This is a genomic window from Marinovum sp. 2_MG-2023 (assembly GCF_030548265.1).
GTDB lineage: Bacteria > Pseudomonadota > Alphaproteobacteria > Rhodobacterales > Rhodobacteraceae > Marinovum.
This window is the reverse complement of the sequence record NZ_JAUOSD010000018.1, coordinates 1-57318: the sequence shown is the minus strand read 5'-3', so window position 1 is coordinate 57318 and position 57318 is coordinate 1. Positions and strand designations below refer to the sequence as shown.

The 57318-nt window shown below is 60.0% G+C and carries 51 protein-coding genes and 3 tRNA genes (1 of these 54 only partly in view); 29 read left to right on the top strand and 25 right to left on the bottom strand.

The window, feature by feature from the left end:
• Positions 1-940, bottom strand: partial view of a pentapeptide repeat-containing protein gene (locus Q4577_RS17995; protein ID WP_303471343.1) — the 5' portion only. 842 nt of this gene lie to the left of the window's left edge; 940 of the gene's 1782 nt are visible here — the first part of the coding sequence; the start codon lies at positions 938-940; its stop codon lies beyond the left edge, outside the window.
• 198 nt (positions 941-1138) lie between these two features.
• Between Q4577_RS17995 and yajC the strand changes: the two genes are divergently transcribed.
• The 4 genes from yajC to Q4577_RS17975 all read left to right on the top strand — a co-directional run bounded on the left by yajC (position 1139) and on the right by Q4577_RS17975 (position 4882).
• Positions 1139-1426 (top strand): preprotein translocase subunit YajC, encoded by a 288-nt coding sequence (gene yajC, locus Q4577_RS17990; RefSeq protein WP_244691274.1) that lies wholly within the window; start codon positions 1139-1141, stop codon positions 1424-1426.
• Positions 1427-1496: 70 nt separating this feature from the next.
• On the top strand, positions 1497-3158 hold the full coding sequence (gene secD, locus Q4577_RS17985) for a protein translocase subunit SecD (protein WP_303471341.1): 1662 nt from the start codon (positions 1497-1499) through the stop codon (positions 3156-3158).
• 4 nt (positions 3159-3162) lie between these two features.
• A complete protein-coding gene (secF, locus tag Q4577_RS17980; protein ID WP_303471339.1) occupies positions 3163-4134 on the top strand; it encodes a protein translocase subunit SecF in 972 nt (323 codons plus the stop codon).
• Complete coding sequence (locus Q4577_RS17975; RefSeq protein ID WP_303471337.1) at positions 4127-4882, top strand: sulfite exporter TauE/SafE family protein; 756 nt, start codon at positions 4127-4129, stop codon at positions 4880-4882. The genes secF and Q4577_RS17975 overlap by 8 nt, the downstream gene beginning before the upstream one ends.
• Here Q4577_RS17975 and Q4577_RS17970 read toward each other — a convergent pair.
• Complete coding sequence (locus Q4577_RS17970) at positions 4879-7362, bottom strand: penicillin acylase family protein (protein ID WP_303471335.1); 2484 nt, start codon at positions 7360-7362, stop codon at positions 4879-4881. The two genes, Q4577_RS17975 and Q4577_RS17970, sit on opposite strands and share 4 nt — an antisense overlap.
• 105 nt (positions 7363-7467) lie before the next feature.
• On the opposite strand from Q4577_RS17970, the gene Q4577_RS17965 reads away from it, so the two are divergent.
• The 4 genes from Q4577_RS17965 to Q4577_RS17950 all read left to right on the top strand — a co-directional run bounded on the left by Q4577_RS17965 (position 7468) and on the right by Q4577_RS17950 (position 14957).
• Positions 7468-8340 (top strand): NAD(P)-dependent oxidoreductase, encoded by an 873-nt coding sequence (locus Q4577_RS17965; protein ID WP_303471333.1) that lies wholly within the window; start codon positions 7468-7470, stop codon positions 8338-8340.
• 182 nt (positions 8341-8522) lie between these two features.
• Positions 8523-10400, top strand: a complete 1878-nt coding sequence (locus Q4577_RS17960; RefSeq protein ID WP_303471331.1) for a DarT ssDNA thymidine ADP-ribosyltransferase family protein — start codon at positions 8523-8525, stop codon at positions 10398-10400.
• Positions 10401-11102: a hypothetical protein gene (locus Q4577_RS17955; protein ID WP_303471327.1), complete on the top strand. Its 702-nt coding sequence runs from the start codon at positions 10401-10403 to the stop codon at positions 11100-11102. It begins immediately after the preceding gene.
• Between the two features lie 540 nt (positions 11103-11642).
• On the top strand, positions 11643-14957 hold the full coding sequence (locus tag Q4577_RS17950; RefSeq protein WP_303471324.1) for an Rne/Rng family ribonuclease: 3315 nt from the start codon (positions 11643-11645) through the stop codon (positions 14955-14957).
• Positions 14958-15105: 148 nt separating this feature from the next.
• On the opposite strand, the gene Q4577_RS17945 is transcribed toward Q4577_RS17950, so the two are convergent.
• Positions 15106-15327 carry a sulfurtransferase TusA family protein gene (locus Q4577_RS17945; RefSeq protein WP_244691995.1) on the bottom strand — a complete coding sequence of 74 codons (222 nt, stop codon included), beginning with the start codon at positions 15325-15327 and terminating at the stop codon, positions 15106-15108.
• Between the two features lie 107 nt (positions 15328-15434).
• Between Q4577_RS17945 and Q4577_RS17940 the strand changes: the two genes are divergently transcribed.
• On the top strand, positions 15435-16724 hold the full coding sequence (locus tag Q4577_RS17940) for a hypothetical protein (protein ID WP_303471320.1): 1290 nt from the start codon (positions 15435-15437) through the stop codon (positions 16722-16724).
• Entirely contained in the window at positions 16721-18121 is a 1401-nt protein-coding gene (locus tag Q4577_RS17935) for a cytochrome P450 (RefSeq protein ID WP_303471317.1), read from the top strand. The genes Q4577_RS17940 and Q4577_RS17935 overlap by 4 nt, the downstream gene beginning before the upstream one ends.
• 21 nt (positions 18122-18142) lie before the next feature.
• Here Q4577_RS17935 and Q4577_RS17930 read toward each other — a convergent pair whose 3' ends face one another.
• Both Q4577_RS17930 and Q4577_RS17925 read right to left on the bottom strand, forming a co-directional pair.
• Positions 18143-18376: a hypothetical protein gene (locus Q4577_RS17930; protein ID WP_244691988.1), complete on the bottom strand. Its 234-nt coding sequence runs from the start codon at positions 18374-18376 to the stop codon at positions 18143-18145.
• Positions 18377-18385: 9 nt separating this feature from the next.
• Positions 18386-19039 carry an alpha/beta hydrolase gene (locus Q4577_RS17925; RefSeq protein WP_244691986.1) on the bottom strand — a complete coding sequence of 218 codons (654 nt, stop codon included), beginning with the start codon at positions 19037-19039 and terminating at the stop codon, positions 18386-18388.
• Positions 19040-19213: 174 nt separating this feature from the next.
• Between Q4577_RS17925 and Q4577_RS17920 the strand changes: the two genes are divergently transcribed.
• From Q4577_RS17920 to Q4577_RS17875, 10 genes are all read left to right on the top strand, one after another.
• Positions 19214-19675: an Rrf2 family transcriptional regulator gene (locus Q4577_RS17920; RefSeq protein WP_303471312.1), complete on the top strand. Its 462-nt coding sequence runs from the start codon at positions 19214-19216 to the stop codon at positions 19673-19675.
• A gap of 71 nt (positions 19676-19746) precedes the next feature.
• A complete protein-coding gene (locus tag Q4577_RS17915; protein WP_303471310.1) occupies positions 19747-20790 on the top strand; it encodes a cysteine desulfurase family protein in 1044 nt (347 codons plus the stop codon).
• 16 nt (positions 20791-20806) lie between these two features.
• Positions 20807-22327 carry a Fe-S cluster assembly protein SufB gene (gene sufB / locus Q4577_RS17910; protein WP_303471308.1) on the top strand — a complete coding sequence of 507 codons (1521 nt, stop codon included), beginning with the start codon at positions 20807-20809 and terminating at the stop codon, positions 22325-22327.
• 36 nt (positions 22328-22363) lie between these two features.
• Positions 22364-22540, top strand: coding sequence for a hypothetical protein (locus Q4577_RS17905; protein ID WP_303471307.1), 177 nt, complete (start codon positions 22364-22366; stop codon positions 22538-22540).
• Between the two features lie 221 nt (positions 22541-22761).
• The gene (gene sufC / locus Q4577_RS17900) at positions 22762-23517 is read left to right on the top strand and encodes a Fe-S cluster assembly ATPase SufC (protein WP_303471305.1); all 756 of its coding nucleotides are present in this window, start codon (positions 22762-22764) and stop codon (positions 23515-23517) included.
• The gene (gene sufD / locus Q4577_RS17895; RefSeq protein WP_303471303.1) at positions 23517-24797 is read left to right on the top strand and encodes a Fe-S cluster assembly protein SufD; all 1281 of its coding nucleotides are present in this window, start codon (positions 23517-23519) and stop codon (positions 24795-24797) included. Before sufC ends, sufD begins: the two co-directional genes overlap by 1 nt.
• 78 nt (positions 24798-24875) lie before the next feature.
• The gene (locus tag Q4577_RS17890) at positions 24876-25361 is read left to right on the top strand and encodes a YIP1 family protein (RefSeq protein WP_303471302.1); all 486 of its coding nucleotides are present in this window, start codon (positions 24876-24878) and stop codon (positions 25359-25361) included.
• Entirely contained in the window at positions 25358-25948 is a 591-nt protein-coding gene (locus Q4577_RS17885; RefSeq protein WP_244691972.1) for a YIP1 family protein, read from the top strand. The genes Q4577_RS17890 and Q4577_RS17885 overlap by 4 nt, the downstream gene beginning before the upstream one ends.
• Positions 25941-27161, top strand: a complete 1221-nt coding sequence (locus Q4577_RS17880) for a cysteine desulfurase (RefSeq protein WP_303471301.1) — start codon at positions 25941-25943, stop codon at positions 27159-27161. The genes Q4577_RS17885 and Q4577_RS17880 overlap by 8 nt, the downstream gene beginning before the upstream one ends.
• A 65-nt stretch (positions 27162-27226) precedes the next feature.
• Positions 27227-27303 (top strand) — tRNA-Arg (locus Q4577_RS17875).
• A gap of 285 nt (positions 27304-27588) precedes the next feature.
• Here Q4577_RS17875 and Q4577_RS17870 read toward each other — a convergent pair.
• From Q4577_RS17870 to Q4577_RS17850, 5 genes are all read right to left on the bottom strand, one after another.
• Complete coding sequence (locus Q4577_RS17870; RefSeq protein WP_303471300.1) at positions 27589-28128, bottom strand: ricin-type beta-trefoil lectin domain protein; 540 nt, start codon at positions 28126-28128, stop codon at positions 27589-27591.
• Positions 28129-28149: 21 nt separating this feature from the next.
• Complete coding sequence (locus Q4577_RS17865; protein WP_303471297.1) at positions 28150-28875, bottom strand: DUF1499 domain-containing protein; 726 nt, start codon at positions 28873-28875, stop codon at positions 28150-28152.
• A 76-nt stretch (positions 28876-28951) separates the two neighbouring features.
• Positions 28952-30310: an efflux transporter outer membrane subunit gene (locus Q4577_RS17860; protein WP_303471296.1), complete on the bottom strand. Its 1359-nt coding sequence runs from the start codon at positions 30308-30310 to the stop codon at positions 28952-28954.
• A complete protein-coding gene (locus tag Q4577_RS17855) occupies positions 30307-33420 on the bottom strand; it encodes an efflux RND transporter permease subunit (RefSeq protein ID WP_303471295.1) in 3114 nt (1037 codons plus the stop codon). The genes Q4577_RS17860 and Q4577_RS17855 overlap by 4 nt, the downstream gene beginning before the upstream one ends.
• A 3-nt stretch (positions 33421-33423) precedes the next feature.
• Positions 33424-34602 (bottom strand): efflux RND transporter periplasmic adaptor subunit, encoded by a 1179-nt coding sequence (locus tag Q4577_RS17850; RefSeq protein WP_303471294.1) that lies wholly within the window; start codon positions 34600-34602, stop codon positions 33424-33426.
• Positions 34603-34680: 78 nt separating this feature from the next.
• On the opposite strand from Q4577_RS17850, the gene Q4577_RS17845 reads away from it, so the two are divergent.
• Positions 34681-35268, top strand: coding sequence for a TetR/AcrR family transcriptional regulator (locus tag Q4577_RS17845; RefSeq protein WP_303471293.1), 588 nt, complete (start codon positions 34681-34683; stop codon positions 35266-35268).
• A 164-nt stretch (positions 35269-35432) separates the two neighbouring features.
• On the opposite strand, the gene Q4577_RS17840 is transcribed toward Q4577_RS17845, so the two are convergent.
• Both Q4577_RS17840 and Q4577_RS17835 read right to left on the bottom strand, forming a co-directional pair.
• Positions 35433-36641, bottom strand: a complete 1209-nt coding sequence (locus Q4577_RS17840) for a lytic murein transglycosylase (RefSeq protein WP_303471392.1) — start codon at positions 36639-36641, stop codon at positions 35433-35435.
• Between the two features lie 234 nt (positions 36642-36875).
• A complete protein-coding gene (locus Q4577_RS17835; protein WP_303471292.1) occupies positions 36876-37445 on the bottom strand; it encodes a DUF882 domain-containing protein in 570 nt (189 codons plus the stop codon).
• Between the two features lie 343 nt (positions 37446-37788).
• On the opposite strand from Q4577_RS17835, the gene Q4577_RS17830 reads away from it, so the two are divergent.
• The 4 genes from Q4577_RS17830 to Q4577_RS17815 are packed head-to-tail and all read left to right on the top strand — an operon-like array spanning position 37789 to position 42082.
• A complete protein-coding gene (locus tag Q4577_RS17830; RefSeq protein WP_303471291.1) occupies positions 37789-39417 on the top strand; it encodes a murein L,D-transpeptidase in 1629 nt (542 codons plus the stop codon).
• 31 nt (positions 39418-39448) lie between these two features.
• Positions 39449-40540 carry a UDP-3-O-(3-hydroxymyristoyl)glucosamine N-acyltransferase gene (lpxD, locus tag Q4577_RS17825; RefSeq protein ID WP_244690400.1) on the top strand — a complete coding sequence of 364 codons (1092 nt, stop codon included), beginning with the start codon at positions 39449-39451 and terminating at the stop codon, positions 40538-40540.
• A 31-nt stretch (positions 40541-40571) separates the two neighbouring features.
• Positions 40572-40832, top strand: coding sequence for an acyl carrier protein (locus Q4577_RS17820; RefSeq protein ID WP_244690398.1), 261 nt, complete (start codon positions 40572-40574; stop codon positions 40830-40832).
• A gap of 41 nt (positions 40833-40873) precedes the next feature.
• Positions 40874-42082, top strand: coding sequence for a beta-ketoacyl synthase (locus tag Q4577_RS17815; protein ID WP_244690396.1), 1209 nt, complete (start codon positions 40874-40876; stop codon positions 42080-42082).
• Between the two features lie 70 nt (positions 42083-42152).
• On the opposite strand, the gene Q4577_RS17810 is transcribed toward Q4577_RS17815, so the two are convergent.
• From Q4577_RS17810 to Q4577_RS17795, 4 genes are all read right to left on the bottom strand, one after another.
• Positions 42153-42956: a lytic transglycosylase domain-containing protein gene (locus tag Q4577_RS17810; RefSeq protein ID WP_244690394.1), complete on the bottom strand. Its 804-nt coding sequence runs from the start codon at positions 42954-42956 to the stop codon at positions 42153-42155.
• 78 nt (positions 42957-43034) lie between these two features.
• Entirely contained in the window at positions 43035-43361 is a 327-nt protein-coding gene (locus tag Q4577_RS17805) for a hypothetical protein (protein ID WP_303471290.1), read from the bottom strand.
• Positions 43362-43564: 203 nt separating this feature from the next.
• Positions 43565-44971 carry a type I glutamate--ammonia ligase gene (gene glnA, locus Q4577_RS17800; RefSeq protein ID WP_303471289.1) on the bottom strand — a complete coding sequence of 469 codons (1407 nt, stop codon included), beginning with the start codon at positions 44969-44971 and terminating at the stop codon, positions 43565-43567.
• 117 nt (positions 44972-45088) lie between these two features.
• Positions 45089-45427 (bottom strand): P-II family nitrogen regulator, encoded by a 339-nt coding sequence (locus Q4577_RS17795; protein WP_244690354.1) that lies wholly within the window; start codon positions 45425-45427, stop codon positions 45089-45091.
• Between the two features lie 170 nt (positions 45428-45597).
• Here Q4577_RS17795 and Q4577_RS17790 point away from each other — a divergent pair, with 170 nt between their 5' ends.
• Positions 45598-47193, top strand: coding sequence for an NAD(P)H-hydrate dehydratase (locus Q4577_RS17790; protein ID WP_303471288.1), 1596 nt, complete (start codon positions 45598-45600; stop codon positions 47191-47193).
• A gap of 155 nt (positions 47194-47348) precedes the next feature.
• On the opposite strand, the gene Q4577_RS17785 is transcribed toward Q4577_RS17790, so the two are convergent.
• Positions 47349-47876: a Hint domain-containing protein gene (locus Q4577_RS17785; protein WP_303471287.1), complete on the bottom strand. Its 528-nt coding sequence runs from the start codon at positions 47874-47876 to the stop codon at positions 47349-47351.
• A gap of 157 nt (positions 47877-48033) precedes the next feature.
• On the opposite strand from Q4577_RS17785, the gene Q4577_RS17780 reads away from it, so the two are divergent.
• Positions 48034-48117, top strand: a tRNA-Leu gene (locus Q4577_RS17780).
• Positions 48118-48172: 55 nt separating this feature from the next.
• Positions 48173-48994: a Rossmann-like and DUF2520 domain-containing protein gene (locus Q4577_RS17775; protein ID WP_303471286.1), complete on the top strand. Its 822-nt coding sequence runs from the start codon at positions 48173-48175 to the stop codon at positions 48992-48994.
• Between the two features lie 72 nt (positions 48995-49066).
• Here the strand turns inward: Q4577_RS17775 and Q4577_RS17770 are convergent, their stop codons facing one another.
• The 7 genes from Q4577_RS17770 to Q4577_RS17740 form a co-directional block, all read right to left on the bottom strand.
• On the bottom strand, positions 49067-49996 hold the full coding sequence (locus tag Q4577_RS17770; protein WP_244690346.1) for an AEC family transporter: 930 nt from the start codon (positions 49994-49996) through the stop codon (positions 49067-49069).
• Positions 49997-50075: 79 nt separating this feature from the next.
• The gene (locus tag Q4577_RS17765; protein ID WP_303471285.1) at positions 50076-50876 is read right to left on the bottom strand and encodes an MBL fold metallo-hydrolase; all 801 of its coding nucleotides are present in this window, start codon (positions 50874-50876) and stop codon (positions 50076-50078) included.
• Positions 50873-51673, bottom strand: a complete 801-nt coding sequence (locus tag Q4577_RS17760) for a TatD family hydrolase (RefSeq protein ID WP_303471284.1) — start codon at positions 51671-51673, stop codon at positions 50873-50875. Before Q4577_RS17760 ends, Q4577_RS17765 begins: the two co-directional genes overlap by 4 nt.
• A gap of 8 nt (positions 51674-51681) precedes the next feature.
• Positions 51682-52815, bottom strand: a complete 1134-nt coding sequence (locus Q4577_RS17755; protein WP_303471282.1) for a DNA polymerase III subunit delta' — start codon at positions 52813-52815, stop codon at positions 51682-51684.
• On the bottom strand, positions 52812-53420 hold the full coding sequence (gene tmk, locus Q4577_RS17750) for a dTMP kinase (protein ID WP_303471281.1): 609 nt from the start codon (positions 53418-53420) through the stop codon (positions 52812-52814). The genes Q4577_RS17755 and tmk overlap by 4 nt, the downstream gene beginning before the upstream one ends.
• A 15-nt stretch (positions 53421-53435) precedes the next feature.
• Complete coding sequence (locus Q4577_RS17745) at positions 53436-54623, bottom strand: D-alanyl-D-alanine carboxypeptidase family protein (RefSeq protein WP_244690337.1); 1188 nt, start codon at positions 54621-54623, stop codon at positions 53436-53438.
• Positions 54624-54667: 44 nt separating this feature from the next.
• Positions 54668-55510, bottom strand: a complete 843-nt coding sequence (locus Q4577_RS17740) for an SPOR domain-containing protein (RefSeq protein WP_303471277.1) — start codon at positions 55508-55510, stop codon at positions 54668-54670.
• A gap of 253 nt (positions 55511-55763) precedes the next feature.
• Between Q4577_RS17740 and Q4577_RS17735 the strand changes: the two genes are divergently transcribed.
• Positions 55764-55853 (top strand) — tRNA-Ser (locus Q4577_RS17735).
• 292 nt (positions 55854-56145) lie between these two features.
• Here Q4577_RS17735 and Q4577_RS17730 read toward each other — a convergent pair.
• Positions 56146-57318 (bottom strand): SIR2 family protein (locus Q4577_RS17730; protein WP_303471275.1); only part of this gene is annotated, 1173 nt, incomplete at its 5' end.

Here is a 57318-nt window from a genome sequence, read left to right as displayed (position 1 = left end):
CCTCCAATAGGCCGTCAATTTCGCCTTCCTTCATCTTCAGTTCCGGCCATGGCTTGGCCTCTGACGCTGGGGCGTTCTGACGGATATAGGCGCAGAGGATTTCCATGATCTGAACATGGTCGCTGCCGCTGTCCTTGGCGATGCGTTCCAACGCATAGATCGCGCCAATGCGGACTTCGAGGTTGGGCAGGGTTTCGGTAAAGACCTGCCATTTTCCTTCTTCCCCGATGGCCTCCCCCTCCGCAATCGTGAGAGCGTGGCCTTGCCATTCGATTTCGGTGCGCGCCTCTGACCATGTCGAGACCGGGACATGGCGTTCTCTCGATGTTTCGGCGGTATGTTCATTCCACCATTCGTCCCAGTATTCTTTTCCAACCAAGCTGAACTCGGGGACTTCAATATCGGCCCGTTTCTTGCCGATGACGGTCACACCACTTTTCTCGCCGGTATAGATCGTTACCGGCCGTCCAATTCGATTCGAACCCTTCTCTGATCCCAAGCCTTCGACCGCTTTGTTGATGCGGTCGGTAATCAGCCCCTCTTCGCTGGTCTTGGTCTGGCGTTCGGTGGTGAACACCCGGATCAGCGCCAAAGGCGCGCCGATAATGCCGCCGAATGCGGTGATCAGGCCGACCATGGCGAGAACATGCCAGCGCAATTCGGTGTCCTTGGAGGCTTCGAAGGCGGGCAGTGTGAGCACAATGCCGAGAAGTGACCAGAGCACGGCAAGCAACAGCAACACCCAAACCGGCGACAGAACCAGCGCAAAGAGCGCCAAAGCGCGCAGGGCGGGGTTCTTGATGGTGTCCAGGTAGGGGCGTTTTTTCCTGTCCTCGTCGGGTTGGCGCGCGACGAGAGATTGAATGAGGTAAAAGACCAGTGTCAGGCCCAGAAAACCCCACAAAAGCGGGTGGGTCACGAAGAACAAATAGCTTTCCAAAATAACGCCTCTTTCAAAATACTGACGCTCTGCCGCATCACCCTAGGCAAGCCCGCCCCACTTTCCCATAGGGAATATATCCGGTGCCGCGTGGAATAGCCCCCGGCGCGCCTTGCAAACCGGCGGTGCCGCGCATAGGTTCCGGCAAAATTCGGCGGGGGGTTCCCTTCGCAAAGCAACCTTGAAAGGAAGCCTTCAATGGATGGCAGTGCAATCGCGCAATTCGTACCCCTGATCCTGATCTTCGCGATCATGTATTTCCTGCTGATCCGTCCGCAGCAAAAGAAGATGAAAGCGCATACCAATATGGTCAAGGCGCTGCGTCGTGGCGACCAGGTTGTGACTCAGGGCGGATTGATCGGCAAGGTCGTGAAAGTCAAGGAAGACAACGAGATCGAAGTCGAGCTGTCCGAAGGCGTCAAGGTGCGTGTGGTGCAATCCACCATCGCGCAGGTTCTGAACAAGACCGAGCCGGCAAATTCCTGATCAAGGGGATTGAGGGCCACGGCCCCGCTTCTGTTGAGTTCCTGTCAAGTCCCAGTCCGAGGAGCGGCGCATGCTGCAGATTGATCTCTGGAAACGGGTGTTCATCTGGACACTCTGTGCGGTGGGGCTGTTGCTGGCCATGCCGAACGGGTTTTATTCCCGCGTAGAAACCGCCAATGACGCCGTCGCCGCGATCGAGGTTCAGGGGGAAACCCCGGAACTGGCCGATGCGGCGGCGGGGTGGCCCTCGTTCCTGCCATCGGCCTTGGTCAATCTGGGGCTTGATTTGCGGGGCGGGGCGCATCTGCTGGCCGAGGTTCGGGTCGCCGATGTCTATGAAAGCCGGATTACGTCGCTCTGGCCCGAGGTGCGCGATACCCTGCGCCCCTTGCGCGATGAGATCGGCACAATCCGCCGCCAGCCCTCGGTTGGTGATGAATTGCATGTCAAGATTTCCAATCCCGATGGCATGGCCGCGGCGTTGACCGCCGTGCGTGCGCTGGCCCAGCCGGTGGTGTCGATCACCGCCGCGGGCGAGATGGATCTGGTGGCACGTGGCGAAGGCGATGTGCTGATCATGACCCTGTCGGATGCCGAACGTCTTGCCACCGACGAACGGACCGTGCAGCAGAGTTTGGAAATCATCCGTCGCCGGATTGACGAGGTCGGCACACGTGAGCCGACAATCCAGCGTCAGGGCAGTGACCGTATCCTGATTCAGGTGCCGGGCCTCGGCTCTGCCCAGGAATTGAAAGACATCATTGGCACCACCGCCCAGCTGACGTTTCAGCCGGTGGTCAGCCGCACCAGCGATGCCACCGCAGAGCCGGGGATCGGCAACGAGATCCTGCCATCGCTCGATGAAAGCGGCGTGTTCTACATCCTGGAGGAAAATCCGGTTGTGACCGGTGAGGAACTCACCGATGCCCAGCCCGCGTTTGACCAGAACGGCCGTCCTGCGGTGAACTTCCGGTTCAACCCTTCGGGCGCGCGCAGATTCGGCGACTATACTGCGGAAAACATCGGCAACCCCTTTGCCATCGTGCTCGACGCCGAGGTGATCAGCGCCCCGGTCATCCAGAGCCACATTCCCGGCGGTTCGGGCATCATCACCGGCAATTTCTCGGTCGAGGAATCGACCAATCTGGCGGTGTTGCTGCGCGCCGGTGCCTTGCCTGCGGGGCTGGATTTCCTGGAAGAGCGTACCATCGGCCCGGAACTTGGGGCCGACAGCATCGAGGCCGGCAAGATCGCGACCATCGTGGCCTTTACGGCGGTGCTGGTGTTCATGGCGCTCAGCTATGGTCTGTTCGGGATCTTTGCCAATATCGCATTGATCATCAACATTGGGCTGATCTTTGGCCTTCTCAGCCTGATTGGCGCGACGCTGACACTTCCCGGTATTGCCGGTATCGTGTTGACGGTGGGTATGGCGGTGGACGCCAATGTGCTGATCTTTGAACGTATTCGCGAAGAGTTGAAGACCGCGCGCGGGCCTGCCCGGGCGATCGAGTTGGGGTATGAAAAGGCGCTTTCTGCCATTATCGACGCCAATATCACCACTTTCATCACTGCTGTGATCCTGTTTGTCATGGGATCGGGGCCGGTGCGGGGCTTTGCCATCACGCTGGGTCTGGGCATTCTGACGTCGGTGTTCACCGCGATCTTTGTGACGCGGTTGATCATCGTGATGTGGTTTGAACGCCGCCGTCCCAAGACAATCGAGGTATAGGCACATGCGTCTGAGACTTGTTCCCGAGAATACCAATTGGGATTTCTTTTCCCGCCCCAAGCTGTGGCTGGGGATTTCCGTGATCCTGATTGTCATGGCCTTTGGGTCATTCATGCTGCGTGGGCTGAACTATGGCATCGACTTTCGCGGCGGCACCACGATCCGCACCGAAAGCACCGAAGCGGTGGATGTCGGGACGTATCGGGACGCGCTGGCGGCACTGGGCCTTGGCGATGTCGTGATCTCTGAGGTTTTTGATCCGTCTTTCGACGCCGATCAGAATGTCGCCATGGTGCGTATTCAGGCCCAGGACGGTCAGGAAAGCGTCACCGCCGAATTGATCGCCGAGGTCGAGGCGGCGCTGAAAACCGTCGCCCCGGATATCAAGTTCGTGTCGGTGGAATCGGTTGGTCCCAAGGTTTCGGGCGAGCTGATCCAGACGGCGGCGATTGCCGTGGTGCTGGCGATCGGGGCGGTGCTGATCTACATCTGGTTGCGGTTCGAATGGCAATTTGCCTTGGGCGCGGTTGTTGCCCTGGTCCATGACGTGATCCTGACCATCGGGGTGTTTTCCGAGCTTCAGATCAGATTTGACCTCGCGATCATTGCGGCGCTGCTGACCATCGTGGGCTATTCATTGAACGATACGGTGGTGGTGTTCGACCGCGTGCGCGAGAACCTGATGAAATTCAAGAAGAAGCCGCTGCGCGAAGTGCTGAACCTGTCGATCAACGAAACGCTCAGCCGGACATTCATGACCTCGGTCACCACGCTTTTGGCGTTGATTGCCCTGTTTGTGCTGGGCGGCGATGTGATCCGGGGCTTTGTCTTTGCCATGATCTGGGGTGTCGTCGTCGGCACCTATTCCTCGATCTTTGTGGCCTCGACCGTGTTGCTTCTGTTGGGGGTCAAGCGCGATTGGAGCAAGACCAACAACGACACCACCGGCAATCAGTTCGGCAACATTGATGCCTGACTTTCTTGTCGCAGCGCTGGCGGTGCCGGGGCTGTGGTGGATGGTCTTTACAATCACTGCCGCGGGCATTGTCCGCGGCTTTACCGGTTTTGGCACAGCGTTGATTTTTGTCCCGGTCGCCGGGCAGTTCCTGCCGGCGGCGGATGTGGTCCTGATCATCACCCTGACCGGGATCATTTCGACCGCCGCCCTGTTGCCGCGTGCCTGGGCCAAGGCCGACAAGGCCGAGGTCGGGTTGATGGCGGTTTGCGGTGTTGTGACCGTGCCCATCGGCATTTACCTGATGCAGATCCTGCCGGGCGAAAGCATCCGCTGGGGGGTGACCGTGGTGGCCGCTGTCACTCTGGCCGCCTTGATCACCGGCTGGCGCTACCGTGGTGCGGTGGGGCGTGTCGGATTGGGGGGGATCGGGCTGGCGGCTGGTTTGTTGGGCGGCATGACCGGCTTGTCCGGGCCGGTGGTGATCTTGTTCTATCTCGCCGGAGTCAAGAGCGCATCGGTGGTGCGGGCCAACACGATCCTTTACCTCGCGCTGTTGGATGCGTTGATTGTGGTCAACCTGCTGCTAAAGGGGCTGTCCAATCCGGTGATGATCGGTGTCGTGATGATCCTCGGCGTGCCTTATCTGGTCACCACGTTGATTGGCCAACATATCTTCGATCCCAAACACGAAAACGCCTATCGCTGGCTGGCTTATGGCGCGATTGCCCTGGCTGTGATCAGCGGTGTGCCGCTGTTTGATGCCTAGGGCCTTGGCACCAGCCGGGTAATGCCGGTTGCTGCCGCCCGGGCCAGCTCTTCGTCCAGGGACATCGGGATGTATTCCCCGCGCCGCCAGAGGCTTCCCAGATCGTCATAATGGCGCGACAGGAAATGTCCCGATTGGCCGGTCGATGTCACAAAGACCGATGAATCCGGGTCGGCAAAGTCATAAACCCCGCGATAGCCGGCGCCATGCACGTTCTGATAGGGGTTCGGCCCGCGCCCCGAGGTCCGCCCGCGCAGCAAAGTGTGATCGCCGCCGGATGTGGATTGGCGGATGTTGACGAAATAGCGCAGCACCGGCACTTCGCCCAGGACCGGGTGGTCATGTGTCGCCTGATGCGCGTCGCCCCAGCGCAGCGCCGAAAGATCGCGGCCAAAATTCTCTTCCAGCCAGACGATCGCATCTTCGAGCGCAAGCCGGGCAATATCGACACAGGTTTCCGTGGGCGAGGATTGCAGAATGTCGCACCAGGCGCTGGCGCCGTCGACATCGCGGTACACCCGTTCGATGAACAGCGGCTCGACATGGTCGAATTCGTCGGCCAGCGGGCCAATGTCGTCGCGGATCAACCGATCCTGCAAGGCGCGCAGCCAAGCGGCATAGATCAGCGGCTCTGGCAGATGTTCGTTCATCTCGCCGGTCCAATTGGCCAGCAGGGCCAAAGCGGTTTCGCGTTGGCGGGCGATGGTGCCCTCTGGCGCGGCCTCGCCGGTGAACCAAAGGTCCGCCCCGATCAAGGGCAACAGCGACCGGGCGGTGATGCTGACGGTGTCCAGCTGCGCCTCGGTGAAACTGTCGCGGGTATGTACCTCGCGGCCCTGCATCAGCCGTTGCCAGCGTTGGATACGCTGGCTGTCGCCCCAGCTATAGGACACATGTTCGGGGAAGGGGCGGTCGATCATCTTGTTGTTGGTGTTGCCGACGATGCCCCCCTCTGGCCGCAGGAACGATGGGTTGTCTTCGTAGGGCAGAACCCCCTGCCAACGGTTGTCGACGATCCAGCCACGGGTGGGCATCCGCCCCTTGCTTTCATGGCGTTCCGACCGGCGCGGCATATGGCCAATCAATTGCATCGCAATGCCGTCGCTGTCGGCCAGGGTCAGCATCTGGCTTGGGGCGACATAGGCCTCGCCCGCGGCGCGCGCGTCTTCCAGGGTCTGGGCATACATCAGCGCCACACCCGCAGACAGGGTAGTGTCCCGGTCGGCCAGCGCGGTCCAACTGAGCGCGGCCACATGGCCGGCCGGGGTGACTTCGCCAAGGTTGTAATGTGACCCCGGCAGCACCGGGCCATTGTCGGTCCAGCGCAGGGTCAGGGTGACCGGCGCTTCGTCCTTGATCTGCACGATGGAGCGGCGGGTTTCGAAATCCTTGAACCCGCCGGGGGTCCGGTATTGCTGGGGGTTGTCGGGGTTCAGCTGTTCGATGAACAGGTCCTGATCATCCAGATAGGACGAGGTGATGCCCCAGCCGATGTTCGGGCTTTTGCCCGCCAGAACCAGCGGCACGCCGGGAATGGTGCCACCAATGACGCCGCCGCTGGCCAGATCCATGCGGGCGAGATACCAGATTGACGGTGCGCTGAACCCCAGATGCGGGTCATTTGCCAACAACGTCCCCCCACTGGCCGAGCGATTGGGCGCCGCCGCCCAGGCGTTTGATGCCCCGGCCAGACCGCGTGGCGCAAATGGTGACAGCAGATCACGCGATGGGGTGGGGGTGTTGCTTTGGGCGTAGCGCGGCGCGCTTTGGGTGATTTCCGGCACCAGGCTGGCATATTCCGGCAATGCGGCCACACCGGCTCCGGGGGCGTCGGGCAGGATGTCGGCCAACCGGGCCTCGTCACGCACCAAAAGCGATGTGCGGGCGCGCAGAACTTCTTCGGGCAGATGGCCGGACAATTGCACCGCCAGAAGTTTTACCAATGCAATCGAATCCGCGGGCTGCCAGGGCGCAATCGGTGCGTTGAAGACAAAGAATTCCGGCGCGCCCCGGCCCAGCGCATTTTCATTCACCTCCGCCAGACGGGCATTCACCCCGGCAGAATAGGATTGCAACGCCGTCAATGTGCGCGCGTCCTGTGCCGCCAGCGATTTCACCGCCAAAGGATAAAGATCCAGTCGCCGCAACAGCGTATCGGTGTTGAGCGTCCTGCGGCCAAACACCTCGGACAGCCGCCCCTGGGCGGTGCGGCGCAACACAACCATTTGCCACAGCCGGTCCTGGGCATGGGCATAACCAAGACCGAAAAACACATCCGGGTCGGTGTCGGCAAAGATATGCGGGACATTGGCGTTGTTGCGCACAATCTCGACCGCGCCCGCCGTGCCGCGCACGCTCACCGTCTTGTCGTAGTCCGGCAAAGACCGGGACGCGAGGTAGTACACCACAACCACCGCCAGTGTCACCAAAATCACCAGGGTGGTCGCCAACCGGAACAGCCATTTGAAAACACTTGCCATGCGTGGTTTGCCTTGCCTCTTTTGCCAACGGGTTGTGTAATCCCGGCCAACGGGTGAGAACCCCTTAAACGAAACATATGCAAGACAAAAGCAGGAGGGTGCGACATGGCGAAGCTGGCATTTTTGGGATTGGGTGTCATGGGCTACCCAATGGCGGGTTATCTGGCCCGCGCAGGCCATGAGGTGACGGTTTATAACCGCACCGCGGCAAAAGCGGAAAAATGGGTGGCGGAATTTGGTGGCGGATTTGCGCCGACCCCGGCAGAGGCGGCCAAGGGCGCAGAGTTTGTCATGTCCTGCGTTGGCAATGACGACGACCTGCGTTCGGTCTGTCTGGGCGAGGATGGGGCGTTTGCCGGGATGGTAGCGGGCAGCACATTTGTCGACCACACCACCGTGTCGGCGGCGGTCACAGCGGAACTCTATGCCGTGGCCAGGGACAAGGGCATTGATTTCGTCGATGCCCCGGTGTCGGGCGGTCAGGCCGGTGCGGAAAACGGTCAATTGGTGGTGATGTGCGGCGGTGATCAACCGGCCTATGATCGTGCGGCGGCAATGATCGACGCCTATGCCAAACAATGCAGCCGCTTGGGCGAAAGCGGCGCAGGCCAGCTGACGAAAATGGTCAATCAGATCTGTATTGCCGGATTGGTGCAGGGGCTGAGCGAGGGGCTGCATTTCGCGCAAAAGGCCGGGTTGGACGGGCGCGCGGTGGTCGATGTGATCGGCGGCGGCGCGGCTGGTTCCTGGCAGATGGTCAACCGTTATGAAACCATGCTGGACGATGCGTTTGAACATGGCTTTGCCGTCGATTGGATGCGCAAGGATCTGGCGATCTGCCTTGCCACCGCCGATGAGGTTGGCGCCAGCCTGCCGGTCACGGCGCTGGTCGATCAATTCTATAAAGATGTGCAAAAGGCCGGCGGCGGGCGTTGGGACACCTCCAGCTTGATCAAGCGGCTGAACAACGCCGGGTAACCATTCTCACGGGCTACATTATCTTTGATCGGCCGGTCACAAGGATGTGAGCGGCCGATTTTTCAACAGAATGACCTCTTGCCGGCGGCATAGCGCGGGAATTCCATCGCCACATGCCAAAGTTTCAACATATTTCATGCTTAACGCTGGGGTAATATTTTAAACGGAACTGCGGACTTCAAATGGCTATTCTATATTACCAAGGCTTTATCGTTATCACCTTGGTGATCGCGCGCTGTTTCGGGCGCAATGCATTGATGATCTTTTGCATGATCTGGAGCGCATTGACCGTGGTCAACCTGTTCACGCCCTGGCTGATTGTCCTGCAATTGGCGGTGGTCTGGACCACACATGCGATTCTTGACCGTGGGGCTGATACGGAAAAGGCCCGGGTCGGCGCGCCGGGCGACCCGCGAGCCCCGGTTGGGATGAACAAACGCGAGAAGGCAAAGTTCCTTGCGGCCAGTGCGAAAAAACAAAAGGCCCAGAACGAGAAGTTGAAAAATCATCTGAGCCAGATCGAACTGGCGCAGAAGGAATTGGAAAAACAGAAGCAGGCCAACGCGCAGCAGGGCGCAAACCCGGCGGACACCGGCCCACAGCCCAAGGTACAATCGGCGCGCAAACCGAAATCCGAAAAGGGGTTGCTGTATACAGCCGGGCGTGCCCTTGGCGCATTGACCAAGCGCCGCAGTGCGAAGCCCAACAGTGCAAAGCCCAACAGTGCAAAGCCCGCCAGTGCAAAGCCTGACAGTCCAATTCCCGACAGTGCGAAATCCAATAGCCCGCAGCCCAACCGCCCATTGCCCAACGGTGAAACCCGCCAACCGCTGCCTGCCGCCGAAGCGCCAGTGCAGGCGCCGCGCCTCGTCACCGCGCAATCAGAGCCGCCAAAGCCCCAAGCCCTGCGGCCGGAAATCCTGACGGATCTCTGGGCCTATGACGAAGAGGTGCGCAAAATCGTGACTGCGCTGCACCGACATGCGGTTTGGGCGCTGGAGATGCAGCGGCAAATGGATGCGGACGGTCAGGGCAGCCGGGCGGATTTCGACCGTATTCTGGCCGATGTGTCGCGTGCGCAAACCCCAACCGATCCGGCCCATATCTGGCAGGATACCCGCCCCGTGCCGGCACCTGACGCCCATGCCGGAGAGCAGCAGGAATTTGACCGCATCCTCGGCGAATTGGACGCGGATCTGCGCGAGGTGCACGATACATTGGCAAATGAACCCGGCCTGCCGGGGATTTTTCACAATGTGATGCATGAATTCGGCTATGCCGCGATCCTTGCGCGGATGGCCCCGCCCCAAAATCAACGCGCCACCGAACCGGGCCAGGATACAGCTGCCGCACCGGCAATTCTGCCCGCAGGATTGCAACCGGACAGTGCCATCACGCGGATTTCCGCCGAAACCGCGCGGGCCAATGCCCTGCAAAAAGAGGTCGCGGCACGCGGCATCACGCGGCTGGTGCATTTCACCCGGATCGAGAACCTGCCGTCGATCCTGCAAAACGGGCTGATGTCGCGCGATGCGCTTCAGGCATTCGATTTGGCACCGCTGATCAATGATCAGATGCGACTGGATCAGGCAACCGGCGCGGTGTCGCTGTCGATCAGCCATCCCAATGACCGCTTTCTGTTCAAAAGCCAGCTGACCAGCGGCGGGGATTTTGTGGTACTAGAGCTTGATCCCGCCGTGCTTTGGCAAAACGACTGTGCCTTTTGCTGCCGCAATGCGGCGGACCATCGGGTGCGGGACATGCCGCTGGCGCGCCGTCGCGAGTTTCGGGCATTTACATCCATGTTTGATGAAATTGATGGGTTGGCCTCGCGCAGCGCCCAGGGGTTGGATCTGGACGCGCCAACCGATGTCCAGGCCGAGGTTTTGGTCTTTGATCGGATCGACCCGCGGCACATCACCCGGATTGTCGCCCGCGATCCAAAGCATTTTGGCTATTTCCCCCGCGATATCGGTGATATTCCCTGCGCGGTGCATAGCGCGGGGCAGGGCTATTTTGCCAAACGCGGCAGCAGTTTTGCCAAGATGAGGGCCAGCTAGGTGGCACAACGTCCGATTTTTATGGCCGACCCAACCGCCGCAGGTTGGGTTCGGGTGGAAACGGTTGAATTTCAATGGCATGCAGGGTTCTCTCTGGCGCAGAAGCAACGGTCGATCCAGGATCTGCATGATGCCGGGGCCCGCCATTGTGCCACAAACGGCGCCGCACTGCGGTTTCTGGAAATATCCAGCAAATCGCCCGATGCCAGCGGTGTGGCGCTGAGCGCCTTTAACCTGATGCGTCGCGATGTGGGGCGCGCGGCCGCACCACTGGAATGCGCGTTTCAGGGCAGCAAGGTGTTTCGGGATGGCGGCCCATATACCGATCTCTTTCGCGCCGGACCGCTAGAGGCCAAACGCGATCCGCGCCTGCGGAACGCGGGACCATTGCACGGTTTTCATTTTGCCGGTGTCGACTGGCCGCTGACGCCGGTGACCGCGTTTTACGATTGGTTGTATCTCACAACCCTGGCGGAAAATCCGGCGCTGGCAGAGGCCTGTCTCGCCTATGACGGCTTCACCGATATCGAGTTCAATCCAGCCAAATCCCTGAATTGTCAGGCGCGGGCGGCGGCGTTGTTTGTCGCGCTGACGCGCGGCGGTCACACCGCGGCAGAGTGGTCGGATCAGGCCGGGTTTCTGGCGTTGATGCAAAATGGCGGTCGGGTCGAACAACCGCGTCAGGCCAGTTTTGATCTCTAGCGGTCCGACCTTGGGCGTGCCGCCGACAAAACGCGCCGATGGCCCCTTTGGTGAAATCGCCCGACATCTGGGCCACAAACCATCGAATTGACCGCCGTCGTCGTGACATATTGAAATTTGAGCATTGTATTTCCTGTCATTGGAGCCTTATGTTGATCGAAGGCCCTTGGAAAATCACAAGGCCAAAGAGTTTCGCTGTTTTTGAAGTCGCGCGGGCAGGAACGTCCGACCCCTTTCAAGGCAGACCGATCTGATTGCCAGGCTGCGCCAATGACGTGGCGGTGATCAAGAAGACCAGCCCGAACCGCGCAAGCGGCGGGTCGTAAATGGGCGGATGGCAAATTTGCCAAACCGTCGGAGAAGAAACGCGATGCAACGCGCGAGACAACAGAAGGCAGGAACAGGCGCCGCTCACGGCCCTGAAACCATGGCTATTCTGACCGCGCCAATCACCGCCTTAATCGGATATTTCCTGCAAACCGCTGCTCCGCCCGGGTCAATCCCGGCGGACCGGTCGATGCCGGAAAGCACGAAAGTAACATGGCCAAGAAAATGCTTATCGATGCCACCCACGCGGAAGAAACCCGCGTTGTGGTGGTGGACGGAAACAAGGTTGAGGAATTTGACTTTGAATCCGAAAACAAACGCCAGCTTGCTGGCAACATCTATCTCGCCAAGGTAACACGGGTCGAACCCTCGCTGCAGGCGGCTTTTGTCGACTATGGTGGAAACCGTCACGGGTTCCTGGCGTTTTCGGAAATTCACCCGGATTATTATCAAATCCCCGTCGCCGACCGTCAGGCGTTGATGGAGGAAGAGCGCGCCTATGCCGAGGCAATGAAGGCGCGCGACGAAGAGGCAGAGGCGTCCCGCTCGAAGAAGCGGCGGCGGTCGTCTTCGGCGTCGAAAGCGGCAAAAACCACCAGCAAGGATGCGGTCGAAAGCCGCGAGGTCAAGGTCGATACCTCGGCTGAGGCTTCCGGCATGGAGACCATCGACCTGGATGGGCCCGAGGATACGCTGGAAGGTCTGTCGCCCATGGTGACCGTGGCCGAAACGCCAGTGGCAGAAACCCCTGTTTCTGAGGCTCCGGTCGCTGAGGCAACTCAGGGCGATGATACGGTTGCGGCGCAAGACGTTGATGCCGATCCGGCCGACGCCACCGCATCAGACGCGGGCGAGGCGGCACCGAAAGAAGGCGCAGCAGAAACCGGCGAAACCCCGGAACCTGCGCCGGTTGAAGCCGCCGCAGAGGTGGTTGCAGACACCGCCGCAGCAGCAAACACAGACGAAGCCGCAGACGCACCTGTGGCCGAGGCTGCCCCGGTCGCAGACGAAGATGCCGCGCAGGACAGCGCCGAAACCGAAGCGGATGACACCGCAGAGGATGACAGCGACGAGCCGACAGATAAATCTGACGCCGCCGCCAAAGACAGCGATATCGAATCCGTCGCCGAAGAAGACGACGAAGCCGACATTCGCCCACCGCGCAAACCACGCCCGCGTCGCTATAAAATTCAGGAAGTGGTCAAAGTTCGCCAGATCCTGCTTGTGCAGGTGGTCAAGGAAGAACGCGGCAACAAAGGCGCTGCGCTGACCACATATCTGTCGCTGGCCGGTCGTTATTGCGTCCTCATGCCCAACACCGCACGCGGCGGTGGCATCAGCCGCAAGATCACCAACGCCCCCGACCGCAAGAAGCTCAAGGAAATCGCAGCCGAGATCGACGTGCCGCAGGGCGCGGGCCTGATCATTCGGACCGCCGGTGCCAAACGCACCAAATCCGAAATCAAGCGCGACTATGAATATCTGCAACGGCTCTGGGAACAGATCCGCGAACTGACGCTGAAATCCATTGCGCCGGCCAAGATCTATGAAGAGGGCGACCTGATCAAACGGTCGATCCGCGATCTTTACAGCCGCGACATCGACGAGGTTCTGGTCGAAGGCGAACGCGGCTACCGCATCGCCAAGGACTTCATGAAGATGATCATGCCGTCCCACGCCAAGAACGTGAAACATTACGCAGAATCTCTGCCGTTGTTCGCGCGCTATCAGGTCGAAAGCTATCTGGGGGCGATGTTCAATCCCACGGTCCAGCTGAAATCCGGTGGCTACATCGTGATCGGCGTGACCGAGGCGCTGGTGGCGATCGACGTCAACTCTGGCCGGGCCACCAAGGAAGGCTCGATCGAGGAAACCGCGCTCAAGACCAACCTGGAGGCCGCCGAAGAGGTGGCGCGCCAGCTGCGTCTGCGTGACCTTGCCGGTCTGATCGTGATCGACTTCATCGACATGGACGAGCGCAAGAACAACACCGCCGTCGAAAAGCGCATCAAGGACAAACTGAAAAGCGACCGTGCGCGCATTCAGGTTGGCCGGATTTCCGGTTTTGGCCTGATGGAAATGTCGCGTCAGCGTCTGCGCCCCGGCATGATCGAGGCGACAACCGCGCCTTGCCCGCATTGCCATGGCACCGGTTTGATCCGTTCGGACGACAACCTTGCCCTGCAAGTGCTGCGCCAGATCGAGGAAGAGGGCACACGCCGCCGCTGCAAAGAGCTTCTGGTGCGCTGCCCGGTGTCCATTGCCAACTATCTGATGAACGCCAAGCGCGAACATATCGCCCAGATCGAGGCGCGCTACGGTGTGGCCGTGCGGGTCGAAGGCGACCCGACGTTGGTCAGCCCGGATTTCAACATCGAGAAGTTGAAAACCGCGACACGCAAGGTGGCCGAGGTCGCCGCGCCGGTTGTGTCCGCCGACACCACAATCATGGATATGGTTGACGATCCGGTCGAAGAGGATGTGCCGGACGAGGCAGAGGTCGAAACCGAAGTCAGCGAAGCGGTCGAAACCACTGGCGAGGAAGAGACACCCAAGCCGAAGAAACGCCGTCGGCGTCGGCGTCGGCGCAAGTCGAAGACCGGTGAAAACGGTGATCAGGATCAGGAGCGCAGCAGCGAGTCCGATGATGACGATGACGACGCGCCCGCAGGTTCCGACACCGACAAGGCAGAGCCCGTCGTGGCCGCAACAGATGCAGCGGATGTGACCCCGGAGGCCACGGAAGAAAAGCCAAAGCCGAAGCGCACCCGCAGCACGTCGAGCAGCCGCCGGAAATCGTCAAAAGCCAAATCTGACGACAAGGTTGACGACAAGGTTGACGCTGAAGCGCCCGCAGCAGCTGCGGTCGTGGCCGAAGCGGTGGCAGCAGAGACATCGGTCGCTGTGGACACCGACACCGCGGAAACAGCCCCGGCTGAGGTTGCGGCGGTCGAAACGTCCGGCGATGCGGCAGAAGTTGCGCCAGAAGCTGTACCAGAGGCGACTGCGGTGACAGCACCGGCGGATGACAGCCCGGTAGAACCGGTTGCCGAAGCCGAAGCACCGGCAGAGCAGGTCACGGCAGAGGCAGAGGCAGAGGCAGAGGCTGAGGTTGCTGAGCCTGCCGCCACTGAGACCTCCGTTGAAGAGGCACCAGAAGCCGAGTCTGCGGATGCAGAAGCCGCCCCTGAACCTCAGGTGCAGGAAGCGGTTGCTGCGGAGCCAGAGGTCACGGCGGAACCCGCACCGGCCAAGGAAGCTGCGGAGGAGCCTGTTGCAGAGGAGGCAGCACCAGCCGAAGCAGTTGCAGAGGAACCTGTCGCCGTTGAACCCGCTGCGGCGGAAACTGTGGTGGCAGAGCCTGTGGCGGATGTCGCGGAGGCCCCGGCAGAGACATTGGTTGAAACTGCCGCGCCTGCTGAGGTTGAGGCCACGCCCGAGCCTGTCCTGGAGACAGCTTCTGGCGAGCCAGAGGTCGAAGACCCGGACAAGCCAAAGAAACGCGGTTGGTGGTCGATCGGCCGCTGATCGCGACGCGGACCCAACCGCAGTTAACCTGACATTGGCCCTGGCGCTGATCTGCAAAAGATCACGCCGGGGCCATTTGTTTTCAACGGAGTTTTCATCAACGGGATGGATAGGGCGGGCGTGGACGTGAGCCGACAGACCGGCGATCTCAGCCTTTTTGGATCAAATAGACCTGCACACCCTCGGCGTCATGGCTTTCGAGCAGGGTATGACCGGCCTCCTGACAGAAATGCGGGACATCAATCACCGCCGCCGGATCATCGGCCAAAAGCCGCAGCACATCACCCTTTGCCAGCGATTTTAAACGCTTGCGTGCCTTGAGCACGGGCAGGGGGCATAAAAGATGGGTCGCGTCCAGCGTGTCTGTCATAGCGCAGGATTTAGGGTGCCGCAGCCTGCAAGTCCAGCGCCTTACTCTTGACGCAAAAAGCGGTCAAATTAATACAAAATCAATAGAGCTGCGCAAGAGAATGGTACATGGGCGGTTATGAACAGAATCAGGTGAGACGGCGTCGGGTGTTCTATATTCCCGGCTATGACCCGATTCATCCCCGCCGTTATCGGGAATTATACCGCAAAGAGGGGGCGGCCCAGGCCGGTATTTCCGGTTATGACCTGACGCTCACGCCCCGAAAATCACAGGAAAATTTCGGCTGGAACGTGGTTGGCGACATGGATGGCGCCACCGTGACCACAGAGGTCGAGGTTCTGGTCTGGTCCGACATCGTCAAGAATTCGATGCGGCACGGGATCGCCAGAACCTATCTGGCCATGCTGCAAACCGCCGTGACCTATATCGGCACCGGCGCGATGTGGCGGCTGACAAAGCTGCGCAGTGGCCCGGTGATTGCCGCGCTCTATCCGGTTGTGATGTTGCTGTGTCAGGCCGTGCTTGCCCTGATCGCGACGATTGTGGCCTTTCGTGTCGGAAACTGGGCCATCAACGCGGCCATTCTGGCGGGCGGCGGTGATCTTGGCGGTGTTGCGGGGCTTGTCGGGCCATTGGTGGCCGGGCTGCTTGGTCTGGGCGTTGGTTGGGCGATCCTCGACAGGTTTCGGCGCTGGGACAGCAAGCTTTTTGTCTATTACCTGATGCATGATTATTCCTACAGCGCCCGGACCAAGGGCGCGAATACGCCGGAAATGGAGGCCCGGATCGCCGCCTTCACCGATGCGGTTGCGGCGGCCTGTCAGGAAGATGTCGACGAGGTTTTGGTCATTGGACATTCCTCTGGCGCGCATCTGGCGGTGTCCGTGATGTCGGATCTGATCCGCTCTGGGCGGGCCGTCGATGGCGCGGGGCGGGCACCGGGGCAGGGGCCGGCATTGGGTCTTTTGACCCTCGGTCAGGTGATGCCGATGGTGACCTTCCTGCCGGACGCCTGGCGGCTGCGCAATGATCTGGCATTCCTGTCGCAAAGCGATGCGGTGTTCTGGGCGGATGTGACCGCGCCGGGGGATGGCTGCGCCTTTGCGCTGTGCGACCCGGTCGCGGTGTCCGGCGTGGCCGGGCCGGACCAGAAAGCCCCGCTGGTGTTTTCGGCGGCCTTCAAGAAATCCTTGACGGCCGCGCGGCTCAAGGAATTGCGCTGGCGGTTTTTCCGGCTGCATTTTCAATATCTTTGCGCCTTTGACGCGCCGCGCGATTACGACTACTTTCGCATCACTGCCGGGCCGCTGACGCTGCGGCAAAGATATCAAACCCGAGTGTCGTCGAAATCCAGAGTGGCAACGCCAGTGAACACCTTTACCTCTACCGCGCCATGACCCGGCCGCCAAAACCCCGAAGCCGTGGGGAAAAGGTGTCTTTGTGGCGGTATATGTCGCTGTTTCGCAAGGATATTCTGTCGGCCCAACCGGCGCGGCTGTATCGCGCCTGGATGGCCGAATTTCGCACGCCGTTTTTTCGATCCTATATGGTCAACCAGCCGGACCTGATCAAAACCGTGCTCAGGGAACGGCCCGACGATTTCCCGAAGTCCAACCGGATCAGCGAAGGCTTGCGCCCGCTCTTGGGAAATTCGGTGTTTCTGACCAATGGCGCGACCTGGAAACGCCAACGCCGGATCATTGATCCCGCGTTTGAGGGGGGGCGCCTGCGCGATACATTTCCGGCGATGTGGGCGGCGGCGCAGGCTGCGGTGCGGCGTCTGGAACCCCAGGCCGGGGCGGTGGTGGAAATCGAAGCCGAAACCAGCCATGCGGCGGCGGATGTGATTTTTCGCACGCTGTTTTCGATCCCGATCGAACATGAAATCGCCTCGCAGGTATTTTCCGAATTTCGCGACTATCAGCGCAGCCAGCCGATCCTGAACATTGCGGCACTGGTGCCGCTGCCGAAGTGGATGCCGCGATTTTTTCGCCGCGATACCCGGGCGGCGGCACGGTCCATTCGCGCCTTGATCACCCGTCTGACCGAAGATCGCATGGCCGAGATTGCAGCAGGCACCGCGCCGGACGATCTGGCGACCAAGATCATGACGACCCGCGACCCCGACACGGGCGAGACGTTTTCCACCGAAGAAATGGTCGATCAAGTGGCGATCTTCTTTCTTGCCGGCCATGAAACCAGTGCCTCGGCGCTGGCCTGGACGCTTTACCTTATGGCGCTCTACCCGGAGTGGCAGGACAGGGTCGCCGAAGAGGCCCAAGCGCTGACAGAGGGGCCGGCAGAGGCGGATTTTGCCGTCATGTCGAAACTGCGCCTGTCACGCGATGTGTTCCGCGAGGCGCTGCGGCTTTACCCGCCGGTGCCGATGATGGTGCGCGAAACCACCTGCCCAGAGCGATTCCGCGACCGGGATATTGCCCGCGGCAGCCAAATCGTGCTGTCACCCTGGCACCTGCATCGCCATGAACGGTTGTGGGATCAGCCTGATGATTTTGACCCGGGCCGGTTTCAGACCGAGAATGGCAAAACCTGTCTGCGGGATGCCTATATTCCGTTTTCCAGCGGCAGCCGGGTCTGTACCGGCGCGGGGTTTGCGATGGTCGAAGGCACGCTGATCCTGTCGCATCTTCTGCGTGATCTGCGGTTTGAATTGGTAGAAGATGCCGACCCGCCGGTGCCCGTGGCGCATTTGACCGTGCGCTCTGACCGGGGCATTCGTTTGCGGGTGATGCGGCGGGGCCCGGACGGGCAAAACCGCCAGAAAAACGGCTGACGCGCAGAACCGCGCGCCGGATCAGCCGGGGTTTTTCAGCTTGGCTTCAAAAGCATCAATCTTGGCCTCAAGCAATTTGCGGCCACGTTTTTCCGCCAAACGCACGCGCACCGCCGTCAGGAACGCCTCTTCCGTTGTGGAAGAGGTGCTCATGGATTCGGCGATGGCGGTGATCAACGTGTCATCACCCATCAGCTCTGCCGCTTCAATTGCGTCCCGTGCCAGACGGTCAGCCAGATCTTCGACGACGCTCATGGGGGATCCTTATCGCGTTGTTTCTGTCAAACGGCGTTTGACGTAATCGCTGACGGTGCCGATCATCGTGTCCATATGATCGTTTTCAAAGAAATGGCCGGCGCCTTCGATTTCAGTATGGGTGATGGTGATACCCTTCTGCTCGTGCAGCTTGCCGACCAGGGATGTGGTGTCGGCGGGCGGTGCCACCCGGTCGGACGTGCCATTGATGATCAGGCCGGACGACGGGCAGGGCGCGAGGAACGAGAAATCATACATATTGGCGGGCGGGCTGGCGGAAACGAATCCGGTGATTTCCGGGCGGCGCATTAAAAGCTGCATCCCGATCCAGGCGCCAAAAGAAAATCCAGCGACCCAACAATGTTTTGAATTGTTGTTCATCGACTGAAGATAGTCGAGCGCCGATGCCGCATCGGACAATTCGCCAACACCCTGATCATATTCGCCCTGGCTTCGGCCTACGCCGCGGAAATTGAACCGCAGCACGGTGAAGCCCATGTTGTAAAAGGCATAATGCAGGTTGTAGACAACCTTGTTGTTCATTGTTCCGCCGAATTGCGGATGGGGATGCAAGACAATGGCAATGGGGGCATCACGGTCTTTTTGCGGATGATAGCGGCCTTCCAGCCGTCCCTCGGGACCGGGGAAAATAACCTCGGGCATATGCGGTGAAACTCCTCGCGCGTGTGACGGCAATTGTTGACGAATTTGCTCGACAACCTTAGAATGGTTCTAAACCCGATCCGGTGACGGTTTGGGGCTTATCGCAGATAAGCCTATTGGGTACTGAGGTCAACAAGTCATGGGCGTCTTGACGCCATCCTGGGGGGAATGTCGATGAAGCTGAGTACCAAGGGGCGCTACGCGATGGTGGCGTTGGTCGATATTGCGTTGCAGCCCAACGACAAGCTGGTGACCCTGGGCGAGATCGCGCAGCGCCAGGATGTGTCGCTGCCTTATCTTGAGCAGTTGTTTGTCAAACTGCGCCGCGCGGAATTGGTGGCATCGGTGCGCGGGCCCGGTGGGGGCTATCGTCTTGCCCGGTCGGCGTCGGAAATCCGGGTGGTGGATATTCTGGCAGCGGTGGATGAAACCGTCGATGCGATGCACAAGGGGGCGGGCGCCAGTGGCGGCCTGTCCGGTAGCCGGGCGCAATCGCTGGCCAATCGGTTGTGGGAGGGGCTGTCGGCGCATGTCTATGTCTTTCTGCATCAGACCCGTTTGTCGGATATCATCGAGAATTCGCTGGCACCTTGCCCGGCGGTTCCGGGGCTGTTTTCGGTGGTGGACGATGGGTGAGTTTGGGGGCTTTGCCCCCGTCCCGTTGGGACTCCCCCAGGATATTTTGGGTCAGATGAAAGGGCGCGGTCGTGGCTAGGGTCTATCTTGATCATAACGCCACCATGGCTTTGCGGCCTGAGGCGCGTGCCGCGATGATTGCGGCAATGGATGTGTTGGGAAATCCGTCGTCGGTGCATTCCGAGGGGCGGGCGGCCAAGGGATTGATTGAAAAGGCGCGGGGTCAAATCGCCGAGGCGTTTGGCGCGGGGGAGGCGGATGTTGTTTTCACCTCCGGGGCGACCGAAGCGGCGGCGCTGGCACTGGCGGGGCGCGATCTGGCGTCTGGGGCGGTTGAACATGATTGTGTGGGCGTCTGGACCGATGGGGCCTTGGCGGTCGATGCTGCGGGGCGGGTCACGGTGCAGGATCCGGCGTACAGCGCATTGCAGGCCGCCAACAGTGAAACCGGTGTGGTGCAGTATATGCCACAGGGGCTGGCGTTAAGTGACGCGGTGCAGATCTTTGGCAAGCTGCCGTTTGCGTTTTCCTGGTCCGGGGCGCAAATGGCGCTGACCTCTGCCCATAAGCTGGGCGGGCCAAAGGGCGTTGGTGCCCTGGTGTTGCAGCGCGGTTTGGATGTCACGCCGCGCATCCTTGGCGGTGGGCAGGAAATGGGCCGTCGCTCTGGGACAGAGAACGTGGTTGGCATTGCCGGATTTGGCGCGGCGGCGGCTGCGGCGGCGCGGGATTTGGCTGATGGTGTTTGGGAGCGGGTTGCAGAACTTAGAAATATTCTAGAAAAGGCCATTGAGGCTGGATCAAAAGGAACTATTTTAGTCGGGAAAGAGATGCCCCGACTGCCCAACACCACCTGTGTTATCGCGCCGGGGTGGCGAGGAGAGACGCAGGTCATGGCAATGGACCTGGCCGGTTTTGCGATCAGTGCCGGGTCGGCCTGTTCCAGTGGCAAGGTGAAATCAAGCCGCGTGTTGCGCGCAATGGGATACGGCGAGGACGAGGCGGGATGCGCAATCCGCATCAGTCTTGGACCCGCCAACACAGAAGAAGATGTGCTTCGTTTCGCAGAAACGTGGTGCGCCAGATATGAAAAGCATCGCGCCCGCGCGGCGTGACACCGGAGGTAGACATATGACAGCCCTTGATCAAACTCAGGTCAAAGACGGCGTCGATCAGGAAACGGTTGATGCGGTCCGCGAGGTCAGCACCTATAAATACGGCTGGGAAACCGAGATCGAGATGGAGTATGCGCCAAAGGGCCTTACCCCGGATATCGTGCGGCTTATTTCGGAAAAGAACGGCGAACCGCAGTGGATGACCGACTGGCGGTTGGCGGCCTATGATCGCTGGTTGCAGAAGGAAGAACCGGATTGGGCCATGGTCGATTATCCGGAAATCGACTTTCAGGATCAGTATTATTATGCCCGCCCCAAAAGCATGGAGGTCAAGCCCAAGTCATTGGACGAGGTCGACCCCAAGCTGCTGGCGACTTATGAAAAGCTGGGCATTCCGCTGAAGGAACAGATGATCCTGGCCGGTGTCGAAGGGGCCGAAGATGCGCCCGCCGAGGGCCGCAAGGTGGCGGTCGATGCGGTGTTTGATTCGGTGTCGGTCGGCACCACCTTTCAGAAAGAGCTGAAAAAGGCCGGGGTGATCTTTTGTTCGATCTCCGAGGCGATCCGCGAACATCCTGAGTTGGTGAAGAAATACCTCGGATCGGTTGTGCCGGTCAGCGACAATTTCTATGCCACGCTGAACAGCGCCGTGTTTTCCGATGGTTCGTTTGTCTATATCCCGCCGGGGGTGCGCTGCCCGATGGAATTGTCGACCTATTTCCGCATCAACGCCGAAAATACCGGCCAGTTTGAGCGGACGCTGATCATTGCCGACAAGGGCTCTTATGTCAGCTATCTTGAAGGCTGTACCGCGCCGCAGCGTGACACCAGCCAGCTGCATGCGGCGGTGGTGGAAATCATCATCGAAGAAGACGCCGAGGTGAAATATTCCACGGTTCAGAACTGGTATCCGGGTGATGAGAACGGCAAAGGCGGCATCTATAACTTTGTGACCAAACGCGCCGATTGCCGTGGTGATCGGGCCAAGGTGATGTGGACACAGGTGGAAACCGGGTCTGCGGTGACGTGGAAATACCCGTCCTGCATCCTGCGCGGTGACGATTCCCAAGGCGAGTTCTATTCGATCGCCATCACCAACAACCACCAGCAGGCCGACACCGGCACCAAGATGATCCACCTGGGCAAGCGCACCAAGTCGCGGATCGTGTCCAAGGGCATCAGCGCCGGCGTGGCCCAGAACACCTATCGTGGTTTGGTCTCGATGCATCCCAAGGCGAAGGACAGCCGCAACTATACCCAGTGCGACAGCCTGTTGATCGGCGATAAATGCGGGGCGCATACAGTGCCCTATATCGAGGTCAAGAACAATTCTTCGCGGGTGGAACACGAGGCCACAACATCCAAGGTGGATGATGAGCAGATGTTCTATTGCCGCCAACGTGGCATGGACGAAGAAGAGGCTGTGGCGCTGATTGTGAATGGTTTTGCCAAGGAGGTGCTGCAAGCATTGCCGATGGAATTCGCAATGGAAGCGCAGCAATTGGTCGCGATTTCGCTGGAAGGGTCGGTCGGCTAGATCCGCCGCAGGGTGATCGGCTGGGAAGGGGAAGATATGAAGTTTCTGCTTTTGCCAGCAGTGATGACTGGCGTATTTTGCGCGATCTTTGCCAGTATTGTCGGGTTGATCACCGAGGCGCTGACCATGTGGATGGTGTTTGCCGTGTCGTTTGTGTCGGGGTTTCTGGGCAATTTGTTTTCCCAGATCGTCACAGGGCAAGGCAATGACTGATCCCAGGTTTCATCGCAGCTTGCTGCACGTGTGTATCCCGTGACCCCCGTCGTGCAAAATCGGCGCCGGGGCGCGTTTCATCCTATCAGATTGCGGACATCAATGCGCCACGGAACATGGCAGCGGCGTCTTGCGGATCTGATAACCGTAACAACCGAAATTGGCAGGCCGCCGCACCGCATGTGCCGCGCGTTGCCTTCGCGTATTTGAGAGGTAGAAAAATGCTGGAAATCAAGAACCTGCACGTCAAACTTGAAGAAGAAGATAAACAAATCCTGAAGGGCGTCGATCTGAAAATCGAGGCGGGCAAGGTCCATGCGATCATGGGGCCGAACGGATCGGGCAAGTCGACCTTGTCCTATGTTCTTTCGGGGCGTGACGGCTATGAGGTGACAGACGGCAGTGCCACGCTGGAGGGCGATGACCTGCTGGATATGGAGCCGGAAGAGCGCGCTGCGGCCGGTTTGTTCCTGGCGTTCCAATACCCGGTGGAAATTCCCGGTGTCGGCAACATGACCTTTTTGCGCACCGCGGTGAATTCGCAACGCAAGGCGCGCGGCGAAGAGGAAATGAGCGCGACGGATTTCCTTAAACTGATCCGGGCCAAGGCCAAAGATCTTAAGATCGACGCTGATATGCTGAAGCGTCCGGTCAATGTCGGCTTTTCCGGCGGCGAGAAGAAGCGCAACGAAATTCTTCAGATGGCCATGCTGGAACCAAAAATGTGCATCCTGGACGAGACCGACTCGGGCCTTGATGTGGATGCCATGAAACTGGTGTCGGATGGCGTGAACGCACTGCGCGATGCCGGGCGTGGTTTCCTGGTCATCACCCACTATCAGCGTCTGCTGGATCATATCAAACCCGATGTGGTGCATATCATGGCCAATGGCCGGATCATCAAAACCGGTGGTCCCGAACTGGCGCTTGAGGTCGAAGAACGCGGTTATGCGCATCTGTTGGAGGAGGTGGCGTAATGGCTCTTCCGCAAACCAAGGTGGATGCAACCGAAGCGCGGATTGCGCAATATGATCTGCCCGCAAGCGGCTGGAGCTTGTCTGCGCGCAAATCGGCGCTGGCGCGTCTGCGGGACATGGGATTGCCGTCGCGGCGGGATGAATATTGGAAATACACCCGGCCGGACACGCTGGTGCAGGCGGATGTCCCGCCAGCCGCCCTGTTCGAAACGGACGAGCGGCCGGTGTTTTCCGATGTTGATCGGCTGCTGATCCGTTTTGTTGACGGCGTGTTTGATGCCGAAGGCTCGGATGATCTGACGCTTGAGGGGGTTGTGATCGAACGTCTGGCCGAAGCAGGCACCGATCTGCATTGGGCACAGTCGCTGTATGGCCAGTTGGAAAACAACGGTCAGACACCGGTGCAACGGCCGCTTGCGGCGCTGAACACCGCGTTTGCCAGTGATGGGCTTTTGATCCATGTGACCAAGACGCCAAGCAAGCCGATTTCGATTTCGTATGAACATCGCTCGGAAACCTCGGACGCGATCCTGCACCATGTGGTGAAGGTCGACAGCGGGGCCGAGGTGACGATTCTGGAAAACGGTCCGGCAGCTGCACGGTTCAACAAATGCATGGAGGTCGACATCGCCGATGGCGCGACCCTGCACCACGTGCGCACCCAGGGCCGCGACCATGAACGCCGCGCCGTGACGCATATCTTTGCCCGGCTGGGTACGGAATCCGTGTTCAAAAGCTTTACCATGACGGCCAATGGCGTGATGACCCGCAACGAATGCGTGATCGAGCTGACCGGTGATGATGCGGCGGCGCATGTGGCCGGGGCCTGTGTCGGGGATGGTGATTTTCACCATGACGATACGGTGTTCGTGACCCATGATGCGGTGAACTGTGAAAGCCGACAGGTGTTCAAGAAGGTTCTGCGCAATGGCGCGACCGGCGTGTTTCAGGGCAAGATTCTGGTAAAGGCGGGCGCACAGAAGACCGACGGCTATCAGATTTCCCAGAGCCTTCTGCTGGACGAGGACAGTCAGTTCCTCGCCAAGCCAGAGCTGGAAATCTATGCCGATGATGTGGCCTGTTCCCATGGCTCGACCTCGGGTGCAATCGACGAAGAAGCGCTGTTTTATCTGCGGTCGCGCGGTGTGCCGACCGATCAGGCGGTGAACCTTCTGACGCTTGCTTTCCTGGCGGAAGCGGTCGAAGAGATCGAAGATGCCACGCTGGCCGAAGAGATCAGGGCCCGGATCGAGGCATGGTTGATCCGGCACAGAGACTAAGCCGAAACGTGGTTGGACCTGACAGATTTGCCTGACAGATTTGACTGAACAGGTTTGACCGGGAACAGGGGTGGGCGCATGAGCGTGACACGGGATATTGTTGCCACCTATCGGGGACCGCGCAGGGTGGTGCGGCGGCTTCTGGCGTGGGGGCAACGGGAAGACAGGGTTCTGGCCATGGTCATGGCGGGCTGTCTGATGATGTTTGTGTCGCGCTGGCCCGTGGTGGCACGGCAGTCTCATTTCGAAGGCACAGAGATGCAGCCAAGCATTGGTGCTGCGCTGTTTGGCTGGCTTATGGTGGCGCCCTTGTTGCTGTATGCCCTGGCAGCGGCCAGCCATCTGATCGCACGGGTTCTGGGCGGGCAGGGTGATTTCTATGGCGCGCGGTTGGCGCTGTTCTGGGCGTTGCTCGCGACATCACCGCTGGTTTTGCTGTTTGGCCTGGTCGAAGGCTTTATCGGCCAGGGTATCCAGTCACAGGCTGTCGGCTTCTTGTGGTTTGTGATCTTCCTTTGGTTCTGGCTATCGGGACTGCGCGAAGCGGAAGGGGCGGCGTCATGAACACGACGGTGTTGCGGGATATGATCGTCGAAACCGTCACCGCCCCGCGCCAGTCCGCGGCACGGCTGATCGCGCTGAACCTGCCGCGCAGCGTTTTGTGGCAGGGGCTGGTGTTGGTTGTCGCGCTGAACGCAATCGCGTTCTGGCTGGGCAATCTCGCCGCGCCATCGCCGCAGCCGCTGCCCGCGATGATGGCCACGCCGTTCATGTTTGCCCTGACCCTGGGCTGTGGCGCGGTGATTACCGTGTTTGCCTTGACCTATGTCGGCAATTGGCTGAAGGGGCGGGCGGGTTTGGCCCAGATCCTGGTTCTGATCACCTGGCTTCAGGTGCTGCGGTTGGCGGTTCAGGTTCTGGCGACTGTATTGTCCATCGTGATGCCGGGGTTTGCGCTCTTGGTGCTGCTGGTGGTCAATCTTTATGGTTTTTGGATTCTTGTGAACTTTATTGATGTGGCGCATGGCTTCGGTTCGCCGTTCAAATCCTTCGGCGTGTTGATGATGTCCGGTCTGGGCATTGCGGTCGGGTTGATTGTCATGCTGTCGCTCATCGGGGTCACATCACTAGGAGTATCGGCACATGTATGATGTCACTGCGATCCGGGCGGATTTCCCGATCCTCGCACGCGAGGTGAACGGCAAGCCGTTGGTCTATCTCGACAATGGTGCCTCGGCGCAGAAACCCCAGGTGGTGATTGATGCGATCACCCAAGCCTATTCGATGGAATATGCCAATGTGCACCGGGGGCTGCATTTCCTGTCCAATCTGGCGACAGAAAAATATGAATCCGTGCGCGGCACCATTGCCCGGTTCCTGAATGTCGCGGATGAAGAAGAAATTGTGCTGAACTCCGGCACGACCGAGGGGATCAATACCGTGGCCTATGGCTGGGCGATGCCCCGGCTTGAGGCGGGCGATGAAATCATCCTGTCGGTGATGGAACATCACGCCAATATCGTGCCTTGGCATTTCCTGCGCGAGCGTCAGGGCGTGGTGCTGAAATGGGTGGAAACGGCGGCGGATGGGTCGCTGGACCCGCAGGCCGTGATCGACGCGATGGGGCCGAAAACCAAACTGGTGGCGATTACCCAGATGTCCAATGTGCTGGGCACGCGGGTGGATGTGAAATCCATTTGCCATGCGGCGCGTGCCCGGGGCATTGCCACGTTGGTCGACGGATCGCAGGCGGCTGTGCACGGCCCGGTCGATGTGCCGGACATCGGCTGTGATTTCTATGCGATCACCGGTCACAAGCTTTATGGTCCCACCGGGTCGGGCGCGATTTTCATGGCGCGCGCGCGTATGGCAGAGATGCGCCCCTTCCTGGGCGGCGGTGACATGATCCGCGAAGTGCACCGCGACGAGGTCATCTACAACGATCCGCCAATGAAATTCGAAGCCGGTACCCCCGGCATCGTGCAAACCATCGGGCTTGGCGTGGCGCTGGAATACATGATGTCGATCGGCATGGACAATATTGCCGCGCATGAGGCTGCGCTGACGCATTATGCACGCTCACGGCTGGACGGTTTGAACTGGCTGAATGTACAGGGCAAGGCCGCCGACAAAGGCGCGATTTTCAGCTTCACGCTGGACGGGGCCGCCCATGCACATGACATTTCGACGATCCTCGACAAAAAGGGTGTCGCGGTGCGCGCCGGCCACCATTGCGCCGGGCCTTTGATGGATCATCTTGGGGTGACCGCCACCTGCCGGGCCTCGTTTGGCATGTATAACACCACGGCCGAGGTCGATGCCCTGATCGACGCTTTGGAACTGGCACATGAGTTGTTTGCCTGAACCTTGCGATTCACGAAGATTTCCAATTGCAGCGCCGCGCTGGCCTGCGTATAGAAGGCCTGCACGCACCTGTAGCTCAGCTGGATAGAGCGCTGCCCTCCGAAGGCAGAGGCCAGAGGTTCGAATCCTCTCAGGTGCGCCATTTTCCATTATCGAAGTTTCTGTGACCCAGTGTGAACCGGCGCTTCCGGGCCTTCATGGCCCATGGCAGGAAGCATCTGTTCGTGGTGGGGGCTACTGCGGCGATCGCAGGGGGGCTGGCCGGTGGTGGGTGCCTTTGGGATCAAGGGCGGTTGGGCCACCTTCGGCGGGAACCGTAGCGCGAATCCCCGATCTTCCGACTGGATCTTCTACTGACTTAGAAAAATCAAAAACCGGAGCCACACCAAAGTATCGGGATGTGGCTCCGGCAAAGGGCGTCTGTTGGTTAATTCCGAACGACCCATTGCTTGAAGCTTGGCTCAAGGTCATCGCAGGCCGCAAGCAGCAGGTCACGGGATTGGAACGGGCCCGCGTCGTCAATGGTGGCAGAGACCGTCACGCATTGGGCGGGGTCCGCTGCCAGACGCATTTCCATGCTTGATGCATCATAGCTGAACATCTGCGCCTGATCCGTGGCGTCACAATCCACCAGACCAAATGGGTTCTCTGCATTGTCCGGCGCGTTATACGCCATGCATTTGCCGTCATAGGTTGCCGAAGCGATCATGCCGCTGTCTGCCGCATAGGCGAACAGGACATCATCGCCGGTTGGTTTGCAGGAATGGGCGTGCAGCTGATCGCTCAGCCCGCGACCTTCGGTGTCAATGCACCAGCCGAGCATCGCGTCTTCGTCGAGGTTGTCGGCAAGGTGGATCACCGGCCCGACGGTTTGAATGTTCGGCGCATCGGCAAGGGACATCTGCGGGAATGTCAGGCTCATCGAGGCGGCGATCACCGAGGTGAAAATCGGATTAGGCATTTTCATGGTTCAATCCTCTCTCTTGGGTCACTGTTGAAACTGCTGTTGAAAGGCGCGAATGCGTGCGGCGTTGACGCCTTGGTCGCTGCGGCCCACACGGGACACGCCCCGCATATCAACGCGGCTGCCGTTGTCCAGGGCGGTGACAACCACCACAACGTCATCGGCGAAATAGAAGACTGCGGTGCGGGCAACCGCCTCAAATCGCAGACGTTCGATATCCTGGGCGACAATGTCCAACCCCATGTCGCCCGCGACGGCCAATGCGCGCTGAAACGCCGCCTCGGCAGACAGATCTGTCTCGAGGGGGGCAATATCGGGATAGGCTTTGGCCTGCATCGCGGCCAGCTCCGGCCCGCCGTAATCAAGCGTGTTGCGGGCCCCGTCGCGGGTTTCATCCAGAACCTCAAACAGCGGCGGATTGGCGGTATCGGTCGATATGTCGTGGATCGGCGCGGCGCGGGGCGTCGGGTTCAGCGTGGCATTGGCCATCGGCGCAAGCAGCGCGAGGCCGACAATCGTGGCAATTCCGCCCGCCAACATTCCGCCGCGTTCCTTGCGCAGAATGTGGACGACCAGCGCGATCACGCCAACAGCCGCAACAGCCATCGCCAGTGGATTGAAATAGCTGCGATAAAGCCCAAAGCCGGTGATCGGCTGCCACAGGCCCAGACGGCCGCCAAACAGGATCAGCGCCGCGGCGCAAGCGCCGAGAACAGCCACCAAAAGTGCGATTTTTCCGAGATGTTTCATCGTTTTATAGGTCCTTCACTACCCAGGTTCGTTATCCGGCCTGTCCGCCATCCGATCAGGCGGTCTTTTGGCCCGGTCAATTGCTTAAGTGTTCAGTTGCGGCAGAGCCCGCGCCTGTGGCGATCTTTAATGTGGCCCAGGCCTGTGCCGCATCAAGCACCGCAGAGGCCGCCGAAATCTTGGCCGTTGCGGCATTGCGATCCGTTTCAAGCAGGTCAAGAAGCGTGATCGCCCCGTTGCGATAGTTCTGCTGGGCCAACGTCAGCGCACGGTCATAGTCGCGGGCCGCCGTTTGCAACAGGGACGCGCGCTGGCGATAGCGGGTGAGGTTGGATTGCGCGACCTGCACATCTTCGACCGCCGAAGCGACCGCGCCGCGCCATGCGATCTCCGCCTGTTTGGCGGCGGAAATCTCGGCATCGCGGCCGGCGCGCAGCGCGCCTTGGTTGAACACTGGCAGCGACAGTTGCGGGCCAAAGCTCCAGCTGTCGGTAATCTCGGTGCGGCTGACCGTGCCGGACAGCGAGAGCGAGGGATAGAGCGCGGCCTCTGCCACCCCGACCGCAGCGACCGCAGCGGCCAGATCGGCCTCGGCGCGGCGCACGTCGGGGCGGTTGCGAAGCAGATCCGCAGGCACGCCGGTATTTGCCCCGCCGGGGGAGGAGAGTTGCGGCGCGCCTTTTTGCATCTGCGTCAGGATCGGGGCGGCAGGTTCGTTGAGCAGCGTGGCAATCGCATAGACATTGGCGTCGAACAGCGCCGCATATTGCGGCAGGCTGGCGCGTGCGGTGGACAACAGGGCCTGCGCCTCGGCAACCTCGTATTCGGTGGCGGCCCCGGCGTCGAATTGGCTGCGCGTGATCTCGACCGTGTCTTCGCGTGTCTTGATCGTCGTGCGGGTCAGGGCCAGCACCTCTTGATAATAGCGCGCGCCGGAATAGGCCGACAGCACTTCGGCCAGCCATGCCAGCCGGACGGTTTCCGCCTCGGCCTTTGCGGCTGTCAGGGATGCGGTCGCAGCCTCACGCTCGCGCCGCAGACCGCCAAAGAAATCGAGCACCAGCGCCGCCCCCAAAGAGCCGCTGTTGCTGGTGACCGTGCCATCAATCGCATCACCGCCAGAGGTGGTCTGCTGTGCCGACAACGCGCCATCGACAGCGGAATTGACGCCGGTTTTGCGCAGGTTTGCCTGCGCTTGCCGGATCGCCTCACTCGCGGCCATCACGTCAAGGTTCTGCGCCATTCCGCGCGCCACCAGCCGGGTCAGCATCGGGTCTTTGTAGTCCAGCCACCATTGCTGTGTCGCGACCTGACCGACCGACGCGGCATTGCCGGCGACAAAGCGGGTTTGCAGCGCGACCTCGGGGCGTTGATACTCCGGGCCGACCGCACAGCCCGCCAGAAGCAGGCTCAGGATAAGGTATTGCGGCTTCATTGCACGGCTTCCTTTCGAATACGGAATATCTCTGTGGTTTTGATGACAGCGACATAGAAGACCGGGACCATGACGATGCCGATCACGGCAGAGAAGATGATCCCGCCCAACATGCCGGTGCCGATGGATTTCTGCGCATTGGCCCCCGCGCCAGAAGCCAGAACCAACGGCAGAATGCCAAAGCCAAAGGCCAGCGAGGTCATCAGGATCGGGCGAAGACGCTGGCGGGCCGCCGTGGTTGTCGCCTCCATCAGGCTCTGGCCCTTGGCGCGCAGGGATTCCGCAAATTCGACGATCAGGATGGCGTTTCTTGCCGCAAGGCCGATGGTGGTCAGCAGGCCGACCTTGAAATAGACGTCATTCGCCTGGCCGAAATACCATGTGGTCACCAGCGCGCCCAGAATGCCGACCGGCACCGACAGCATCACCGCAAAGGGCACCGCCCAGCTTTCATAGAGCGCAGCAAGGCAGAGGAAGACCACCAGCGCCGAGATCGCATAGAGGATGGCCTCTTGGTCGCCGGACAGACGCTCCTGATAGCTGAGGCCGGTCCATGCAGCCGCATAAGAGCCGTCGAGCTGCGAAGCGAGATCCTCCATCAGGTCCATTGCATCGCCCGAGCTGACGCCAGCCGCCGCTTGGCCCGAGATTTCCAGCGCGCGGGTGCCGCCGTAGCGGGCCAGCTGCGGGGTGATCATCTCCCACTCCTGGCTCATGAAGGCCGAGAGGGGGACCATTTCGGATGTGGCATTGCGCACATACCAGTGGTTGATGTCCGACGGCTGCATCCGCCAGTCCGCACCGCCCTGAACGATCACTTCGCGCAGCGCGTTGCCAAGCGGGAAGTCGTTGACGTAAGAGCCCGAGAATACCGTGGACAGCATGCCGTTCACATCCGACAGCGAAACGCCCAATGCCTCGGCCCGTTGCTGATCAATCCGCAGTTTCAACGCCGGTTCGGTGGCGGCATCATTGCCCCGCAGGTTGGTCACCCGCCCGTCCTGATTTCCCAGCGCCACAAGCTGATCTGCCGCCGCGCTCAGTTCGTCCTGTCCGCCGCCGGATTGATCAACCAGATACATAGAGAACCCGGATGTGGTGCCCAGCCCCTGAATCGCGGGCGGTTGCAGCACAAAGATACTGCCAAGCCGGGAGTTGAAGAACCGGCCATTCGCACGCGCCAACAGGTCGGACGCATTGTCATTCGGGCGCTCTTCGTAATCCTTGAGCTTGATGAACATGACACCGTAATTCTGCCCGGACCCGGCAAAGCTGAACCCGACGTTGGCAAACACCCCGTCGACGACTTCGGCCTCTTCGGTCAGCAGGTAATCTTCGATCTGTTCGATGGTGTATTGCGTTTGCTGCACAGTCGAACCTTGCGGCAGTTCGACCATGGTCATCAGCACGCCCTGATCCTCGGTCGGCAGGAAGGAACTCGGCAGGCGGTCATAGACCCAGTAGGCCCCAAAACCGACCAACCCCAGAACCAGAACCATGCGGAAGGGCCGCAGCGCGAGCCGGGCGACCGTGGCGCCATAGCCGCCGGTCAGCCGGTCCAGCCCGGTGTTGAACCAACGCAGCGGGGCCACCGGGGCCTTGCCATGACCGGGTTTCAGAAGCTGCGCGCACATCGCCGGCGTCAGGATCAGCGCCACGAACAGCGACAGCACCATCGCCGAAATGATCGTGACCGAGAACTGCTTGTAAATCACCCCGGTCGATCCGCTGAGGAAGGCCATCGGCAGGAACACCGCCGACAGCACCATGACGATCCCAACCAGCGCGGTCGAAATCTCGGCCATGCTCTTTTCGGTGGCGGCCACCGCATCAAGTCCGTCTTCTTCCATCACGCGTTCGACGTTTTCGACCACGACGATGGCGTCATCGACCAACAGGCCGATGGCCAGCACCAGCGCGAACATCGTCAGCGTGTTGATCGACATGCCAAAGGCCGAGAGCACACCGAAGGTCCCCAGCAGCACGACCGGAACGGCAATCGTCGGGATCAGCGTTGCGCGCCAGCTTTGCAGGAACAGGAAGATGACGAGGAACACCAGCACAACGGCTTCGATCAGCGTTTCATAGACCTGATCGATGGATTCCTCGACAAAGGGTGAGGTGTCATAGGGGTATTCGACGCTGACACCGTCGGGCAGGGCCGATGACAACCCATCCATCACCACACGCACCCGTTCGGCTGTGTCGACCGCATTGGCCCCGGTGGACAGGTTGACGGCAAAACCCGCCGCCGGGTGGCCGTTAAAGCGACTGACGCTGCCGTAATCTTCCTCCGCCAACTCCACCGTTGCGACATCGCCGAGATAGATCGCAGATCCATCGGCGTCGGTTTTCAGCAGGATCGACTGGAAATCCGCGACCGAGCCAAGCTGTGATTGTGCTGACAGGGACACCGTGAATTGTTGGCCCTTGCTGACCGGTTGATCGCCAAGGCTTCCGACCGTGACGTTGGTATTCTGCTGCGACACAGCGGTCGTCACATCGGCGGGGGTCAGTTGATATTGATAGAGCCGCTCAGGGTTCAGCCAGATCCGCATGGCATATTCGGTGCCAAAAAGGTTGATCGAGCCGACCCCTTCGGTGCGCTGGACCGCATCCTGAATGGTGCTGCTCAGGATGTCACCGAGTTCGAGCGACGAATAGCTGTCATCTTCGCTGACCAAGGCACCGACCATCAGGATCGAGCTGGTCGAGCGGGTGACGGACACCCCCCGGCTGGTGACCGCGTCGGGCAGTTGCGACTCGACAAGCTGCAGCTTGTTCTGCACCTGCACCTGCACCTGGGCCATGTCGGGGTTGATGCTGTCATCAAAGGTCAACGAAACACTGGCCGCGCCCTCGCTGGAGGAGGACGTCATATAGGTCAGACCATCCAACCCGGTCAGCCCGTCTTCGATCACGGCGGTGACCGAATTTTCCACTGTTTCGGCCGAAGCGCCGCTGTAAGAGGCAGAGATCCGCACCGTGGTCGGCGCGATGTCAGGATATTGCGAAATCGGCAGGCCGGTCATGCTGTAGGCCCCCAACAGCATGGTCGCAATGGCAAGCACCCAGGCGAAAACCGGGCGGTGAACAAAGAATGCAGCCATTGATCAATCCCCCAGGGCGGGGGTTTCCGCATCGCGGGCAACGCCGTTTTCGTCGATGATTGCCGCGACGGGTTTCACCGCCTGACCGGGGCGCAGTGATGACAACCCGTCGACGATCAATTGATCACCGTTGTTCAATCTGTCGCGCACGATCCAGGCGTTGTCATAGCTGCCGTCGTCCTGCAATGTGACCTGCTGCGCGGTGCCGTCCGGGCCCACGATATAGGCGGTCAGCTTGCCCGAATTTTCCCGTGTGGCGGCCAGTTGCGGCACCAGAAAGGCCTGCATTGACCCGATCACCACATCGCCGCGCACAAACATGCCCGGAATGATCAGATGTTCAGGATTGTCGAATTTGAACCGGATTGTCACCGTGCCCGTCGTAGTCGAAACCGAATTTCCGGCGGTGACCAATTGACCGTGACCACGGAAAATTTCCTCGTTTTCAAGGGTGAGCGTCGCCTCAAGCGCGTCGTTCTGTTTCAATGCGCCTTCGGCAATGCCCTTGCGAACCGACAGAATGCGCGCGCTGGTTTCCACCATATCCACATAGATCGGGTTCGCCTGAACGATGGTGGTCAAAGCATCGGCCTGACCCGAAGTCACAAGATCCCCGACAGACACCGTCGAAATATCCGCACGTCCGGCAATCGGGCTGGTCAATGTGGTCCATGACAATTCGGTTTCGGCATAATCCAACGCCGCTTGGGCCGCATCCAGCGTCGCATTGGCTTCGGCCAGACTTGCGCGTGCGGCCTCAACCTCGGCCTCTGTATAGCCGCGACCGGCCAATTGTTCGGCACGGTCATATGTCGATTGCGCGACCGACAGGTTTGCTTCTGCCATCGCCACATTCGCCCGCGCCGAAGCCTCGGCCGCGACGTAAGATGAATCGTCGATTCGGAACAATGGATCGCCAACTTTCAGGAGTTGATCAGGCGTATAAAGAACCTCTTGGATGACGCCGCCCACGCGCGGGCGCACCTCGACTTGTTGAAAGGCAACAGCGTGCCCGGGCGAGGTCACGATGCGCGGCACTTCTTGCAAGTTTAGCGTGACAACGCCCACTTCGCGCGGCCCCATGTCCATGCCAGCGGGCGGACCAAATTGCGCATTTGCAATCGTGGCAGACCCCGTCAACGCAAGTATCGCGCCTATTTTTTTCCACAGGTTGGCTCTCATCGGGTCCTCTATTCTTGACTATCTGGCAATTTTGATGCTTGCTACGTAAACATTGCAGACTGTGCAAGGTTTCGGAAAATGACAGTTTCGTTACGAGAGAGACGAAGGCAGCAAACAGCCCGCGACATTCAACTCGCCACGCTGGAACTTGCGGTCGAACAGGGGCTTGAAAACGTCACGACAGAAGAGATCGCAGCGGCCGCGGGGATCAGCACGCGGACGTTTTTCAATTATTACGTCAACAAGGAATCCGCGGCGATTGGCGCGCCTCCGGCCTTTGGCGAGGAGGACAAAACCGCCTTGCGCGAGGGGCGCGGCGCGCTGCCCGACGATCTCAAGCGGTTTCTGGACAAGCACATCAAGATTCTGGCCGATGACGACAACATTGTCAGAATGGTTGGTACTGTCTTGCGTTCAAACGAAAAAGCGCGCGGCATTCTCGACAGTTTCTTGATGATGGAACGCGAAACGCTGACGGAGTGCCTGGCCGGTCGCGTGGCGGATGTGCAGACCGCAGCGGCGCTTGCCAGCATGTGCACCGATTCAATTGGGCGCGCGATTTTCCTTTGGGAGACCGGCGATGCCGCCACACTTTCCGCCGCGCTGGACATCGTCTGGGCCGGAACGCTTCACGCAGCGGGTCTGATGGTGGTGCCGTCCGATTAGGGGCGGCGCGACCTTTGTCCGGGCAAAACCCGATTTCACGGTGCTCGGGTCAGCCTTCAAAAAGCGCATAAAAGTTTAGGAAATGTGCAGCCAATGCCCACTGACAACAGAGGTCAGAGGCGGGCCGTTCCCCCAACCCCGGCTTGGAATTGCGGTCCCCGTGGTCAGCGTGACAGGGCCGCGATATTGCCTTTGTCGGGAAAACAGGTGGCTTTTGCGCCTTGGGATTCCTGCCAGCGCCCGATTGAGCGGCGGGTCTTGAACCCCGGCAGACCATCGGCACCGCCGACATCATGGCCAAGAGCCTCCAGTTTGCGCTGCGCCACCGCGATGTCGGAACGGTACATCGTATCGACCCGGGCCCAGCTGTTTCGGAAATCGCCCACGTTGTATTGAATGCGGTCGCCGATATGGCCAACAAACAGGGCATAGAGGTCAGAGGTGTTGTAATCCTTCAGCACATAGAAATTCGGCGTGACAATAAAGGCAGGCCCATGCCGACCGGCGGGCATCATCAATGAACCCGCAGCGCCCAATTCATGTTGCGGAAAGGGGCGGCCAGAGGTGCGGGTGACGCCCATCGCGGCCCAATCCGCGATCTTGCGCGATTGATCCGGGCCTTCCAAAGTGCAGGACACAGAGGCGGGGACATCGACCTCAAACCCCCAGTCCCGCCCGGAAATCCAGCCGTGACGGGCAAGATAATTGCCAATGGAGGCGATGGTATCGGCCTCGGACCGCCAGATGTCGGCCCGGCCATCGCCATTCCCGTCCACCGCATATTTCAGGAAATTGCTTGGCATGAACTGTGGTTGCCCCAGCGCGCCGGCCCAGCTGCTTTTCATTGCGCTTCCGGGGGCGTGACCGGCCTCGGCAATTTGCAGCGCGGCCAGCAGTTCTTCGGTGAAATAGGGCGCACGTGTGCTCATGAATCCTTTGGTGCCCAGAACCTGAAACACGTTGTGGGGGATGTTCACCCGGCCATAGCCGCTTTCCCGGCCCCAGATCGCCAGGATGATACGGCCGGGCACGCCGGTGGTCTTTTCAACGCGCGCCAATGTGGTGGCATGGCGTTTGGCCATCTGTTTGCCGACGGATGTCGCCCCGTCGACCGAGCCGCGATTGAAGTATTTTCCCGGCGCACCAAATTCGGCCTGACGCTGGCGCCGTGGCGCTGTGGTTGTGCTGCCCGGTGGCACCAAATCCGGCAGATCCCAGTTGAGATCAACGCCGCGAAAGGCCGTGTTGAACGTTGCTTTGGACACACCTGCCGCATGGGCGCGGGGCCAGATGTCGCGTTCCAGCCAGGACTGGAATTGTCGTTCAACCGCCTTGCGGTCCTGAGCGACCGCAGGACAGGCAAGAAACATCATGACAACGAGGAAAGAGAAAATGCGACGTGGCAAGGGGCACCTGTTTGCAAAGCGGAACATGCCCAGACTAACGCAGGATCGGGCGGCCTAGGTATCACGAATAGATGTAACACCACGACGAGATGTCAAAGAATTTGCCAGCAGCGTGCCGAAATAACCCCCGCCGGAAAAGCAAAACGCCGCCCAAAAGGGGACGGCGTTTGAAAGAGCAGGGGGGGAGAGGCAAACAGGGACTTACCGCCCCCAGCTGCGCACCGCGCCGCAATCCATATGGACGAAGTTCGAGCCCGAGTACCGGCCAACGCCACCGGCGCGACAGGCCGTTCCAGCCTTGGCAATCTGCCCGACCGAACGCCCTTTGAGGCTGATGTCTGCGGCCTGACCCTTCAGGTGGAGCGAGTTTTTGGCCACACCACTCGACCGGGCCCGCAACATGGCGTTTGTCTTCGGGCTGCGATAGCCAGACAACAACATATAGGGTTCCGACACATCCAAAAGATTGTGCGACGCCGCCAGAATGTCGATGGTGCGCAGATCAATATATTTCACATCATTCGTGCGCCAATCACGCATGAATTTATGCACTTCTTCGACCGCATCTTTAATATAGTCACCTTCGACCCAATATATCATATCGAGCCGCTCGCCCGTCCGGGCCGAATACATCTTGATCCGTCGAATATCACCGCCACCGCGCAGGAAACCCGCCGCGTTGGTATAAGTTGGTGCTGCTGTTACAAGTGTCGCTGCGAATGCCCCCAAAAGGCCACGCCGCGTCATGCCGCTGCCGCGATTATCCGTCATGTTGAATTGCGCCTGTCCGTCGCTCTCTTACAATTTGGCTCGCGATGTTACGCGAAACCTGCCATCTCATCCCCAGATGCGTGATTTGTATGCCACATCCGGCATTTTTCTCCAACCGGAGATTCGGGTGAGTACCGGGTATCTGGAAAGTTGGGCGAAAAATTGCCCAAATTTTTGTGAGTTGGGCAAAAAGGTGCACAAGTTTCGTGATTCGGTCCCGGTGTTACAATCCTGTCAATTGCGGATACACTGCATTGCAGAGCTTAAGAAATTGTGAGTAGACAATGGTATAGGTCTGCGTGCCTAATGGGGTAACGCATTTTTTCAGGTCCGGAGGGACGTTATGACGCAAGCACTGGCCAAATATCGCGGCACGGGCAATTTCAAGGGGCTGTTGGGTGGAATCGCCCTGGCTGTTACGGTTGCAACCATGATGCCCCAGGTCGGCCAGGCACAGGTCACGGCCTTCAAACAGGCAGTGGCCGAAACCGCGTCGGAGCATCGCGATATCGCGGCGTTTTACCGTGAAAACCAGTTTTCGCCGATCTGGACCGGCGATTCCGATTTGCATCGCGCCCGGCGCGCCGCATTGATCAGCGCGGTCTCGACCGCGAGCCTCTATGGTCTTCCTTCCCAGATGTACGACCCCGATGATCTGCGGCGCAAGCTGGCCTCGGTGCGGGGGCAGGCCGCCCTTGGTGCGCTTGAGGTCGAGCTGAGCCGCACGCTGGTGCTGTTTGCCCGTCACATGCAAACCGGCATTCTGGACCCGCGCAAGGTCAGCAGCGGCATCAAACGCGACGTGCCCCTGCGCGACCAGATTACCTATCTCCAGGATTTTGCCGCCGGCGACCCGGATACATTCTTCCGCAGCCTTGTGCCGACCTCGCCGGAATACACCCGGCTGGTGCGCGCCAAATTCGATCTGGAACGTCGGATCAAACATGGCGGTTGGGGCCCTGTGGTTCCGGCCGGTTCGCTGAAACCCGGCGCCTCCGGGAATGCAGTGGTTGCCATGCGCAACCGCCTGATTGCCATGGGCTATCTGGAACGGTCGTCGACCGGAACCTATGATCAAGCCATGGAAAAAGCGGTGCGTGATTTCCAGATGGCGCATGGGCTTGAACCCGATGGCGTGGCCGGTGCCGGCACAATGCGGGCGTTGAATGTCACCGCCACAGAGCGGCTTAAATCCGTACTTGTCGCGATGGAACGCGAGCGCTGGCTGAACAAGCCGCGCGGCAAACGCCATGTGTTGGTCAATATCCCGGAATTCACCGCGCGCATCATTGACGACGAAAAGGTGACCTTCCAAACCCGCGCGGTGGTCGGCAAAAACGTTTCTGATCGCGCAACACCGGAATTTTCCGATGTCATGGAATATATGGAAATCAACCCATATTGGAATGTGCCCCGGTCGATCACGACGAATGAATACCTGCCGTTGATGCGCAACAATCGCAATGCTGTCAGCCACCTTCAGGTGATCGACAGCCGCGGTCGGGTTGTGCCGCGGTCGGCGGTGAATTTCGCCGCCTATTCCGGGCGGACCTTCCCCTTCTACCTGCGCCAGCCGCCGTCGAACAGCAACGCCTTGGGCTTGGTGAAATTCATGTTCCCCAATTCCAACAATATCTATCTGCACGACACCCCGGCCAAAAGCCTGTTCGCCCATGAAGTGCGGGCCTATTCGCATGGCTGTATCCGGTTGGCGGAACCGTTTGAATTTGCCTATGCGCTTCTGGCGGTTCAGACCGATGATCCGGTCAGTTTCTTTCAAACCCGGTTGCAATCGGGCAAGAACCAGCGCGTCAATCTTGAGCAGCCCATTCAGGTGCATCTGATCTATCGCACGGCGTTTACCGATGCCAAGGGCCGCGTGCATTACGTTGCCGACATCTATGGCCGCGACGCACAGGTCTATCAGGCGCTGCGCAACGCAGGGGTGGCGCTGACCTCGGTTCAGGGATAAACCCAGCCCGCAATGATATGCGAGGCGCAAGATGAACCATAGTGTTCAGGACATCGCGACGGCGCTCGGCTGTGAAGCTGTGGGTGCCGTCGATATTGTGATCAAAGCGGTAAGTGAACCGGCCGACGCCGGGCCGGATCATCTGGCGCTGGCGATGAAGCCGGAATATGCCGAGGCCCTTTCCAAAGGGGCGGCGCGTGCCGCGATGTTGTGGGGCGGCGCTGATTGGCAGGCCCTGGGGCTGGAGGCTGCGATCCTTGCGCCACGGCCACGGTTTGTGATGTCCGGTCTGTCGGCGATGATGGATCAGGGCCCGCACTATGGCGAGGGCGTGCATGCCTCTGCGGTGGTTGATCCAACGGCCTTGATTGGCGCTGATGTCCAGATTGGCCCGGGGACGGTGATTGGCCCACGGGCGCAGATCAGCGCAGGATCGGTGATCGGGCCGCAATGTTTCATTGGCGCCGATGTGGTGCTGGGCGCGGGGGCCTTGCTGCGGGAACAGGTTGTGCTGTGCCATGGCGTGCAAATCGGCCGGAATTTCATCTGCCAACCGGGGGCGCGGGTCGGGTCCGACGGGTTTTCCTTTGTCACCGCAGAAGAGAGCGCCGTCGAACGTGCGCGCGATACGCTGGGCGATCAGGGCGAGGGCGCGGCCCAGGGCTGGGCGCGCATTCATTCTCTGGGCGGGGTGACCATTGGCGACAACGTGGAAATGGGCGCGAATTCCTGTATCGACCGGGGCACGATCCGCGATACGGTGATCGGCGACGGCACCAAAATCGATAATCTTGTGCATGTTGGCCATAACGTTCAGGTGGGCCGGGATTGCCTGCTGTGCGGTCAGGTTGGCATCGCGGGGTCGGTTCGCATCGGCAACAATTGTGTCTTTGGCGGTCAGGTCGGGATCAGCGACAATATCTTTATCGGCGACCAGGTAATTGCCGGCGGCGGGTCAAAGATCCTGTCCAATGTCCCAAGCGGGCGGGTTGTGCTGGGCTATCCGGCCACCAAGATGGACAGCCAGATGGAAAGCTACAAATCCCTGCGCCGCTTGCCACGTCTGATGCGCGATGTTGCCGCGCTTAAAAAAGCAGTTTCCAAGTTGGGGCAGAGCGACTAAATCACCCGTAGGTGGATCAGAGGGCATGACGATGGATGTGAAAAGTAAAGTCGTGGACATCATCGCCGAACAGGCTGTGCTGGACGTAGAAGACATCAAGATGGATGCCACGCTGGACGATCTGGGGATCGACAGCCTGGGTTTGGTCGAAAGCATTTTCGCCATCGAAGAGGCGTTTGATATTTCGATCCCCTTCAATGCCAACGAACCATCGGAAAGCGATTTCGATATTTCTTCGGTGCAGTCAATTGTGACGGGCATCGAGGCATTGATCAAAGAAAAGCAAGCCTAGGGCCCCATCGGGCGTCGCTTGCGAAAACGGGACAAATTGCCATGAAACGGGTGGTCATTACCGGCGCGGGGACGATCAACGCGCTGGGTCACAATGTTGCGGATACGTTAGAGGCAATGCGCGAAGGGCGCTGCGGGATTGGGCCGCTGGACATTCCCGATGTCGACCGGCTGTCGATCCGGATCGGCGGCCAGGTGCGCGGGTTCGATCCTGAAAGCCGGTTCAACCGCCAGCAATTGGCGCTTTATGATCGGTTTACCCAATTCACCCTGATTGCCGCGCGCGAGGCGCTGGCGCAATCCGGGCTGACATTTTCCGGTGAATTGGCGGCACGTTCCGGCGTGGTGCTGGGCAATTCCGGCGGCGGTATGACCACGCTGGATGCCAATTATCGCTCTGTCTATGAGGACGGTAAAAACCGTGTGCATCCCTTTGTGGTGCCAAAGTTGATGAACAATGCGGCGGCGTCGCATGTGTCGATCGAATTCAACCTGAAGGGGCCGTCGTTTACCGTGTCGACCGCCTGTGCCTCGTCCAATCATGCGATGAGCCAGGCGTTTCAAATGGTGCATGGCGGCATGGCGCCGGTGATGATCACGGGCGGATCTGAATCGATGCTGTGTTTCGGCGGCGTCAAAGCCTGGGAAGGTCTGCGCGTCATGTCAAAAGACGCCTGCCGCCCATTCAGCGCCAACCGCAACGGCATGGTTCAGGGCGAGGGCGCGGCGATCTATGTGTTCGAAGACTATGACCACGCCAAGAAACGCGGCGCCGAAATCCTGGCCGAGGTGGTGGGATTCGCCATGTCGTCTGACGCCTCTGACATCGTGATGCCGTCGAAAAGTGGCGCGGCGCGCGCCATTCGCGGCGCGATGCAAGATGCCAAGATCGAACCGACAGAGGTCGGTTATATCAATGCCCATGGCACCGGCACCGCGGCCAATGACAAAACCGAAAGCGCGGCTGTGGCCGATGTGTTTGGCGCCCATTCCGACAAGCTGATGATCTCTTCGACCAAGTCGATGCATGGCCATCTGATTGGCGGCACCGGCGCGGTTGAGCTTCTGGCCTGTATCATGGCGCTGCGCGACGGGATCATCGCGCCCACCATCGGATATGAGGAACCAGATCCGGAATGCGCGCTGGATGTGGTGCCCAATGTCGCACGCGAAGCCAAGGTTGATGTGGCCCTGTCCAATGCCTTTGCCTTTGGCGGCCTGAATTCGGTTCTGGCGCTGCGCAAGTTCTGATAGGTCAAAGGATTGAAAAAGGCCCGGATCGCAGATGCGCCGGGCCTTTTTTATTGCGAAAGTCGCGGGATCAGCTGTCGATCTTGATCGCGCTCAGGGCAATGGCCTGTTGATAGACCGTTGCGGCGTTCCATTCGTTCAGCACGCGGAAATTTGCTTCGCCCTGTTGATAGCCACGACCGGGTTTCCAGCCCTTGGCGCGCAGAAAATTGGCGGTGGATGCCATGGCATCGGCAACGTCATAGAAATTGACCCGGCCATCGCCATTGCCATCCGCACCATATTTCAACGCATTGCCCGGCAGAAACTGGGTGTGGCCCAGCTCGCCGTGGAAGGCGCCTTTTTGTGTCGGTGACAGCATGCCACGATCGACCATTTGCAGCGCCGCCAGCGCATGTGGGGTGAAGAAACCCGAGCGGCGGCAATCATAGGCGACGGTTGTGATCGACGACACCACCGGCGTGCTGCCCATATTGCGGCCAAATCCGGTTTCCATGCCATGAATGGCCAGCAAAATCCCCGACGGCACGCCATAGCGTTGTTCCAGCGACGCATAGAAGCCGGCATTGCGTGCCTTGTGCTTCTTGGCCTGGCTGGCAAAACTGTTGAGCGAGCCAAGCCGGATGCGAATGAAGTCATCCAGTTTGTATTTCACGCCCTTTTGGTTGCGGTCGGCGCGAATGGTGCCGGTGGAATATTGCGCCGACGCCAGCGCCTGAAGCCCACGTTGGCCGACGCCTGCGCGCTGGGCCTCTTGGGCGAATTCGCCTTTCCAGCGTTCAAATCCAGAGGAATTGTTACCGCATTGGGCTGCGTGAACGGCGGGCGCGGACAGACAAAGGGCAAAAGAAAGCGAAACGATGAAACGGCGCATGGCGGATATCCTGTTGATCCAAACTCTTGTCAGATCACCCTATCTCGACATTTTAACGAATTCACCGAAAAAATGATCTTACTCACAGCCCGGTTCGACCTTCAGGCCCATCGACTCGCGGTATTTGTCGCTGAGCATTGTGCCGCGCGCGAACTGACAGCGTTCGCTGTCGTCAAAGCCCATTTCGGTGAGCGTGTCGTTGGTCTTGGTCAACAGGACCGCCATCAGCCCCAATCCGATGACCACCGATGCCGCCGGCAGCAGGATGGCACGCGCTCTGCCGTTGCGGATGCTTTTGGTCGGGCGGGGGGCGCGGGCCCCGGGCCGCTGTTTGGACTGAAGCTCTGCTTCGGTGCGCGCGGCGATGCGGGACAATCTGTCTTCAAAGCTGGATTTTCCGGTCATGGAACCTGTCCTTGGAAAACGTATGAAAAGAAATCGGTACATCTGTTTGCGTGGCGCACAGGTTCGGTTTTGAGGCGGCAATCCGGCTTTTGCGTGGCGGTTCGATAAAAGTGGGGTTGGACAAAAGTGGGCTTCGGTAAAAGCAAAATGGGCGCCCCGAAGGACGCCCATCTTTGATGGTCAGTGCTGAAACCGGGAACAGTTTAGCAGCTGTAGTACATGCCGAACTCAACCGGGTGGGGTGTGTGTTCGTACAGTTCGATTTCTTCCATCTTCAGCTCGATGTAGCCGTCGATCTGGTCTTTGGTGAACACGTCACCGGCCAGAAGGAAGTCATGATCAGAGGCCAGGCAGTCAATGGCTTCGCGCAGGCTGCCACAGACGGTTGGGATACCTTCAAGCTCTTCCGGCGGCAGGTCATAGAGGTTCTTGTCCATCGCCTCGCCTGGGTTGATCTTGTTGGTGATGCCGTCAAGGCCAGCCATCAGCAGGGCCGCAAAGCACAGGTAGGGGTTCGCCGAAGGATCGGGGAAACGTGCTTCGACGCGCTTGGCTTTGGGCGAGTCGGTCCAAGGAATACGAACACAACCCGACCGGTTGGAGGCCGAATAGGCGCGCAGAACCGGGGCTTCAAAGCCTGGGATCAGACGCTTGTAGCTGTTGGTCGACGGGTTGGTGAACGCGTTCAGCGTTTTGGCGTGCTTCAGGATACCACCGATGAACCACAGCGCTTCGTCGGACAGATCGGCGTATTTGTCGCCAGCAAACAGCGGTTTGCCGTCTTTCCAGATCGACATGTTGCAGTGCATGCCGGTGCCGTTGTCGCCATAGATCGGCTTGGGCATGAAGGTCGCGGTCTTGCCATAGGCCTGTGCGACGTTGTGCACGACATATTTGTACTTCTGCAGTTCATCCGCCTGGGTGGTCAGCGTGCCGAACACAAGGCCCAGCTCGTGCTGGCACGAGGCCACTTCGTGGTGGTGCTTGTCGACCTTCATGCCGAGGCGCTTCATGGTCGAGAGCATTTCCGAACGGATGTCCTGGCCGTCGTCGATCGGGTTCACAGGGAAATAGCCGCCCTTGACGCCCGGACGGTGGCCGGTGTTGCCCATTTCGTATTCGGTGTCGGTGTTCCACGAAGCGTCGATTGCATCAACTTCGTAGGATACCTTGTTGATCGAGTTCGAGAAACGCACATCGTCAAACAGGAAGAATTCCGCTTCCGGACCCCAGAAAGACGTGTCACCGATGCCCGATGCTTTCAGATAAGCTTCGGCTTTTTCGGCTGTGCCGCGTGGGTCACGGGCATAAGGTTCGCCAGTGTCCGGCTCGACAACCGAGCAATGCACGCAGATGGTTTTTTCAGCATAGAAGGGGTCGATATAGGCGCTGTCGCAGTCGGGCATCAATTTCATGTCCGATGCTTCGATGGATTTCCAACCTGCAATCGACGAGCCGTCGAACATGAAGCCGTCTTCGAGGAAATCCTCGTCAACTTCGCTTTCGATGACGGTCACGTGTTGCAGTTTGCCGCGCGGGTCGGTGAAGCGGATATCGACGTAAGCCACTTCCTCATCTTTGATCAGTTTGACCAGGTCCTTTGCGCTCATTTCGTCATTCCCTTGTTTGATAAGAACATTTTCTTGGTGTTTGGGTCCGTTTGTGATCGGACCCCGCCCGACAACGTCAAGAGACCCCGGACCATGTCCGGGGCGCGTGTCGTGTGATTACAGTGCGTCGGAACCGGTTTCGCCGGTCCGGATGCGAATGGCCTGTTCGATCGTGCTGACAAAGATCTTGCCATCGCCGATCTTGTCGGTTTTTGCCGCTTCGACAATCGCTTCGATTGCCTGATCGACCTGATCGTCGTCAAGTACGACTTCGATCTTCACCTTTGGCAGAAAGTCGACAACATATTCTGCGCCGCGATAGAGTTCGGTATGGCCTTTTTGCCGCCCGAAACCTTTGACTTCGACCACGCTAAGGCCCTGGACGCCAACATCCTGAAGCGCCTCTTTGACTTCATCAAGTTTGAATGGCTTGATGATCGCTTCGATCTTTTTCATGTGAAACCTCCTCGCAAACCCCGTGCTTTTGCAGGTCAGACCACTTCTACTGCGGGGCTACAATTGTGTAGGGTTGAGAAGTGGTCGATTTGAGCAGGGGCAAAATCTTTGAGATTAAAAGATAGGCGTTTTGCCCAAAATACAAGCGAAAATGAATCGAGGGCGCGGATATGACCGAATTGCTGACTGCGGCACAGATGCGGGCGCTGGAACAGGCGGCCATTGCCAGCAAAAAGGTCACCGGGCTGGAGTTGATGGAGCGGGCCGGCGCGGGCGTGGTTGCGGCGGTGATCGGGCAATGGCCGGAACTGGCGAAGGGCGCGCATAGGGCGGTTGTGCTCTGTGGGCCGGGCAACAATGGCGGTGACGGTTTTGTCATTGCGCGGCTGTTGCAGGCGCGCGGTTGGGCGGTCGCGGTTTTCCTCTATGGCGACCCGTTGAAGCTACCGCCGGATGCGAAGACAAATCTTGATCGCTGGCAACAAGTGGGGCCGGTTCTTGCGTTGGCCGGTGTGGGCGATGTGACCTCTGACGCGCCGGACCTGATTGTTGACGCCATTTTCGGGACCGGGTTGAAACGCCCGATTGCGGATTTGTCGGAGCTGTTTTCGAATCTCAACAATGACACCGCGCAGGCCCGGTCACTATCCCGCGCGAATTGCCGACTCACCTCCGTGGATATGCCCAGCGGGCTCTGTAGCGACAGCGGGCGCGCCATAGGACAGCTGCGCGGGGCAGGTGGCGACCCTCAGCCGGGGCCATCCCATGTCGAAAGCCAGATTACGGTCACCTTCCATAGTATGAAGCCGGGTCATGTGCTGGCGGATGGGCCGGAAATTTGCGGAAAGATTGTGGTCAAGGACATCGGTCTTGGGGCTTCGCCGCTTGGATCAGGTGAGGTCGCGCGCCTTGTGAAAGCGCCGGTGGGGGCGGATCTCTGCAAGCGGAGGGGGCATAAATTCGCACATGGCCATGCGTTGGTCCTTAGCGGTGGTTTCGGCAGGACCGGCGCGGCGCGGTTGGCGGCGCGGGGGGCGCTTCGGATCGGGGCTGGATTGGTGACATTGGGTGTGCCGGGGGCGGCGCAGATCGAGGTCGCCAGCCAGATCACGGCGCTGATGATGCGACGCGTGGACGACGCCGCAGCCCTGGCTGATGCGCTGGGGGATTCGCGGATCTCTGCGCTGTGCCTTGGGCCGGGGCTCGGGCTTGAACGATCCCGCGATCTGGTGCCGGTGGCGTTGCAAGCGCCGCATAGACCCGGCGTTGTGCTGGATGCGGATGCCCTGTCGGCTTTTGCGGATGCGCCGGGCAGGGTGTTCGACATGTTGCATGCGGGTTGCGTTCTGACACCCCATGGCGGCGAATTTGCCCGCCTTTTCCCGGACATCGCAGAGAGGCTCAGCCAGGCGCCGATGCGCGGTCCGGCATATTCCAAGGTCGATGCGGTGCGCGAGGCCGCGGCGCGTGCGGGCTGTGTTGTGCTGTTCAAGGGGCCGGATACGGTGATTGCCGACCCCAGCGGCGCGTGTTTGATCCATACGGCCGCTTACGATCGCGCAGCGCCATGGCTGGCAACGGCGGGATCGGGCGACGTGTTGGCCGGGTTTATCTGCGGCCTGCTGGCCCGGGGGGTGGCGCCATTACAGGCGGCTGAAACCGCCGCTTGGCTGCATGTGGAATGCGCCCGCGCATTTGGGCCGGGATTGATCGCCGAGGATCTGCCAGACCAATTGCCACTTGTGTTGCAGAACGCGGCCCTTTGATCGTTTTGGGGCGATTTCCGACCTCAATTTTGCTTTGATCGGGCATTTGGATTGCTAGGGTATTTGGTTAGATAGGCATGTGGTTTGACAGGGTTGGCATCGGCAGTGGGCCATGAGGCCATCGCCCTTGACCAGCGCGGCTGCGGTGCCGGATGTCACCGGGTGATGGCGGATACCGGGGCGCAGCTTTCGACCTCTACCCCATTGGCGTAGAGGATATGCGCCGTGTTAAAGCGCAATTGTATCAAACGCAAAACCCTTGCGTGGTTGAGTGTGACAAATTGATTGTCGACCAGACGAGATGCCGACACCAGGGCAGATTTCGTCCCGAACAGGGTCTGAGCGCGCCAATCACGCACCAGAACCCGCTGGCGGGCGGGCATCACCATGTCCAGATCCGGGCGGGTATGGCCCAATGATCCGGCGGCAACGGTCACCGATTCACATTTGACTTCAGTTGTTTGAATGTCGCGCAGCACCGCCACCCCGACATCGCGGGTGATGATCCGGTCACCGGGGGACAGAAATTCCACCGGAATTTCGCCATCCATTGTCAGCAGACAGGTCCCGGCAAGCAGACCGTTCAACCGGGCCAGTGCAGTATGACATGGCTGCGCGTCGCCCGGCATTGATCCGGACAGCGGAGAAGATCCCGCTGCGCGCCCGAGTGTTTTCGGTTTCATGGCCGTACCTGTAATTTCCTGCCGTCTTTTTGCCTCGGATATCCCAATATCGGGTTAATACCGTGGCTTTTCTGGTGTCTTTGGGCTGCGAATCCTCTCGCATCCTTTGCAAAGCTTTGCTAGAGACCTGCGAACACGGGGCGATGCCGTGAAACGTGCGGGTGTGGCGGAATTGGTAGACGCACCAGATTTAGGTTCTGGCGCCTTTGGCGTGGGGGTTCGAGTCCCTTCACCCGCACCAAAATTTTCTCTTGATCCTGCTTTGCTTTCAATCCGTTTCAACAAAGGGTGACGGGATGCAGCGTATCAGGACTGTCAATCTGATTGGGCCGGGCAAGGTCGGAACGACGCTGCTGCGGCGGCTGGCGGGTGATGTGGATGTTGCGGTGCTGGATATCTTTGGCCGCAGCCCTGAGCGCGCCCGCGCGGCGCAGGCCTTTGCGGGCGTGGGCCGGGTGGCGCAGAGTCTGGATCAAATGCGACCTGCGGATCTGTGGTTGTTGACGGTGCCCGATGACCAGATCGCGCATGTCGCCGGACAATTGGCGCAGATTGACCGGCCTCCGGCGATTGTTGCCCATTGCAGCGGATTTCATCGCGCGGACATTCTGGCGCCATTGATCGACGGCGGTTGGTGCGGGGCCAGCGCCCATCCTGTGTTGTCTTTTGCCGATCCGGCCAGTGCCGCCCGGCAGTTCGACGGCTGTTATTGCGGCATCGAGGGCGCCGCCGCGTCCGAGATCGAAATCCTGTTCACGGCGATGGGGGCAACCTGTTTTTCCATCCGATCCGAGGCCAAGGAAATCTACCACGCGGCTGCGGTCATATCGAACAATTTCACCACCGTTTTACAGGCGCTTGCGCGAGAAGCCTGGGCTGCGGCGGATGTGCCGGACGCGGTGGTTGACGATCTGCATGCCGCACTTTTGCGCGGGACGGTCGACAATGTGCTGGCGGTTGGTCCACAGGCCGCTTTGACCGGTCCGGCGGCACGGGGCGACAACGATGTTGTCCGGGCGCAAAGCGCGGCTGTTACGGACTGGCGGCCAGAGGTCGGACACCTCTATGACGCGCTGAGCGAGATGGCCGCGCGGTTGAAAGACAGCGGCCACAGTTGAGCAGGCGGGGTGATGACGCGGCGGTTTCGACGCCGGTCAAATGCCAGCTAGCCGCATGTCATCAGCCGCAAATCACGGCAAAATGGACAGCCAGACCCAAATCGTCAAAATCGACAGCGCCGTTGCGATCAACACCGAAGAGGCCGCAACCCGCTTCGCCACGCCATACATGTTTGCAAACACATAGGCATTGATGCCCGGCGCCATCGTCGCCGTCAGCACCGCCGAACGGGTTGCCCCGGCGGTCAGCTCGTTGAATCGACTGAGACCATAGGTGATTGACGGATGCAGGATCAGCGAAATCAAACAGACAAAGGCGATGATGCGAAAATCGCCATCCGGGCGATAGCGAAACATGACCCCGCCCATGGCAAACAGCGCACAGGGGATTGCGGACCGCACCACCAGATCAAGCCCCGATTGAGCGACCTCGGGCAGGACAATACCGGACAAATTGACCGCCAGGCCCAAGAGAATGCCAATCACCAAGGCATTGCGGAACATCGCCCGCAGGATCTTGGCCGGCATATGGCGCGCTGGCGTGCCACGGGACCGGGCAATCTCCATCGCGGTGATGCCGATGCCATAGCAAAACGGCGAATGCATCGCGACAATGGCGTAGTTTGGCGCCAAAGCTGCGGTGCCATAGGCGCTTTCGGTGATGGCAAGCCCCAGCATGACCGAATTGGCAAACAGGCAACAAAACCCGATTGCAACCGAATCTTCCCAGTCACGTTTGAACAAATACCGTCCCGCCAGCAGCCCGGACAGGAACCCGGTCAGCGAGCCGGTGTAGAAACTGACCAACAAGGCAAGGTCGATGTTCTGTCCCAGATCTAGCGTCGAAATCGCCTTGAACAGCAACATCGGGATCGCGATTTTCTGGGTGAATTCCATCAACCCGTCGATGGCACCTTCGCTCAGGAAGCCGCGCCAGGCCGCAAGATACCCGGCCCCAATGACCAGAAAGACCGGAAGAATGACGTCAAGAAGCGCTTGCATGGCGGACCGCCTTTCGGGTCAGTTGCGGCAGGGGGGCACGGGAGGGACGCAATAATGTCGTGTCATGCCCGCAGACCCTTCATAATGGCAGGACCAATTCCATGCCGTCATAAGCAGGTGTGATATGGTCCGGGGTTTCGGCGGCCACCACATCGTAATCAAGATCAATATGCATATTGGTCAGCACCGCGCGTTTCGGCGCGACCCGCGCAATCCAGTCAAGCGTTTGCGACAGATGCGAATGGGTGGGATGTGGCGCGCGGCGCAGCGCATCAACCACCCAGACATCCAAGCCCTGCAGCTTTGGCCAGACATCATCGGGGATTTGGGCGACATCGGGCAGATAGGCCAGCCCGGCAATGCGGAACCCCAATGCATCAATTGCCCCGTGGTTGACCTCAAACGGCGAAAAGGTGATCGCGCCACCGGGGCCATCAATGGTCACATCGCCCGCGATTGTGTTCAGGTCCAGAATGGGCGGGTAGGGGGATCCGGCAGGTTGCACAAAGGCATAGCCGAACCGGTTCAACAGTGAATCCTGTGTCGCACCATCCGCCCAGACCGGCAGGCGGGCCTTCATGTTGAACACGATCATCCGCAGATCGTCGATGCCATGCACATGGTCGGCATGGGCATGGGTATAGACCACGCCATCCAACCGCCCGATGCCTGCCTCCAAAAGCTGATTGCGCAAATCAGGAGAGGTATCAATCAACACGGTTGTGGTGCCTTGCGGGCCGATGCGTTCGACCAACATCGAACAGCGGCTGCGGCGGTTTTTCGGGTTTTCGGGATCACATTCGCCCCAATGACCGCCAAGCCGGGGCACGCCGCCGGAAGATCCACAGCCAAGGATGGTGAAACGGTATTGATCGCTCATGTCGCGTCCCAGGCAGCGGCCTTGGCAAACAGGCGTTCGAAATTGGCTTCGGTTCGGGCGGCGAAATCGGCGAATTCCATGCCAAAAGTCTCTGCCGCCTTCCGGGCGGTAAACGCGGCATAGGCTGGTTCGTTGCGTTTGCCGCGCCGGGGTGGCGGCGCAAGATACGGCGCATCGGTTTCGACCAAAATGCGGTCGATGGGGGCGGCGGCAAAAATATCGCGCAGCTCCTGGGATTTGGGAAAGGCGGTGATGCCCGACATCGACAGGTAAAACCCAAGATCCAGACTGCGTTTGGCCAGTTCCGCGCTGGAAGAAAAGCAATGCATGACACAGGAAAAAGGCGCATTGCGATGCTCGGTTTCCAGGATCTCGGCCATGTCGTCATCGGCGGCGCGGGCGTGAATGATCAGCGGCAGGCCGGTGATCTGCGCCGCTTCGATGTGAATGCGCAGAGAGGTTTTCTGCACCTCGGCGCTTTCGGCGGTATAATGGTAATCCAGCCCGGTTTCGCCAATGCCGACAAATTTCGGATGCTGCGCCAGCGCCACAAGCGCGTCGACGGTGGCCAGCGGCTCTTCTGCGGCGCTCATCGGGTGGGTGCCTGCGGCGTAGAACACCGGTGCAAATTCTTCGGCCAGCGCGCGCACGCCCGGTTCGTTGCGCAGGCGGGTGCAGATTGTCACCATGCGGTGCACGCCTGCCTCGACCGCGCGGGCCACCAGGTCGGCGCGCTCCCCCTCGAAATCAGGAAAGTCGAGATGGGTGTGGCTGTCGGTGATTTTTGGTGTGCTCATATCCGGCCTCAGGCGGCCATGTCGGTCGCGGTTTTCTGGAGTTTAATCATCGTATCTAGGATGAGCGCGGCAGGGTCAAGATTGACCGCCCGGCCATGACGGGTTCTGGCGGCAATCTCCTGGCCGATCTCGGCCCAGGCGCGGGCGCGGCGGGCATCGGGCGCCAGACGGGCAAAGACCTCGGCCTCGCGCGGGGCGGCGGCGGGCAGGGGCATCTGGCCCGTGGCGCCGCTGCGCGCCAGGCGGATCAAAGCCAGATCCAGCAGCGAAAAGATGGTGTTGACCCGGTCTTCGGCGCCGCGTGCGGTGGCCGCTTCGGCCAGTTTCAGCGCGCGGGCGCGGTCCAGCCTGGGCAGGCTGTCGAGCAGGGAAATGATCGCACCATAAAGCGCCGGCCCCTCGTTCAGCGACAGGCGGATGGCATCGCCCACCGATCCGGCGGACAGGGCGGCCAGCGCATCGGCCTCTTCCGGGGTGACGTCGACGCCCGCCTGTTGCATGGCCGCCGACATGTCCGGTGGTGCCAGCGGACGCAGGTTCAGCATACGACAGCGCGACCGGATGGTTGGCAGCAAGGCAGAGGGTTGATGGGTGACCAGCAACAGGGTGGAGCGGGCCGGCGGTTCCTCCAGCAGTTTCAAGAGCGCGTTGGCGGCATTGGGGTTCATGTCGTCGGCTGCATCGACGATCACCACCCGCCAGCCCCCATCCGCCGCGGACAGCGCAAACCGGGATTTCAATTTGCGCACTTCGGCAATGGTGATTTCGGCGCGCAGGCGCTTGGCCTTGTCGTCCCAGGGACGCACCAGGCGGAACAATCCCGGCTCTGAGCCGGCGGCAATCCGGCGGGCAACCGGATGATCCGCGGCGACATCCAGCGTATCCGGCGGGGGCGGGGCACCAAACATGCCGCCGTCGTCTGCGCCCGGTGGATTGGCAAGCAAATGCCGGGCAATCCGCCAGGCCAACGTTGCTTTGCCGACACCGCGCGGCCCGGCGATCATCCAGCCGTGATGCAAACGGCCAGAACCCACCGCTGTCAGGAACGCCTGTTCGGCGGCCTCCTGTGCAATCAGGCGCGGGGTGTCGCGCGGATGTGGCGCGCCGTCGATCTGGTCTGGCTGGGGGACATCATCGCTCATAGGTGGGCATCTATCAGATTGGCCAGGTCAGCCGCCACCAAATCCATATCGCGCCCGCCGTCGATCACCCGGAACCGGGCCGGAAACTCTGCGGCAAGTGCCAGAAAACCGGCGCGCATTTTTTCCTGCAATTCGGCGCCGAAATCTTCAAATCGTTCTTCAATGCCGTTGCGGCCCTTGGCGCGGGCCAGGCCAAGCGCCGGGTCCATATCAATCAGCAGCGTCAGATCGGGATCACGCCCGATCATCAGGCTGTGCAACTGGTCGACAACAGGCCGCAAATCACCGCGCGACAGACCCTGATACATGCGCGTGCTGTCGGCAAAGCGGTCGCAGATCACAATTTTGCCGGCCTCCAACGCGGGCAGAATGGTGCGTTCCAAATGGTCGCGGCGCGCGGCAGTGAACAGCAGGATCTCGGTCTCGGCAGACCAGCGATCCGGGTCCCCCTGAAGCACCAATGCGCGGATTTCCTCGGCCCCGGGGGAACCGCCGGGTTCACGGGTCAGCACAACCTCATGCCCCCGCGCGCGCAGGTGTTCGGCAAGCCGCCGGGCTTGGGTGGATTTCCCTGACCCGTCAATACCTTCAAAAGAAAGGAACATCGCCGCCCGTCGCGATCAGGAAGCGGTTTCGGGGCTGGGCTCGGCGGTGGAGCTGCCCCATTGTTCGACCAGCAGTTTTGCCGCCGTGGTCACCCGCGACATGAACCCGCCAGAGGCAATGTCGCGATCCGCCACCAATGGCACTGTGGTCTCTGGCAGACCCTCCAGCGTGATGATCATATCGCCGATCTTGTCCCCCTTGGCGATCGGGGCGGCGATTGGCGATTGGAACACCACTTCGGCGCGGACCTTGCCGCCATCCAGCACAGGCACCAGCATTTCGATGTCCTCCGCCGGGGTCAGCCCGACCTGCATTTCCGCCCCCATCCAGACGTCGGCTTCGGCCACGACCTGACCTTGCTGGGCGACGCGGGATTGGGTGAAATGACGGAAAGCCCAATTGACCACCTGTTCCGCCTCTTCGGCGCGGGCACGTTCACTGTCCAGACCGGAAAGCACAAAGACCACCCGGCGGTTGCCCTGCTTGGCCGATCCGACAAGCCCATACCCGGCTTCTTGCGTATGGCCGGTTTTCAACCCATCCGCCCCAATGCCGAGCTTCAGCAATGGATTGCGGTTGTTGACGTTCTGCGGCGCACGCCCGTCAAAGGCATAGCTGGTTTCGGCGAACATCGGATAGAATTCCGGGAAATCCACAATGATGCGGCGGGCAATCAGCGCCAGATCGCGGGTCGACATGCGGTGCCCGGCAGCAGGCCAGCCGTTGGAATTGGCAAAGGTCGAGTTGGTCATGCCCAATTGCTGGGCGCGGCGTGTCATATAGCGGGCAAATCCCGCTTCGGTGCCATCCGGGCTGAGCGCTTCGGCAATCACCGCACAGGCGTCATTGCCCGACAGGACGATAATGCCGCGCAACAGATCCTCGACGCGGACGCGGTCAGTTGTGTCCAGAAACATCGTCGACCCGCCATAAGACATCGCATGCTGCGACACCGGCAGTTTTTCGTTGATCTGCAAACGGCCATCTCGGATCGCCTCAAACGCCATGTAGAGCGTCATCAGTTTGGACATCGAGGCCGGCGGCAACGGGGTATCGGCATCTTTGGCCAGCAAAACGGTGCCGGTGCCGATGTCCACCACAAAGGCGGAGCGGGCCGGGGTATCAAAGGCCGCTGCGGGCAGGGCGGCGCCGCATGCGACGGCAGCGGCAAGGACTGTGGCGGCAAGGGTGCTGCGGATCATGTCATTTCCGGTTCTGCGGTTTTGGCCCCAAGGATCCGGGGCGGTTAACTGGACACGGCATAGGCATCAGCGAAGCCAGCCGATTTGATGATGGACAGGATTTCCGACCGCTCCTGCGTGCTTTGCGCCGGGCCGACAATCACCCGCCAGAAGGTTTTGCCCTGGCTCGATTGTTTTTTGACCGTTGGGATCAACCCTTTGGAGCGCATGGCGGCGGCGGTGTTGTTGGCGTTCTTTTCAATCGAGAAGATACCAAGCTGAATATAGGGTTTGCTGAGCGACGAGGTCACCGGCGCGGGCGTCGGTGTCGGCGGGGCCGCCGGCGGGGCGGCGGTGGGGGTGTCATCAATGGCTGCGGTGGCCAGATCCTCGATCGGATCAAGGTCGGTCGCGATCACATCATCCGGCGCGTCCAACCCGCCGGGCTGGGCATTTCCGGGATCTTGCGGCGTTTCTTCGCGGCGCAGGGCGGTGACATTCAGATTGGTCGGTTGTCCCGCCACAAGGCTGAGCGCCGATGCCGCATCCGATGACACCTGAAGCCGTGGACCGGGGTTGGAGCGTTCCTTGCGGAACAATGCGCCAATCACGAATTTTCCGTTCGACGGGTTGCGGATGATCACCCGCTCGGGGTCGTTGACATCCGGGTGCGCCACCCAAACCCCGCCAAGCGAGGGGCGGCCGTCCCATAGGCCGGCTTCGGTGATCTGAAACACATTCGGTGCCTCGACGTCGCGTTCCACCAATGTCACCGACCGGTTGGATGGCGTTGCCGCCTGTGCGTCGCCGGTGTCGCGCTTTTGCAGGAACCCCGGCATTTCCGCGCCGTTTTCACAGGCGGCCAACAGGACCAATGCGCTGCTGGCTGCGAGAATCCTTCGGGCCATTGCACCGCGTACTGCGCGCCTCGGACCACAAAAGGTACCTTGCTGAGATTTCATCGACTTGCCCTTCGCCTTTGTTGCCCCGAATTCAGGGCGCCTGCCGGTTTTCCGGTCTTTGACTGTTGCCTGCACATCGTCTTCGCCGTCAGTCTACCGCGAGGATGGCTGCAAGAAAAGGCCCGCCAGCGGCGATCGGCGGAAATCCTTCAAGACGGCTTTGCAGAATCAGTCAGCGCCGTTTAACGAGGCAAAACGCGGAGGAGTGGCAGAGTGGTCGAATGCACCGGTCTTGAAAACCGACGTAGGTGAAAGTCTACCGTGGGTTCGAATCCCACCTCCTCCGCCACTTGCCCTTGAAAAACTGTTCTCCCGATCCGGCCGCGGCCGGATTTTCTTGTGTTTTCAAAGGGGTTTGTGGGAGGGGCTGAGCACTGGCCTCGGTCCGAGGATGGCCCAAAGCGTTCTCTCTGGGCCGAGATTCTCTAGACCTCATGACTGCGCCGTTTTGGTGTTCAGGTTGTAAGTATCTGATAAAAAACAGTTTACCTAAAGTGCGGCCAAGCACTTCGATGTCGGTGGCGTTCACTGAAGAGACCGAAATCGAACCGTCAGATCACGTTGACCCAAAAAGATCACAGCTACTGGGTGTCGCGGTAGGCCAGTTCGTTTCTGGCGAGCCGCAGGATGCCCTCGACGCACTCATAGCGTTTGGTTCCAAACCAAATCCCCGTCAGGCCCAGGCTCGCCAGGAACGCGTTTCGGCTCCTCAATTCCTCCAGGCTTTCTGGACAGGGTTCGACGACGAAATGCTGTGGGAGATCGTCGCCGTGATGTTTTGCCTTGATTGCTTTGAAGACCTGGATTGTCCGGTCGTTGTGCAAGCTGCACCCAAGGAACAGAAGGCTATTGTTCCGAAAGTAGTAATCGAGCAGCTTCGGAATGGGCAGGGAAAGATCAATGTCATCCGCGCCATAGGCAGCGTCGTATTGATCCTTGCTCAGGACGCAGTGGCCGGGGCGGCGAATATCACCGTGCAGCTTGACCACCGTCGTCTTTTCCGCATCTGGGAAGTCCGTTGCGTTCTCCCCCGTGATGATCTGTACAGGTTCCGGATTGCCGGTTTCGAAAGCCTGTTCGATCAAACGGTCATAGTTCGTCGTAACGACCGTATCCGAGAAGAGTTCCGCCAGCCGAAAGACGACATCCGGTATGGTGCGGTTGCGGCCAAACTCGTCTCGAATGTCTTGAACGAAGACATCTCGCCCCCGCAGAGCCACGATTTGCTCTATGACGTTTTCGTATTGGCCCTCGTCAAGCAAGGCTTGCACGTCCTCGCGCGCCAGACCCGCTGTTTTCGCTTGGTGCCACAAGTGCCCTTCCCAAGAAGAGAAGCCGCCGGACACTGAAAGCCCTGCGCCGACGAACGGAAGCGTATCCTTGGTCGCTAACCGGTCCACGAGTTGTTCAAAGCGGCTTTGGTTGAGCTCGAACCAGTGATTGTCCTCGCCCTCGGCAGGAAAGCTGTCCGCGAAGAATTGCTCGCACAGGACTTCGTGCCTCCGTTCTTTCTTGTATTCCCGAAAGGCCTGATCGTAGCCCTCCCGGTCTCCGGCAAAGAACGCTTTGCTTGGATCCGTGAGTTTGGCGAGGCCAAAGTTGTCTCGGATCTTCTCGCCGTCATCGCCGTTCAGCCATTCGTTGAAGTCCGCGAACTTTTCGAAGTGGCCGTGGTTGTTGACCTGCCCCCCGCGAAATCCCTCACCGTAATGTAGAGTCTGCGCCAACTCTGAAGGAGCAGACAGATGCGAAAG

Coding starts and splice junctions, on each gene's coding strand:
- Q4577_RS17755 (WP_303471282.1), bottom strand. CDS start 52,815: ATGAGCGATGATGTCCCCCAGCCAGACCAGATCGACGGCGCGCCACAT.
- tmk (WP_303471281.1), bottom strand. CDS start 53,420: ATGTTCCTTTCTTTTGAAGGTATTGACGGGTCAGGGAAATCCACCCAA.
- Q4577_RS17865 (WP_303471297.1), bottom strand. CDS start 28,875: ATGAAACATCTCGGAAAAATCGCACTTTTGGTGGCTGTTCTCGGCGCT.
- yajC (WP_244691274.1), top strand. CDS start 1,139: ATGGATGGCAGTGCAATCGCGCAATTCGTACCCCTGATCCTGATCTTC.
- Q4577_RS17930 (WP_244691988.1), bottom strand. CDS start 18,376: ATGAGCGTCGTCGAAGATCTGGCTGACCGTCTGGCACGGGACGCAATT.
- Q4577_RS17970 (WP_303471335.1), bottom strand. CDS start 7,362: ATGGCAAGTGTTTTCAAATGGCTGTTCCGGTTGGCGACCACCCTGGTG.
- Q4577_RS17805 (WP_303471290.1), bottom strand. CDS start 43,361: ATGACCGGAAAATCCAGCTTTGAAGACAGATTGTCCCGCATCGCCGCG.
- Q4577_RS17820 (WP_244690398.1), top strand. CDS start 40,572: ATGGATGTGAAAAGTAAAGTCGTGGACATCATCGCCGAACAGGCTGTG.
- secF (WP_303471339.1), top strand. CDS start 3,163: ATGCGTCTGAGACTTGTTCCCGAGAATACCAATTGGGATTTCTTTTCC.
- Q4577_RS17815 (WP_244690396.1), top strand. CDS start 40,874: ATGAAACGGGTGGTCATTACCGGCGCGGGGACGATCAACGCGCTGGGT.
- sufD (WP_303471303.1), top strand. CDS start 23,517: ATGGCTCTTCCGCAAACCAAGGTGGATGCAACCGAAGCGCGGATTGCG.
- Q4577_RS17845 (WP_303471293.1), top strand. CDS start 34,681: ATGACAGTTTCGTTACGAGAGAGACGAAGGCAGCAAACAGCCCGCGAC.
- Q4577_RS17885 (WP_244691972.1), top strand. CDS start 25,358: ATGAACACGACGGTGTTGCGGGATATGATCGTCGAAACCGTCACCGCC.
- Q4577_RS17870 (WP_303471300.1), bottom strand. CDS start 28,128: ATGAAAATGCCTAATCCGATTTTCACCTCGGTGATCGCCGCCTCGATG.
- Q4577_RS17740 (WP_303471277.1), bottom strand. CDS start 55,510: ATGGCCCGAAGGATTCTCGCAGCCAGCAGCGCATTGGTCCTGTTGGCC.
- Q4577_RS17945 (WP_244691995.1), bottom strand. CDS start 15,327: ATGACAGACACGCTGGACGCGACCCATCTTTTATGCCCCCTGCCCGTG.
- Q4577_RS17785 (WP_303471287.1), bottom strand. CDS start 47,876: ATGAAACCGAAAACACTCGGGCGCGCAGCGGGATCTTCTCCGCTGTCC.
- Q4577_RS17935 (WP_303471317.1), top strand. CDS start 16,721: ATGACCCGGCCGCCAAAACCCCGAAGCCGTGGGGAAAAGGTGTCTTTG.
- secD (WP_303471341.1), top strand. CDS start 1,497: ATGCTGCAGATTGATCTCTGGAAACGGGTGTTCATCTGGACACTCTGT.
- Q4577_RS17770 (WP_244690346.1), bottom strand. CDS start 49,996: ATGCAAGCGCTTCTTGACGTCATTCTTCCGGTCTTTCTGGTCATTGGG.
- glnA (WP_303471289.1), bottom strand. CDS start 44,971: ATGAGCGCAAAGGACCTGGTCAAACTGATCAAAGATGAGGAAGTGGCT.
- Q4577_RS17925 (WP_244691986.1), bottom strand. CDS start 19,039: ATGCCCGAGGTTATTTTCCCCGGTCCCGAGGGACGGCTGGAAGGCCGC.
- lpxD (WP_244690400.1), top strand. CDS start 39,449: ATGAACCATAGTGTTCAGGACATCGCGACGGCGCTCGGCTGTGAAGCT.
- Q4577_RS17920 (WP_303471312.1), top strand. CDS start 19,214: ATGAAGCTGAGTACCAAGGGGCGCTACGCGATGGTGGCGTTGGTCGAT.
- Q4577_RS17840 (WP_303471392.1), bottom strand. CDS start 36,641: ATGATGTTTCTTGCCTGTCCTGCGGTCGCTCAGGACCGCAAGGCGGTT.
- Q4577_RS17965 (WP_303471333.1), top strand. CDS start 7,468: ATGGCGAAGCTGGCATTTTTGGGATTGGGTGTCATGGGCTACCCAATG.
- Q4577_RS17940 (WP_303471320.1), top strand. CDS start 15,435: ATGGGCGGTTATGAACAGAATCAGGTGAGACGGCGTCGGGTGTTCTAT.
- Q4577_RS17810 (WP_244690394.1), bottom strand. CDS start 42,956: ATGCGCCGTTTCATCGTTTCGCTTTCTTTTGCCCTTTGTCTGTCCGCG.
- Q4577_RS17790 (WP_303471288.1), top strand. CDS start 45,598: ATGACCGAATTGCTGACTGCGGCACAGATGCGGGCGCTGGAACAGGCG.
- sufC (WP_303471305.1), top strand. CDS start 22,762: ATGCTGGAAATCAAGAACCTGCACGTCAAACTTGAAGAAGAAGATAAA.
- Q4577_RS17765 (WP_303471285.1), bottom strand. CDS start 50,876: ATGAGCGATCAATACCGTTTCACCATCCTTGGCTGTGGATCTTCCGGC.
- Q4577_RS17950 (WP_303471324.1), top strand. CDS start 11,643: ATGGCCAAGAAAATGCTTATCGATGCCACCCACGCGGAAGAAACCCGC.
- Q4577_RS17760 (WP_303471284.1), bottom strand. CDS start 51,673: ATGAGCACACCAAAAATCACCGACAGCCACACCCATCTCGACTTTCCT.
- Q4577_RS17775 (WP_303471286.1), top strand. CDS start 48,173: ATGCAGCGTATCAGGACTGTCAATCTGATTGGGCCGGGCAAGGTCGGA.
- Q4577_RS17745 (WP_244690337.1), bottom strand. CDS start 54,623: ATGATCCGCAGCACCCTTGCCGCCACAGTCCTTGCCGCTGCCGTCGCA.
- Q4577_RS17975 (WP_303471337.1), top strand. CDS start 4,127: ATGCCTGACTTTCTTGTCGCAGCGCTGGCGGTGCCGGGGCTGTGGTGG.
- sufB (WP_303471308.1), top strand. CDS start 20,807: ATGACAGCCCTTGATCAAACTCAGGTCAAAGACGGCGTCGATCAGGAA.
- Q4577_RS17960 (WP_303471331.1), top strand. CDS start 8,523: ATGGCTATTCTATATTACCAAGGCTTTATCGTTATCACCTTGGTGATC.
- Q4577_RS17905 (WP_303471307.1), top strand. CDS start 22,364: ATGAAGTTTCTGCTTTTGCCAGCAGTGATGACTGGCGTATTTTGCGCG.
- Q4577_RS17860 (WP_303471296.1), bottom strand. CDS start 30,310: ATGAAGCCGCAATACCTTATCCTGAGCCTGCTTCTGGCGGGCTGTGCG.
- Q4577_RS17795 (WP_244690354.1), bottom strand. CDS start 45,427: ATGAAAAAGATCGAAGCGATCATCAAGCCATTCAAACTTGATGAAGTC.
- Q4577_RS17855 (WP_303471295.1), bottom strand. CDS start 33,420: ATGGCTGCATTCTTTGTTCACCGCCCGGTTTTCGCCTGGGTGCTTGCC.
- Q4577_RS17835 (WP_303471292.1), bottom strand. CDS start 37,445: ATGACGGATAATCGCGGCAGCGGCATGACGCGGCGTGGCCTTTTGGGG.
- Q4577_RS17850 (WP_303471294.1), bottom strand. CDS start 34,602: ATGAGAGCCAACCTGTGGAAAAAAATAGGCGCGATACTTGCGTTGACG.
- Q4577_RS17890 (WP_303471302.1), top strand. CDS start 24,876: ATGAGCGTGACACGGGATATTGTTGCCACCTATCGGGGACCGCGCAGG.
- Q4577_RS17830 (WP_303471291.1), top strand. CDS start 37,789: ATGACGCAAGCACTGGCCAAATATCGCGGCACGGGCAATTTCAAGGGG.
- Q4577_RS17880 (WP_303471301.1), top strand. CDS start 25,941: ATGTATGATGTCACTGCGATCCGGGCGGATTTCCCGATCCTCGCACGC.